The 49,310-nt window shown below is 67.6% G+C and carries 34 protein-coding genes (1 of these 34 cut by a window edge); 20 read left to right on the forward strand and 14 right to left on the reverse strand.

Features of this window, described 5'->3' with window-relative positions; genetic code table 11:
* The 4 genes in view from G5C50_RS19055 to kdpF are tightly spaced (at most 60 nt apart) and all read right to left on the reverse strand, a layout consistent with a single transcriptional unit that may run on beyond the window.
* Positions 1-580: the 5' portion of a potassium-transporting ATPase subunit C gene (locus tag G5C50_RS19055; RefSeq protein ID WP_165071883.1), read on the reverse strand. Its footprint begins 482 nt before the window's first position; only the first 580 of its 1,062 coding nucleotides appear in the window; its start codon is at positions 578-580; its stop codon lies off the left edge, out of view.
* A gap of 52 nt (positions 581-632) precedes the next feature.
* On the reverse strand, positions 633-2,825 hold the full coding sequence (gene kdpB / locus G5C50_RS19060) for a potassium-transporting ATPase subunit KdpB (protein WP_165071885.1): 2,193 nt from the start codon (positions 2,823-2,825) through the stop codon (positions 633-635).
* Positions 2,826-2,885: 60 nt separating this feature from the next.
* Positions 2,886-4,715, reverse strand: a complete 1,830-nt coding sequence (gene kdpA, locus G5C50_RS19065) for a potassium-transporting ATPase subunit KdpA (protein ID WP_165071886.1) — start codon at positions 4,713-4,715, stop codon at positions 2,886-2,888.
* 56 nt (positions 4,716-4,771) lie between these two features.
* Entirely contained in the window at positions 4,772-4,852 is an 81-nt protein-coding gene (gene kdpF / locus G5C50_RS33285; RefSeq protein WP_165071953.1) for a K(+)-transporting ATPase subunit F, read from the reverse strand.
* A 331-nt stretch (positions 4,853-5,183) separates the two neighbouring features.
* Here kdpF and G5C50_RS19075 point away from each other — a divergent pair, with 331 nt between their 5' ends.
* From G5C50_RS19075 to G5C50_RS19095, 5 genes are read left to right on the forward strand one after another with little or no spacing between them, the layout of a single operon-like run.
* A complete protein-coding gene (locus G5C50_RS19075) occupies positions 5,184-6,491 on the forward strand; it encodes a sigma-54-dependent transcriptional regulator (RefSeq protein WP_165071888.1) in 1,308 nt (435 codons plus the stop codon).
* Between the two features lie 17 nt (positions 6,492-6,508).
* Positions 6,509-8,368, forward strand: coding sequence for a HAMP domain-containing sensor histidine kinase (locus G5C50_RS19080; protein WP_165071889.1), 1,860 nt, complete (start codon positions 6,509-6,511; stop codon positions 8,366-8,368).
* Positions 8,365-9,501, forward strand: a complete 1,137-nt coding sequence (locus G5C50_RS19085) for a universal stress protein (protein WP_165071891.1) — start codon at positions 8,365-8,367, stop codon at positions 9,499-9,501. Before G5C50_RS19080 ends, G5C50_RS19085 begins: the two co-directional genes overlap by 4 nt.
* A gap of 33 nt (positions 9,502-9,534) precedes the next feature.
* Positions 9,535-10,344, forward strand: coding sequence for an SDR family NAD(P)-dependent oxidoreductase (locus G5C50_RS19090; RefSeq protein ID WP_165071892.1), 810 nt, complete (start codon positions 9,535-9,537; stop codon positions 10,342-10,344).
* Between the two features lie 36 nt (positions 10,345-10,380).
* Entirely contained in the window at positions 10,381-10,815 is a 435-nt protein-coding gene (locus G5C50_RS19095) for a hypothetical protein (protein ID WP_165071894.1), read from the forward strand.
* Here G5C50_RS19095 and G5C50_RS19100 read toward each other — a convergent pair.
* Positions 10,768-22,305: a DUF1583 domain-containing protein gene (locus G5C50_RS19100; protein WP_165071895.1), complete on the reverse strand. Its 11,538-nt coding sequence runs from the start codon at positions 22,303-22,305 to the stop codon at positions 10,768-10,770. The two genes, G5C50_RS19095 and G5C50_RS19100, sit on opposite strands and share 48 nt — an antisense overlap.
* A 212-nt stretch (positions 22,306-22,517) precedes the next feature.
* On the opposite strand from G5C50_RS19100, the gene G5C50_RS19105 reads away from it, so the two are divergent.
* The 5 genes from G5C50_RS19105 (at position 22,518) to G5C50_RS19125 (ending at position 30,553) form a co-directional block, all read left to right on the forward strand.
* Complete coding sequence (locus G5C50_RS19105) at positions 22,518-23,528, forward strand: AAA family ATPase (RefSeq protein ID WP_165071897.1); 1,011 nt, start codon at positions 22,518-22,520, stop codon at positions 23,526-23,528.
* Between the two features lie 48 nt (positions 23,529-23,576).
* Complete coding sequence (locus tag G5C50_RS19110) at positions 23,577-24,482, forward strand: DUF58 domain-containing protein (RefSeq protein ID WP_165071899.1); 906 nt, start codon at positions 23,577-23,579, stop codon at positions 24,480-24,482.
* A complete protein-coding gene (locus G5C50_RS19115) occupies positions 24,479-26,377 on the forward strand; it encodes a vWA domain-containing protein (RefSeq protein WP_165071901.1) in 1,899 nt (632 codons plus the stop codon). The genes G5C50_RS19110 and G5C50_RS19115 overlap by 4 nt, the downstream gene beginning before the upstream one ends.
* The gene (locus G5C50_RS19120) at positions 26,377-28,989 is read left to right on the forward strand and encodes a VWA domain-containing protein (protein ID WP_165071902.1); all 2,613 of its coding nucleotides are present in this window, start codon (positions 26,377-26,379) and stop codon (positions 28,987-28,989) included. Before G5C50_RS19115 ends, G5C50_RS19120 begins: the two co-directional genes overlap by 1 nt.
* A gap of 73 nt (positions 28,990-29,062) precedes the next feature.
* Positions 29,063-30,553, forward strand: a complete 1,491-nt coding sequence (locus tag G5C50_RS19125; RefSeq protein WP_165071904.1) for a hypothetical protein — start codon at positions 29,063-29,065, stop codon at positions 30,551-30,553.
* A gap of 31 nt (positions 30,554-30,584) precedes the next feature.
* Here G5C50_RS19125 and G5C50_RS19130 read toward each other — a convergent pair whose 3' ends face one another.
* The 4 genes from G5C50_RS19130 to G5C50_RS19145 form a co-directional block, all read right to left on the reverse strand.
* Positions 30,585-31,973: a leucine-rich repeat domain-containing protein gene (locus tag G5C50_RS19130; RefSeq protein WP_165071906.1), complete on the reverse strand. Its 1,389-nt coding sequence runs from the start codon at positions 31,971-31,973 to the stop codon at positions 30,585-30,587.
* Between the two features lie 495 nt (positions 31,974-32,468).
* The gene (locus G5C50_RS19135; protein ID WP_165071908.1) at positions 32,469-33,986 is read right to left on the reverse strand and encodes a sodium:solute symporter family transporter; all 1,518 of its coding nucleotides are present in this window, start codon (positions 33,984-33,986) and stop codon (positions 32,469-32,471) included.
* Between the two features lie 72 nt (positions 33,987-34,058).
* A complete protein-coding gene (locus G5C50_RS19140; RefSeq protein ID WP_165071910.1) occupies positions 34,059-35,426 on the reverse strand; it encodes a sialidase family protein in 1,368 nt (455 codons plus the stop codon).
* Positions 35,427-35,448: 22 nt separating this feature from the next.
* Positions 35,449-36,099 (reverse strand): GntR family transcriptional regulator, encoded by a 651-nt coding sequence (locus tag G5C50_RS19145; protein ID WP_165071912.1) that lies wholly within the window; start codon positions 36,097-36,099, stop codon positions 35,449-35,451.
* Between the two features lie 240 nt (positions 36,100-36,339).
* Between G5C50_RS19145 and G5C50_RS19150 the strand changes: the two genes are divergently transcribed.
* The 10 genes from G5C50_RS19150 to G5C50_RS19195 all read left to right on the forward strand — a co-directional run bounded on the left by G5C50_RS19150 (position 36,340) and on the right by G5C50_RS19195 (position 46,182).
* Positions 36,340-37,167 carry an HpcH/HpaI aldolase family protein gene (locus G5C50_RS19150; protein ID WP_165071914.1) on the forward strand — a complete coding sequence of 276 codons (828 nt, stop codon included), beginning with the start codon at positions 36,340-36,342 and terminating at the stop codon, positions 37,165-37,167.
* A gap of 1 nt (position 37,168) precedes the next feature.
* Positions 37,169-38,185 carry a Gfo/Idh/MocA family protein gene (locus G5C50_RS19155; RefSeq protein WP_165071915.1) on the forward strand — a complete coding sequence of 339 codons (1,017 nt, stop codon included), beginning with the start codon at positions 37,169-37,171 and terminating at the stop codon, positions 38,183-38,185.
* Positions 38,182-38,982 (forward strand): SDR family oxidoreductase, encoded by an 801-nt coding sequence (locus G5C50_RS19160; protein ID WP_165071917.1) that lies wholly within the window; start codon positions 38,182-38,184, stop codon positions 38,980-38,982. Before G5C50_RS19155 ends, G5C50_RS19160 begins: the two co-directional genes overlap by 4 nt.
* On the forward strand, positions 38,976-40,088 hold the full coding sequence (locus tag G5C50_RS19165; RefSeq protein ID WP_165071918.1) for an alanine racemase: 1,113 nt from the start codon (positions 38,976-38,978) through the stop codon (positions 40,086-40,088). The genes G5C50_RS19160 and G5C50_RS19165 overlap by 7 nt, the downstream gene beginning before the upstream one ends.
* Positions 40,085-41,002, forward strand: coding sequence for a dihydrodipicolinate synthase family protein (locus G5C50_RS19170; protein WP_165071920.1), 918 nt, complete (start codon positions 40,085-40,087; stop codon positions 41,000-41,002). Before G5C50_RS19165 ends, G5C50_RS19170 begins: the two co-directional genes overlap by 4 nt.
* Entirely contained in the window at positions 40,999-41,850 is an 852-nt protein-coding gene (locus G5C50_RS19175; protein ID WP_165071922.1) for an amidohydrolase family protein, read from the forward strand. Before G5C50_RS19170 ends, G5C50_RS19175 begins: the two co-directional genes overlap by 4 nt.
* A gap of 17 nt (positions 41,851-41,867) precedes the next feature.
* Entirely contained in the window at positions 41,868-42,812 is a 945-nt protein-coding gene (locus G5C50_RS19180; RefSeq protein WP_165071924.1) for a 3-hydroxyacyl-CoA dehydrogenase family protein, read from the forward strand.
* 26 nt (positions 42,813-42,838) lie between these two features.
* Entirely contained in the window at positions 42,839-43,303 is a 465-nt protein-coding gene (locus G5C50_RS19185; protein ID WP_165071926.1) for a RidA family protein, read from the forward strand.
* Positions 43,304-43,337: 34 nt separating this feature from the next.
* A complete protein-coding gene (locus tag G5C50_RS19190; protein WP_165071927.1) occupies positions 43,338-44,501 on the forward strand; it encodes a zinc-dependent alcohol dehydrogenase family protein in 1,164 nt (387 codons plus the stop codon).
* A gap of 472 nt (positions 44,502-44,973) precedes the next feature.
* Positions 44,974-46,182, forward strand: coding sequence for a tyrosine-type recombinase/integrase (locus G5C50_RS19195; protein WP_165071929.1), 1,209 nt, complete (start codon positions 44,974-44,976; stop codon positions 46,180-46,182).
* Here G5C50_RS19195 and G5C50_RS19200 read toward each other — a convergent pair.
* From G5C50_RS19200 to G5C50_RS19220, 5 genes are all read right to left on the reverse strand, one after another.
* The gene (locus G5C50_RS19200) at positions 46,154-46,459 is read right to left on the reverse strand and encodes a MerR family transcriptional regulator (RefSeq protein WP_240907238.1); all 306 of its coding nucleotides are present in this window, start codon (positions 46,457-46,459) and stop codon (positions 46,154-46,156) included. The genes G5C50_RS19195 and G5C50_RS19200 overlap by 29 nt on opposite strands.
* 101 nt (positions 46,460-46,560) lie before the next feature.
* Complete coding sequence (locus G5C50_RS19205) at positions 46,561-46,905, reverse strand: helix-turn-helix domain-containing protein (protein ID WP_165071931.1); 345 nt, start codon at positions 46,903-46,905, stop codon at positions 46,561-46,563.
* 267 nt (positions 46,906-47,172) lie between these two features.
* Positions 47,173-47,706: an NUMOD4 motif-containing HNH endonuclease gene (locus G5C50_RS19210; protein ID WP_206107767.1), complete on the reverse strand. Its 534-nt coding sequence runs from the start codon at positions 47,704-47,706 to the stop codon at positions 47,173-47,175.
* Between the two features lie 66 nt (positions 47,707-47,772).
* Complete coding sequence (locus tag G5C50_RS19215; RefSeq protein WP_165071933.1) at positions 47,773-48,087, reverse strand: hypothetical protein; 315 nt, start codon at positions 48,085-48,087, stop codon at positions 47,773-47,775.
* A gap of 58 nt (positions 48,088-48,145) precedes the next feature.
* Positions 48,146-49,310 (reverse strand): DUF3987 domain-containing protein (locus G5C50_RS19220; RefSeq protein WP_165071934.1); only part of this gene is annotated, 1,165 nt, incomplete at its 5' end.

Genomic DNA, 49,310 nt, shown 5'->3' on the forward strand with positions numbered 1-49,310 from the left:
GAGCGTCCGCGTTGGGGTTCGATTTTTTCCAGGCTTCGAGCACCTCGGGGTGTTCATTCGCCCATTGGCGGATGTACTCGCCCTGGAGGCCGTAGGCCTCGCCGGAGAGGTCGGTTCGAGCCCAGTTCACCGGGCCGGTCGACGAAGCCGAGGCCCAGGCCGCTGCGCGATCGGGGACGGCGGCGAACCAGGCGTCGATGTCTTGCTGAGGCGTTCGCGGCTTCGGGCCGGCGCCGGCCGATCGTGAGCCTTGCTTGTAGACGAGGATCGGGCCGATTTGCTGGCAGACGCGATCGCGGAGCTTAGGGTTGTTCGCACCCCAGTTGCTCCCTCCGGACGCCGTCGCATTGTATGAGGCCGCCGACGGCCGGGGCCAGAAATACTCGGGCGCGGTGAAGGGCTGCGCGATCAGCCGGGAGCCCTGTGATCCTGCTCCGCCCTTCCCCTCGATCAGACTCCCCGCGGCGGCGCTCGGGAAGAGCAGGCGTCCCACGCCGAATAACGCCAGCGGGTACAGTCCGCAACATAGAACGACCGTGGCCAGCAGCAAAATCAAACTTGCGCGGATATTGTTCTTCACGACGAACTCCGATGCATTGAACGTGGACGGATACGACCGCTTGGCGCTCTCTTCAAACGACTCCGGGGAGCAGCGACAGAACGACGTCGATCAGCTTGATTCCGATGAAAGGAAGGACCACGCCCCCCAGCCCCCAGACGAGCAGGTTGCGCCGGAGCAGGGCGTCGGCGCCGACAGGGCGGTACCTCACTCCCTTCAGGGCGATCGGGATGAGGCAGGGGATGATGATCGCGTTGAAGATCACCGCCGAGAGGATGGCCGACGTCGGCGACGACAGGCCCATGAAGTCGAGCGCCTTCAACCAGGGGAGTGTCCCGGCGAACAGGGCGGGGACGATGGCGAAGTACTTCGCCAGGTCGTTGGCGATCGAGAACGTCGTCAGGGCTCCGCGAGTCATCAGCAGTTGCTTGCCGATCTCCACGACCTCGATGAGCTTGGTCGGGTCGCTGTCGAGGTCGACCATGTTGCCGGCCTCCTTGGCGGCCTGGGTGCCGCTGTTCATGGCGACCCCCAGGTCGGCCTGCGCCAGGGCGGGGGCGTCGTTGGTGCCGTCTCCCATCATGGCGACGAGCCGGCCGTCGGCCTGTTCCTTGCGGATGTAGGCGAGCTTCGCCTCGGGGGTGGCCTCGGCGATGTAGTCGTCGACGCCCGCCTGCCTGGCGATGCTGCCGGCGGTGAGCGGGTTGTCGCCCGTGACCATGACAGTCCGGATGCCCATCTTGCGGAGCCGTTCGAACCGCTCGCGGATGCCCGGCTTGAGGATGTCCTCCAGGACCACGACGCCGACGATCCGGTTCCCCTCGGCGATCAGGAGCGGAGTCGCCCCCTGGGCGGCGTGAACGTCCACCTGCTCCTTCAACCGCGCCGGAGGCGTGCCGTTGGCGGCCAGGACATACCGGAGCACCGCGTCGGAAGCGCCTTTGCGGATCCTCCGCCCGTCCGGCAGGTCGACGCCGCTCATCCGGGTCTGGGCGGTGAACGGGACGAAGACCGCGCCGGACGGGGGAGCGGCCGCCGATGCGTTGCCTCCGGGCGTGTGGCGATACAGTTCAACGATGCTCTTGCCCTCAGGCGTCTCGTCGGCGGCGCTCGCCAAGGCGGCCAACGCGCCGACCTCCGTCGCGGCCAGGTCGTCCAGTGGCAGGAACTTCGTGGCCTTGCGGTTGCCGATCGTGATGGTCCCCGTCTTGTCCAGCAGCAGCGTGTCGACGTCGCCGGCCACCTCGACGGCCTTGCCGCTCTTGGCGATCAGGTTCGCCCGAAGGGCTCGATCCATTCCCGCGATGCCGATCGCTGCCAGCAGTGCGCCGATGGTCGTCGGGATCAGGCAGACGAGCAGAGCGACCAGGGTCGGCACGTCGCTCCCCAGGCTTTTCAGGCCCGTTGCGCCCAGGTATTCGCCCATGTACGCCTCGGCGTTGGCGGCCATCGGCCAGAGGGCCGCCACGACGATCAGGAAGATCAGCGTGAACGCGGAGAGAACCAGCGATAGCGCGATCTCGTTGGGCGTCCGCTGCCGTGAAGCCCCTTCCACCAGGGCGATCATTCGGTCGAGGAACGACTTCCCGGCCGTCGCCGTCACGCGGACGATGATGCGGTCGGAGAGCACTCGCGTCCCGCCGGTCACGCCGCTGCGGTCGCCTCCCGCTTCGCGAACGACCGGGGCGGACTCGCCGGTGATCGCCGACTCGTCGACGCTGGCCACGCCGGCGACGATCTCGCCGTCTCCGGGGATCGTCTGACCGGCTTCGACGGCGACCAGGTCGCCCTCTTTCAGGTCTGTCGAGGAGACCTCATCGAACTCCGACTCGGGCGCGATGAGCATTGCCGCCGGGTTGAGCCCCCTGGCGGTGAGGCGGAACGCCGGCGTCGAGCGGCGGGTCTTTCGCAGCGAATCCGCCTGGGCCTTGCCGCGGGCCTCGGCGAGAGCCTCGGCGAAGTTGGCGAACAGCACCGTCAACAGCAGCCAGACGTCCAGCGCGAGCAGGTAGCCGAACGTGGCGAGCGTCGAAGCTGGATCGATCAGCTTGTAAACGGTGTAGACGATCGAGAGGGCGGTCCCGACCTCGACCGTGAACATGACCGGGTTCTTCCACATCCGGTCCGGCCGGAGCATGACGACGGCCTGCCAGAGGGCCGCCTTGAGCAGGTCGGGGGCGAACAGGCCCTGGCGACGGCTCAGACGTCGGGCCGTCTTCAACTCGTCGGCCGGTGCTTTCGGGGCCTGGGGGAGCAAAGCAGTCATTGTTTCGTCTCAATCCGAATGGGTTCCAGACGCAGGGAATTCACGTCGTCCTGGTTCGGGTCAACGACCGAAGGGGATCGGCCCCAGGTGGTCGGCGATCGGGCCGAGCGCCAGGGCGGGGAGGAAGAGCAGGGCGCCGAGGAGCAAGACCGTCCCCAGCAGGACGAATCCAAAGGTCGGCGTATCGGTTCGCATGGTCCCCGTCGTGAACGGCGTCCGCCGCTTCCGGGCCAGGCTCGCCGCCAGAGCAAGAGGGGCGATGATCGGGACGAATCGCGAGACCAGCATCACCATGCCCGTCGAGAGGTCCCAGGCTGCGGCATGCGTCGCCGGCGTCGAGAGGTTCCTGGACGCGTCGTTGAAGCCGAACGTGTCCGCAAGTCCCTCGAAACCCGATCCGTTGTTGGCGCTCGCCGAACTGAACTCGTAGAGGATTTCGCTGAATCCGTGGGCGCCGGGGTTGTTCGTCGCCTCTCGACCCCAGCTCATCGCGGCGAAGAGGCCGGTGGGCCCCAGGACCATGATCGGGTGGACGAGCAGCGCCAGCATGGCCAGCTTCATTTCCCGGGCCTCAATCTTCTTTCCCAGGTATTCGGGAGTTCGACCGACCATCAGGCCCGCCAGGAAGACGCCGATGATGAGGTAGACGAGCATGTTCACCAGACCGACTCCCTTGCCACCGAACACGCAGTTCAACTGCATGCCGATCAGGGGGCCGATGCCCGCCAGGGGATTGAGCGAGTCGTGCATGCAATTCACGGCGCCGCAGGAGATCGCCGTGGTGAGGGCGGCGAATGTAGGACCCGCGGAGGGGCCGAACCGCAACTCCTTTCCCTCGGTGTTCCCCAGCCCTTTGGAGTCGATGGGGAGCTTCCCCAGGGCGGGGATGGTTTTTTCAGGGGCCCCCCCGGCGACGATCGTCCGGTCGGCCTGGGACTCGAACGCAGGGTTCGGGACGAAGGAGTCCTGATAAACCGTCCAGCCGATCATGGCCGAGAGCAACGTAAGCATTACCGCGTAGATCACGGCTGACTGTCGCGGTTGCTTGAGCATCACGCCGAACATCACCACGAGCGCGAACGGGAAGATGAGCAGGCCTACGCATTCCAGGACGTTGGTCCAGGCGTTCGGATTCTCGTAAGGGTGAGCCGAGTTCGCTCCGAAGAACCCACCGCCGTTGGTGCCGAGCTGCTTGATCGGTTCGATCGCCGCCACCGGGCCGCGGGCGATCACCTGGGGTTTCGGCGTCCCATTCGTTCCAACCCCCATGACGCCGGCCTGCACGGTCTGGATCTCAGCCGAGGGTTCCAGCGTCATCGGCGTCCCGGCCGCCATGAGCGCCACGCCCATCACGAGCGACGCCGGGACGAAGACGTAGGCGGTCAGGCGCCACATGTCGACGTAGAAGTTCCCCATGTGCGAATCGCCGCGGAGCCCCCGGACGACCGCCGTCAGGGCGCAGAATCCCACGCCCGCCGCGACGAACATGTTCGCCACGATGAAGACCAACTGCGTGAAGTACGACAGGTGCTGCTCGCCCGAGTAGTGTTGCAGGTTCGTGTTCGTCAGAAATGACGCCGCGGTGTTGAAGATCGTCGTCGGCGAAAGCATCCCCTTGCCGTCCGGGAAGACGGAGTCGGTCTGGTTCAGCGGCGCCGCCGGCTGGGCGGCCAACACCAGATAACCGAAGACGAATATTACGGCGTTGAACAGGATCAGCCCGGCCGCGTACTGTTTCCAGGACTGCGGCCCAGTGTCGAGGCGACGTTCGATCCAGGCGAACGGGCCGGCGGGAAGCCGATCGCCGTCCATAATCCTGGCTAACAGCCGCCCCACCGGGACGGAGAGCAGGACCGTAAGGCCGACGATCGAGACAGGCAGAAGCCACATGGGAAATCGCTCGTTTCCAGGGTCGTTGAAGGTCGGATCATCAGGGCGTCCGACGGTCAGAAGTTCTCCGGCCGCAGCAGGGCGGCCAGCAGGTAGGCGAAGAGGAAGGCGGCGACGAGCACGGTCAACCAGATCACGGGGGCTCTCCTTTAAACGTGGTCGCAGGCGTTGATGAACAGGCCCATCAGGGCCATGATCGCGACTCCCAGCAGGAGCGTCGCGGGAATCCAGACGGTCAGGTCCACGGAAGTCTCCTCCCTTTTGAGTTTGGTCCGCGTCGTGCGTACTATCGCAAGGAGGGCGCCGAATCCGGAGCCTGGCGCAACTCACGGCCTCGCCTGCGGATCGGCGAAACGACCCGACGCGGCTCTCTGGCTGAAGTCGTGCAGGACGCCGCAAGCCGTCGTGCGTTTTGCACGATGCAAGCAGCAGGTTTCAGGCGTTTGAAGGGGAGACTGGATCCAAGACATGAATATCCTGGTCATCGACGATGAGACCATTCTCCGGCGTACGATCCGAACGGTGCTGGAGAGCCAGGGGCACGCGGTTGAAGAGGCGGCGACTGGCGCCCAGGCCGTGGACCGTGCGCGAGCCGCTCGGCCCGATCTGGCGCTGCTCGACCTGAGGCTCGGCCGCGAGTCAGGGCTGGACGTTCTGGTCGATCTCGAACGCGCCGCGCCGGGGCTGGCGGTGGTGGTCATCACGGCCTATGCGAGCATCGATACGGCCGTTGAGGCGATGCGCCGCGGCGCCGTCGACTATCTCCCCAAACCGTTCACGCCTCGGGAACTCGCCGATCTCATCGCCCGCTGGGCCGTCCCGCGGGCTTCCGTCGCCCAGACGGCTGAGGCCGTGCTGTCGAGTGAATCTCCCGCGATGCAGCGCGTTCTGGAGACGGCGTTCGCCGTGGCCCCGAGCGACGCTTCCATCCTGCTCCGCGGCGAGAGCGGCACCGGCAAGGGCGTCCTCGCCCGCGCAGTGCATGCGAGGAGTCGTCGCTCGGCCGCACCGTTCGTCACCGTCCATTGTCCTAGCCTCTCGGCCGAGCTGCTGGAGAGCGATCTCTTCGGCCACACCCGGGGCTCATTCACCGGGGCCGTCCGCGACACCGTGGGCAAGGTCGCCGCGGCGGCGGGGGGGACGCTCTTTCTGGACGAGGTCGGCGACCTGCCGCTCCCCCTCCAGCCCAAGCTGCTGCGGCTGGTCCAGGACCGCACCTACGAACGCATCGGCGAGGCGACCTCGCGGACGGCCGACGTTCGAATCATCGCCGCCACCAACCGCGACCTTGAAGCCGAAACCGCCGCCGGACGGTTCCGCGAGGATTTGCTCTATCGCCTGAACGTGATCGAGCTGATCCTGCCCCCGTTGCGGGACCGTCGAGCCGATATCCCGGTTCTGGCCGACCATCTCCTCGCCCAGTTCGCAGGGCGCTTGCAGCGTCCGGTGACGGGATTCACACCCGCCGCACGCGAGGCGATTGCTCGGCATCGATGGCCGGGGAACGTCCGCGAGCTGCAGAACGCGATCGAACGCGGAGTCCTTCTCTGCCGTGGAAACGAGATCGACGTGAGCGATCTGCCTGCCGCGTTGGCGTCGCCCTTGTCGACGCCCGCTCCGCGCGTCGCGGTCGGCGAGGAGATTCCGATCGACGCACTGGAGATCGAGCACATACGCCGCGTGCTGGCGTCCAGCCCGACCCTGGATGACGCGGCTCGCACGCTTGGGATCGATCCCAGCACGCTCTACCGCAAGCGCAAGAAATACGGGCTTTGAGCCTTGGAGTCGCCGCGATGTCGCTGAAGTATCGGCTCTGGCTTTCCTTCGCCCCGCTGCTCTTCCTGTTGGCCCTGCTGGGAACGGGGGCCGTCTATTCTCTGGGGGTCGTGGGAAACCGAATCGACGAAATCCTGCGCGCGAACTACAAGAGCGTGGAGGCGATGCACGGGTTGAACGAGGCCCTCGAACGAATTCACGCCGCCTTCCCCGAGGCGATGGAAGGAATCCCCGGCGCGAGGGGTCGGTACGAGGCTGCGTGGACCTCGTTCTTGAAGGAGTACGATCTGGAGAAGAACAACGTCACCGAGGCGGGAGAAGCCGAGCTGGTTGCTCGGCTGGGCGAGGCGACCGAGCGATATCATCGTCTGGGAGACGAGTTCCTCGCTTCGCCCGCCGGGTTCGACCGGAAGGCCGCCTTCTACGGCGTTGAAGGTCGCACAGGGCCGATTCAGCAGGCGTTCGAAGAGGTCAAGAAGCAGGCGGACGGGATTCGCCGACTGAACCAGGAGAGCATGGAACTGGCCAGCGAGAAGGCCCGGCAGACGGCGGCCGGCGCTCGCCGATGGGCCGGCGCCGGCCTGATCGTCGCGCTTGTCGCGACGGGGATGCTCGCCTGGCGGACGACCCGAACCATCCTGCGTCCGATCGAGGATCTGACGCGTTCCGCCCAGGCCGTCGGCGACGGCCGTTTCGATCAACTCGTCACGGCCGACACTCAGGACGAGGTCGGCGAACTGGTGGCCTCCTTCAATCGCATGACGTCCCAGTTGCGCGACTTCCGCCAATCGCAGGCCACGCGGCTGCAGCGAGCCCAGCAGGCCAGCCAGTCGGCCATCGACGCCTTCCCCGACCCGATCCTCATGATTGAGCCCGGCGGTCGGGTCGACATGGCCAACCCGGCCGCTCGCCAGTTGCTCGGCGTCACTCCCGGCGGTCAGGCCGACCCTCCCTGGCAGCCTCCCGAGAGTCTCCGTGAACCCCTCGCCGACGCGCTTCGCGATCGCGTCCCTTTCTTCTCGCGATCGTTCGATCAAGCTTTGACGTATCGATCGGAGGGAGGAGACAGGGTCTACATTCCGCAGGTCCTGCCGGTTCGCGATCCTCACGGCGGGACCCTCGGCGCGGCCGTCGTGTTCAACGACGTGACCCAGTTTCGGCTTCTCGACGAGTTCAAGAGCGACCTGGTCGCGACCGCCAGCCACGAGTTGAAGACTCCGTTGGCCGGCCTTCAACTGGCCGTCCATCTGTTGCTGGAGGAGGCGGTCGGGCCGATCACCGAGAAGCAAACCGAGCTGCTCATCGACGCCCGCGACAATACGGAGCGACTGCTCAAGATCGTCGAGCACATGCTCTCCCTCGCCCGCCTGGAGAATCGCCGCGAGCCTTTGGCCGTGCGTCCCGAGGACCCCGTCGGCTTGCTCCGGGCGGCCGTTGAACGGGTCCAGCCGAGGGTCGACGGGATGAAGGTGAGCATCGACGTCGGCTCCGCGCCGCTGCCGCCGGTGGCCGCCGATCCCCAGCGCCTGGGACAGGCGCTCGACAACCTGCTGGTCAACGCGGCGAATTACACGGATCTCGGAGGCCGGATCACGCTGTCCGCCCGTTCGGTCGACGACGATCGGGTGGAATTGGCCGTACAGGACACGGGAGTCGGGATCCCACCGGAGTACGTCCCCCACGTGTTCGACAAGTTCTTTCGCATCCCCGATCAGTCGCGATCGCAGGGAACAGGACTGGGCCTGGCGATCGTCAAGGAGATCGTGACCGCCCACGGCGGCGAGGTCGAGTGTGAGAGCGAGCTCGGCCGGGGCTCCACGTTTCGCATCACTCTGCCCGTTTGGAAGCCAGCCGGCGCACTGGAGGCCGCGTTATGAGCGAGATCGACGAGGCCGTCGGTCGTCCCGAGCAGTTTCTGGCGATGATCCGCCGCCAACAGCGCGGGCGGTTGAAGGTGTATCTGGGCTTCGCGCCGGGAGTCGGCAAGACGTATGGGATGCTCCAGGAGGCCCACCGCCTCAAAGCCCAGGGGGTCGACGTCGTCGTCGGCGTGGTCGAGACCCACGGTCGGGCCGAGACCGCGGCCTTGCTCGACGGGTTGGAATTGGTCCCTCGCCGTAAGATCAGCTATCGGGGCATTACCCTCGAAGAGATGGACGTCGACGCGGTTCTGGCTCGGAAGCCGACCGTCGTCCTGGTCGACGAACTCGCCCACACCAACGCCCCGGGAGGCAAGCACGCCAAGCGTTATGAGGACGTCGACGATTTGCTCCGCGCCGGCGTCAACGTCCTGAGCACATTGAACGTCCAGCATCTGGAGAGTCTCTACGACGTCGTCGAGCGGTTCACGGGGACGCGCCAGAAGGAACGAGTTCCCGACTCCGTGCTTCAGCAGGCCGACCAGGTGGTCAACGTCGACCTTTCGGCCGAGGATCTCCAGGAGCGGCTTCGCGTCGGCAAGGTCTATCCAGCGGACCGGGCCGCTCGGGCGCTCGAGGGGTATTTCACAGGCGAGAACCTGGAGCAACTCCGCGAGCTGGCCCTGGAGCATCTAGCCCATATCCTCGACCGTCGCCGTCAGGAGCGGCAGGTGGGTAATTCGGAGCCGAGTGGGTCGGAACGGGTGATGGTTTGCGTCAGCTCCCGGAGCCCGAACGCCTCGCGACTTCTCCGCGCCGGCGCCCGGCTGGCGGATCGTTTGGGGGCTCCGTGGTACGCGGTCTACGTCCAGACGCCCGGCGAGCAGACGGAGAAGATCGACGCGGCCACCCAGCGAAGCGTGGCCGATACACTCAACCAGGCCCGGTTGGCGAACGGCGTCCCCATGCAGTTCCGAGGTAAGGACGTGGCCACGGCCGTCGCGGGTTTCGTCCGCGAGTACGGGATCACCCACGTGGTTGTCGGCCGCAGCCAGCAGCCCTGGTGGAAGACCTGGTTCCGAACCTCCCTCCTCGATCGGATCGTTCGCTCTGTCCCCGAGGCGACCGTCGTGGTGGTCGGGGAGACCTGACGCAGAGGCTTGAGAGCCGAGGAGGCACTCGCCATGGATCTGAATCTGAGAGGTCGAGTCGCGGTAGTCACAGGCGGAGCGAGCGGGATCGGGCGGGCTGTGGCGAGGGCCTTCGCCGCCGAAGGGGCCCACGTGGCGCTCTGGGACCTGAACGACGAGGTCGGCGTCGAATCGAACAGGCTCGGCGCGGAGTTCTCGGCGCCCGTCATGGGAGTTCCCGTCGACGTAGCCGACGAGGCGGCCGTCGACCTCGCCCTGGCGCGGACGGTCGCCGAACTGGGCCCGATCGACCATCTCGTCCACGCCGCGGCGATCGGTTCCGGCAAGTTCGGCTTCCCGTTCACCAACCTTCGCCCGTCCGACTGGGCTCGCGTGCTGAACGTCAACGTGATCGGCATGGCGAACGTCGCCCACGCCCTCGCGCCCGTGATGATCGAGCGCAAGTCAGGCACGATGGTTTTCGTCGCCTCCGTCGCCGGTCAGATCGGCTCGCAGACCGATCCTCCCTACAGCGCGTCCAAGGCGGCCAACATCAACTTCGCCCAGTGTCTGGCGAAGGATCTGGCCTCGCACGGCGTCCGCGTCAACACGGTCTGTCCCGGGATGGTGCAGACCCCGTTGAACCGCTCGGTCTGGCAGGCCTGGCATGACCAGGCCTCCCCGGCCGACCGCCTCTCCTACGACGAATGGTCGGACCGGAAGATCCGCGCAGTCGTGCCGCTCGGCCGCTGGCAAACCGCCGAGGCTGTGGCCGACATGATCGTCTTCCTATCCTCGGATCGAACCGCGCACGTCACCGGCCAGACGATCAACGTCGACGGCGGTTTCGTCATGCACTGGTAGGCCCGAGGCCCAAACGAAGCAACCTCGGACGATGGGATGGTCGTCGAGTTGACCCGGAGGCTCGACGACGCTCTGCGCGCCGGTAATCGACGCGCGCTCCAGAGGTCCGACGCGCTGGGCGCGGCCGCCACCCAGATCGGCCCCGGTGCCCGGGCGGCGGCTGTGGCCCTGCACAGCCAGATGGGCCTGTTGCACGGGAAGGTCACGCCGGTCTCCCGACTCCTCCTCGGCATCGCTCCGACCCGCGGGGCCAGCGCCCAGATCAGCCTGCGGGCCGCGACGCGCCTGGTGCCGAACTACCAACTGATACTCGGCGGGGTGCGTGGCTCCGAGCAGCTCGCGGCGGACGAGGAGGGATGGCGGATCGGAGAGCGCCCCGCCTGGCTCCACGCGTTCGAATTGCGCAGAACGAGGCTGCGGAACTCACGGCTTGGAAGTCGCCGCGCGCCCTCCGATGAGCGGGTCGGGTAGCTGACGCGGCCAGCGCCCGGTATACGAGACGTTCCGTACGCGGGCCTCGCTCTCGTCGGCGAAGTGGAAGAAGCCGAAGGTCCTGCGGTTCGCCGGCTCGATCGCGCGGGAGTAGACCTCGGTTCCGTTCAGGCGGAGGGTCGCCCGATCGCCGGCGATTTCCAGGACGACGCTGTTCCACTGCTTTTCCTTGAGCGGCAGAGACGCCGGGCCCCGGCGGTTCTCGGTCTCGACGGCCGTATTGCCGGGCTCGAGGCCGGTGCGGTCGTACGCGGCGTCGGTCATCCAGTGGACCTTGACGCCGTCGGGATCCAGGAGGAACGCCAGCCGATCGAGGGCCGGCGAGGCCGTCGCCCGGCCGGGGTCGTAGAAGAACTCGTAGGAGATCTCGCCGTCCTCCAGCATCGGCCGATGGTAAGCGAGGAGGCTCTCCTGCTTCGAACCTGGGAACTCGGTGCGGACCCGGCCGACGATCTCGTCGCCTCGCTTCTCCCAATCGGCCGTCGCGCCGGCGGGTTCGTCGTCGTAATAGTCGGCTCGCCAGCCCGTCAGGTCGGGGAGGGCCGAAAGTTTGAGGCGTTCGGGGACGTCCGGTGAACCCGTGATCCTGAGCTTCCTGACGCCGGCCGTGGAGCCCGCACTGGCGTGGACGGCCAGCCAGGGATCGCGTTCGGCGGGGAGGTTGGCCTCGTAGACCTGGCGGTCGTTGATGAAGATCGTCATGCGATTACCCTTCACGACCAGGCGGTAGGCGAACCAGTCGCCGATCCCGGCCAGCGGCGGCTTGACGTCGATCGTCTCGGTGCGCCGGCCTACCAGAAGTCGATACAGGTGGTTCAGGTCGTATTTCGGCGCGATGGCCACCCCGGCGTAAGAGATGCGGGCCTCGCGCCAGCCGAACGAGGTCAACTCGCAGTCGAGCTGGAAGTCGCCGCGCAGCGGGGTCGCCAGGTAGAGGTAGTCGTTGAAGTGCCCGGGCAAATGGGCGAGCTCGGCGTCACGACGGAGCCAGTGGCTCGACGGCGAGCCATTGCCACGCGTCTCGGCCGTGGCGAGGTCGACGGAAGCCCAGGACGAACCTTCGCCCGTCGCGGGCGGGACCCCGGCGTCAAGCGAGGCCAGCAGGGCCAGCGACCGGGTCCCCTTGACGAGGGTTTCCCACCGCGAGGCGCCGGCCTTCTTCTGGGCCCAATCGGCCGCGACGTCCAGCAAGGCCAGGACCGCGGGCGTCGCCTTCTTTCGCTCGGTCGCGAAGGCGGCGGCGGTCAACTCCGGCCAGCGGAGCCATTCGTCGAGATTGGAGGCGTCTCGGAGGGATTCGAGAAGCGGCTTCAACGCCGTCAGGGCGGCCTCGGCCGCCGCGTCGTCGTCGCGAGCGGTCGCGATCATCGCCTGCAAGGCGAGCTTTCCTCGCCGCGCCGCGTCGTCGCCGGCCGGAGCGGCTTCGACCCGATCGGCCAGTTCCGCGAGCTTTCCCGCCTGAGCCGCGGCCTCCACCATCGCCATCGCCGGGGCTCTCAGCTTTCCACCCGCCTCCGCTGGGGACGCTGCGGTCGGGGGGGGATTCGCGGGGGTGGAGTAACCCTGCAGCCGAAAGACCGGGTGGTCGGGCGAGGGGAGAACCCAACCCGCAAGGGCTTGATAGCGAGCCTCGGCGTCGGCCGGCGCGGACGCCAGCACGTCCTCGGCCCCGAGGCTGAAGAGACGCTCGCCGATCACCGCGTGACGGGCGCGGCGTTCAGCTTCGGAGCCGACCTGCGCCGGGCTCCGCAGGGCGAGCGCGTTGCGGTCGGCGTCCGAGAGCGACTCGGGCCATCGGCCCTTGAGGACCACGTCGCGAACCTGCACCGCCGTCCTGTCCTTGTCATGGAAGAGGCCGAACCGACGCCCGGCCGTTGGCTCCAACGGATGCTCGTAGATCGTCCGCCCGTTCAACTCCAGGACGGCGGACGTCTCCTTGATCGTGAGCGTCAGCGCGTTCCAGTCGTTCGGCTTGAGGGGAAGCTCGCCGTCTCCCTGCCGATTCTCCGGCACGTCGACGGCGTTGGCGGCCGACACGCCCGACAGGTCGTTCGGGCCGCTCGTCAGCCAGTGCAGGCGCACGCCCTTCGGCTCCAAGAGGAAGGCGATGCGGCCCAGCGCGGGATGCACCATGACCTGATCGGGCTCGTAATAGAAGGCGTAGCTCAGGACGTCCCCGTCGCGGAGGGGCCGTTCGTAGAACAGGAGGCTCTGGACGGCGTCCTGGGGGAGCGCCGCCGCTCGACCGCTCTCGTCGTAGTATTCAGGGTTTTGAGTGGAGAGTCCCGAGGGGGGAAGCCGCCGGCCGCGAATGACGCCGCCTTCGGCCGACCAGTCGAAGTCGTCGGGATTGGTGGAGGGCCTGGTCCGCCGGATGGAGGCTGTCGCCGCGTCCTCGGCGGCTGCGGGTGTGGGCGTCCGACGGGGCATCCGCGACTCGTTGAAGAAGCGGCTCGACCATCCTTCCAGGCGGTCCTCGGAGGTCAGCTTCACCTCGCGGGGGATCGTCGGATTCCCCGTGAGGACGACGTTGCGCCAGGCGGTGCGCTGGCCGGCGCCCGAGCCCAGGACCAGCCAGGGATTGGTCGGGGTGGGCGGCTTGTCCTCACGCATCAGGTGTCCGTTGACGTAGAGGCGCGTGGACTCCGGAGAGACCTTGTACATCACGCGGTTGAAGTCCTCGGTTCGCACGAACTTCCAGGGACGCCGAGGGTTCTCGGGATCGAGGTTCGGGGATTCGATCGCCGCGTTGGGGTCGGACGTGAGGGCGCCGTAGAGGACCCCGCCGCTGGCCCAGTCTCCTCGGAAGACGTCCATCGACAGTTCGAATTCGCCCGTGAGCGGGTAGTCGAACGCCAGCCGCTCGCCGAGCGCGCTGGCGACCAGGGCCGTGAGATCCTGATGACGAACCCATAAGGCCCGGAAGGAGGCGTTGTTGGTGCTGAAGGCGCTCCAGCCGGGGAGATCCACGACCGTGGAAGCCGTCAAACCCCGAGAGCCCGTCTCCTCGGCGCGGGCCGAGGCCAGCTCGCGCCGGACGATCGAGACGGCCGAGGAATCGGAGTAACGCCGCGCCTGCCCTTCAAGCGCCTCCATCAGCTCAAGGCCGAGGGCCCGCAGCTCGGGTTTGTCGCTCGACCGGGCGGCCCTCATCACTGGGTAGTCGTTCCAGGGGAACGTCCGCCGTTGCTGAAGGCGCATGCGGACGTTAAGGGTTTCGAGCGGCGAGGCGTTTTCGCGAGCGAGTTCGTCGATGCGGGACTTGACGCGACCGGAGACTTCCTCAACCCGCCCGGCCGTGAGGCCGATGAGTCTGTCGAGCGTCTCAGCGTTTTCGACCTTCTGCTCGACGGCGGCGTGCGTCTCTTTGGCCAACTCGTCGAGCTTGCCAGCCTCGGCGGCCGACTCGACCAGCAGGCTCGCCGTGCTCCAGACGTCGTCGCTCGGCGAGGCATGGGGGGCCGGGTTCGCGCGGTTCGTGAAGCGAGCCGGGGGGTGATCGTCTGGGCCAGCGGTCGTCAGGAACCGGACGGACTTCCGCGATTCATTGGGGAGCGTCCAGGCCTTGAGAGCGGCGTATCGGTCGGTGACGGGAAGGCTCGCCATCCCCTGGAGGGTGAGGCGGAGGGCTTCGCCCAGGGGCGGGTCGCCGCCGGAGTAGCTCGGAGAGTCGAAGAACCGGCCGAACTGCTCCAGGGCTCCCGTCCAGTCCCCGGCGCGGGCGGATTCTCCGGCGATGGTCAGCAAGTGCTGCTTGCGCAGGTAGAGGAGGTAGTCGCCGCCGTAGTTGACGCCTCCGGTTCGTTCGACGACGTCGAAGTACGAGAGCAGCAGCTTGCGGCCCGCCTCGACGTCGCCCGCGGCGAACGACTGGCGGGCGAGGGCGAGCATCAGAGGGCCGGCCGGTCCACCAGGCCCCGAGCCTTCATAGGCCTTCAAGCCGGCCTCCACGACCTGACTCGCGGGCTTGCGAGCCGCCGGCCGGTCGAGTGCGGGCAGAGCCGCCAGCACGGCCAGCTCGGCGGTCGTGCGAAGGGGATCGCTCTTCACGCGATCGAGCAGGGCGGCGAGGGCCGTATTCAGGTCGTCGTCGCGGCCGGAGGCGAGCGCGAGTTGCGTCTTCAGTACGAGCGCCGGCGCGGAGGCAAGGGGCTGACGCCCACGAGCCTCGACAACGCGGACGAGGGCGTCGGAACGGCCGGCCCGGACGGCCCAGTCGGCCAGCATTGCGCCGACGCTTCGCGCCCGGAGCGTCCCGCCGGAGCCGAGCGGCTGAGCATAGAGGAACAGGTCGGCCGGCCTCGCCTCCGGGGCGACCGCGCCCAGGAGCGTCTCATAGACCAGTTCGGGCGGGGCCTGGCGTCGCTTCCAGATCGGATCCAGCTCCATCATCCGGGTGACGACCCGACCCGGAACCGGATCCGTGGGCTCCACGGCCGCGCCGTTGCGAACGACGACGCGCTGCCGGCGGGCGTTCGGCGAAGCCTCGACGACCACGGGAGGCCCCCCCTTGAGCGACTCGCGGACGGCCCGGGCGCTCAGCTCGAAGAAGCCCTGGTCTGCGGCGAGCTTCGCCACCTGCATGGCCTGCTCGAAGCGATCCAGGGGAAGGAGCGGCGTCCCGGCAGCCGGCGTGCGAACCGCCGGAGCGCCCGGCGCGCGAGCCCCCGGGGCGGCCGGGACGGGAGGACGCGGGATCGGCAACGAAGCGTCCTGGGCCTGGAAAGACGTGCGGCGAACCGGAACGGCCGCGGGCGCGGGCGCCGCGGCGGGGGGCTGGTTCGGCTGGGGGCCAGCGGGCTTCTTCTTCACATCGCCGATCAGGATCGAGTCGAGCATTCGGCCCAGGGCGGCCTCCGCCGTCGCGCGGTCGCCCCGCCGGAGCGCTTGCTCGCCCTGCTCGCGGAGCATCGCCAGATTCCACGACGGGTCCGCCTGGCGTCGCGCGGCTTCCAGCGCGACCGTGGCGAGCGAGTCCCCGCGCGATCGCCATTCGTCGGACTTCCGACAGGCCCGCGCAACGAGCCAGACGGGGATGAGGCTCATGGCCTCCGCCCGCTGGCGGGCGTTGGCCCGACCGCCGGGCGGGAGCGGCTCCAGGGGCTTCTTCGCCAGAACCTCGTCCAGATGGTCGAGCGCCGTGCGAACGGCCTGGGAGTCGCCGCCGGCCAGGGCGGTCAGCGCGGCGGTCGCGGCGGTCGCGACGTCGTCGGGGGTGGATTTGCGGATCTCCTCCAGCCTCGTGCTCACCTGGCCCAGACGCTTCGGATCGCCGGCCGCCGCCTGGAGCGACTCGTCGAGGAGGCTCCGGATCGCGGCCTTGTCCAGTTCGCGGGGGTAGACCATCACGCCCATCTGGACCCCCGACGTGGACTTGCCGTCGCCCGAGCCCAGGAAGCGTGACACGGCCTGGGCCAGATCCTCGCCCTTCATGCCCGTCAGGGCTTCATCAAGGCTGGTGCGGACGGTCCGAATCAACTCCGACCGCTCCATGTAGTAGTTGGGGGCGTCCGGCGGGATCGCCTCGGCGCCGGCCTGGGCCTCGTTGAGCATCGGGGCCGCGTCGACGGCGAAGCCCAGACGCAGCAACTCCCGACCGATCGCCATCTGGCTGCCGACCCGCATCTGCTGGGCGTAGTCGTCGCCGTAGTTCGACAGGTCCTGCGGCTTCGCCAGCTCGAGCAGGGCCCGCCTTGCGTCGTCCTTGCGGCCGTCCTTCACGTACAGAGCCACCAGCCGTCTGATGGGACTATACTCATATTCGTTCATGATGCTGGAATTGGACGAACGGTCGGTCAGGGCCGACTCGTAAAAGCGGACTGCCAGATCGCGGGTCGGCCCGTACTTCTCAAGCTCGCAGCCGAGAACCTGAGGCGCGTAGCCCGTCGGCGGGGCGTCCTTCGTCTTGTCGAGCACCTCGTTCACAAGGCGCACCGCGTCGTCGAACCGGCCCGCGCGGCAGTCGACCAGGGCCTGGAGGGCCTTTCCGGCCGTCCAGTCGGGATACTTCGCGCGGGCCGCCTCGATCTTGCGGGACAGCTCGTCGAGCCGGTTCTGGGCCGCGGCGAGGTCCAGCAGCCGCGAGACGAGGCTCGTGATCTGGCCCCCGGAACTGAACGAGAGACCCGTCTGAAAGGCCTGCCACTCGCCGTTGTTCGAGCTGACCGTCTGGTCGGGGACGGCGATCTCGCAGGCGTAGTCGTAGATCTCCGGGAGCTTCCAGATCTCCTCGTCGTAGACGTAGTCCATGATGTTCGCGCGATCGGCCGGGAAGGCGGCCCAGGCCTTGCGGAACAGGGGGACGACCCGAGATTTCTGGGCCGGATCGTACGACATGTTCTGGATCATGTTCATAACGGAGCCGTAATTGCCGAAGGAGCGCATGTCGGCCTCCTCCAGCATCTTCGACAGCTCCTCGGACTTGCCCGCGGTCTGGAAGGCGTTCATCACCTGATAATAATTGCGGCCGAAAAGGGCTGGGTCCTTCTGGAACGCGGCCTTGTACTGTTCGACGGCCGCGGCGGCCTGGCCTTCCTGGTAGAGCTGGGTCGCGGTCTGGTAGCGGAGCGAGGCGTCGTCGGGACGCAGCTCGATCACCTTCATCAGCTCGGCGCGGGCGTCGTCGCGCCGATTCGCCGCCTTGTAATAGTCGGCCAGAGTCTGGTGGAGCTGGACCGAGTTGGGGGTCGTCTTGAGTTGGTCCTTGACCCTGCCGATCAACTCGTCGAGCCGACCTGAGCGGGCGAGCACCTGCACGGCCGCGGCGCGGGCCTGTTCAGGGCTCGCCGTGGTCGAGGAAACCGAGTAGCCGTAGGGGTTGGAGCGGGTGGGGAGCGTGCTCCGGAGGATCTGCTGGGCCACCTGGACGGCGGCTTCGTTGTTGCGGTCCTTCTGGTGCTGGAGCATCAGGCCGACGAGCGACGAGGCCTTGTTGCCGGCTCGTCGACGAGCCCGGTTCAGCACCGCCTCGCTCAACTCGCCGAGCCCGAGCTGGCCCATCTGGCCGGCCAGGCGGACTTGCGTGTCGGTGTCGAGCCGGAGGCCGAAGAGGCGCTCGGCGGCGTGGCGGGCGCGTTCCAGGTCGCCCGTCAGGATGGCCAGCCGGAGCGCCTGCTCTTCTTTACGCTGGGTCGTGGCGTTGTCCAGCGGCTTGACGGCGTCGACCACTGTGAGCGCCTCGGCAGGGTCGCCGCGCTGTTCCAGCAGGTCGGCGAGAACGAGCCGCATGTCGGAGTCGGTCTTGGTGTGCTCGACGGCCTTCGAGAATTCGGTGATCGCGGCGTCCTTATCGTCGTCCCACCAGTGAACGTAGCTGAGCGCTAGCCGCGGCAGGACGGCGTCGCCGTCGGATTGGGCCTCGTCGGCGAGTTTGCGGAGATGAGCGGCCAGGTCGCTGGACAGGTCCTGGCGCTTGAACTCGTCGTAGGCCGTTCGGACCACGCCGATCGCCCCCTCGTCGAAATACTCGTTGGCGGTAGGGAAGGAGAACCGCGACGAGGTCTGCGTATTGCCGTTCCAGACCATGACGTAGGAGAGAGAGTTGGCGGTCGAGCGGGGCCGGCCGGGGCGCCGTTGCTGGGCGGCCCGGCGCATTGCCGCGAACTGGTCGTCGAGCAGCCTGAAGGCGTCGGCGGAGTTCTTCTCGCGGAGCCGTAGGGATACGGCGCGGGCCCGGGCCGACGCCGGCGGGGCCATATAGGCGGGCTGTTGGGTCTTGGGCCCGAGGCGCTCGTACTTGTCGGAGAGGGCGCGGATCGTCTCGACGTCGGCTCGCTGACCGGCGAGCGCCAGCGCCATCGACAACTGCTCGGCGTTCTCGGCCGAGGCGACCGTCTCCCGGAAGATGCGATCGCCGTCGGCCTCGCGTTTGGCCCGCTTCAGCTCGGTGGTCACGGCGCCGAGAACGACCGAGTCGACCAGCTCGGGACGCCGGCGGCGGAGGTTCTCGTAGCAAGCGAGGAGGTGTTCCAGCTCGGCCGGGGGGAGGGGCGGCGTGCGGTCGACGTTGTCCTGGCCGACCCTGGAGTAGACCCGCTGGCCGGCCGCCGAGCGCCGATTCGTGACGCCGTACAGGACCGCCCAGAGGGCCGAGGGATCCGTGGGGGTCGCCTTGCTCAGATCAACGGCCGTCTTGTAGGCCTCCGGGTAGTCGAAGCGGATCTGACTGAGCCAGTACCAGTCCCAGAGCGCCGTCGGATCGGCGGGGGTCGCCTCCCTGGCCTTGCGGAAAGCGGCGAGAGTCTCCTCCTCCTTGTGGGTTTTCATGGCCGTGGAGAGGGTCCAGGCCAGGGCGGCCAGACGCGCCTGGCCGAAGTCCTGCGGCGTCCAGGCGTACGACTGCGAGCGCAGGTAGGCGTCGCGGGACTCGACGCTGGTCACGATGCGGATCTGGTAGATCGCGTTGATCCGCTCCTGAAGCGGCGGGACGGTGATGCGTTGGAGCGCCGAGGGCCGGGCGGCCGAGGAGGCTGTCTTGGGATCTCGGCTGCGGGCCTTGGCCACGGCGCCCTTTTCGTCGTCGGCCACGGCGCCCCGGAGATCCATCAGCGTTCGGAAACGGGCGACGGCGTCCTCGGGCCGCTTGAGCGCGACGAGCGCGACGCCCTCTCGGTAAAGCGCCTCCCAGTCTCGCGGATCCTTGCGGAGGAGGCCCTCGACGACCTCCAAGGCGGCCTTGGGCTTGTCGTTGGCGAGGAGGCTGTCGATCGCCGGGAAGACCTTGTCGGGCTGGCTCTTGCCGGCCGCCAGTTTGGACCAGACGGCCTGCGCCTCTTCCATCTCGTTGAGGCGAACGTAGAGTTGGGCCAGCTTGTTCGAGGCGTCGTCGGCGGGGGCCAACTCGACGAGTTGCTTCTGATACTTCGCCGCGCTCTCGAAGTCGCCCTCTTCCTCAGAGAGCTTGACCAACTGCTGGAGCAATCGCGGGTCGCGGGCGTCGGCGGCGAGGAGCCGCTCCAGCTCGGAGCGCGCCTGGCCGAGGTCGCCCGAAGAGGCGTACGCCTGCGCCAGGCACACGGCCAACTCGCGCTGCTGGTCCTGGCGGCGGTTCTCCTGAACGTCGCCTTGAAGCCGGGCGAGCAGGCGGTCGAACTGGTTTCGCTGAAGGTAAAGGTCCGTCAGACGCGGGACGATCCCGAGCTTGGCGTCGAGATCCTCGGCCCGCTCGAAGGCCTTCCAGTAGACCTCGACGGCCTCCTCCGTGCGGAATTGCCCGGCGAGCGTCTCGGCCAGGGCCAGGGTGATCTTCGAATCGTTGGGGTCGATCCGCACGGCGCGGCGGAGGGCGTCAAGCCCCTCGTCGTTGCGCCCGAGCTGGAAGCACAATTCCGAGAGGAATTGATAGTGCTCCGGGTTGCCCGGCGCGGCGGCGATCAGGTCGTGGGCCGCCTTCAGCGCCGCGTCGGCCCGGCCCAGGCGGGCCTCCAGCTTGGCGACGCCCGTCAGGTATTCGGCCCGGTTGCGACGGTCGACGTCGGCCAGCCGGCGATAGGCCTCGGCTGCTCCGCCCAGGTCGCCCGACGATTCGCGCAGGCGGGCGGCGAGCGTCCAGGCCGGGATCGACTTCGGATCGACCTCGACGGCCTTCTCCACGGCCTGGACGGCCTCGGCGGTCTTCGACTCGGCGTCGAGATAACGAGCCAGCCGAGCCCAGAGAGCCGAGACGGCCGCGGGAGCGGCGCCCGCTGCGGCCTTCGCGTCCAGGTCCTTGCGAATCTCCGCCGAGCGATCCGCCAGACGTCCGGCGCCGGCGTCGTTCTTCACCTGGGCTTCGACGGCCGCGACCTTCTCCTCGTCCTTCTCGGCGAAGCGCTCGGCGGCGTCGAGTTGGGCCTTCGCCTCGTCGTAGCGCGACGATTTGTGGAGCAGGTCGGCGAACTTCATCCGCAGGCCGTAGTCGTCGGCGTCCAGGGCCACCGCCTCAGTGAGCGGGGCGACGGCCTCAGACAGATAGCCGAAGCCCGAGAGGACTTCGCCCAGGCGGGTCAGCCCCTTGGAGTTGTGGTTGGGCCCCTCCGCGATCTTCGCCCAGGCGGCCTTGGCCTCGTCCGGCCGCTTCAACGAGTGGAGATATTCGCCCAGGTACTCGTGGTACTGGACGTCGCTCGGGGCCAGTTCGATCGCCTTGCGGTAGAGCGCCAGCGCCTCGTCCACGACGCCGGCCTGCCGGAAGAGGTCGGCGACCTGCGCGGTGACGACGGGGTCCTTGGGACGCGCGGCCAGCATCCGCCGCCAGACCTCTCCCGCGTCCGCCTTACGCTGGGCTTCCGGCTTGGTGGTGTCGTGCAGGAGCAGGGCGCCCCACTCGCGAAGGACGTCGGGATCGTCGGGCTGGGCCTCGTCCATCGCCTTGTACTGCGCGGCGGCCTCGGCGATTTTCTGATCCTGGACGAGTTGGCCGATCAGCGCGAGTCGCAGATCCTTCCGTGAGGGGGCGAGCTTCACGGCCTTCTCGAACCAGATCTGCGAGGCCGACGCCCTCCCCTGCGCGGCCAGCGAACGGCCCAGGCGAACCAGAGCGTCGACGTCTTCGGGGTGCTTCTCGATCCACTTCTCGTAATACGTCGCCAACCCCGCGCGGTCGTCGCCGCGGAGGAAGACTTCCTCGATCTTCTGGCGGGATTCGCGGTAGAGCCAGCTATCGGGGCGAAGCTGCCCGAGGAGCTTCTCGAAGTCGCGGAGAGCCTCGTCGGAACGGCCGAGGCGCACCTTCAAGTCGGCGGCCTGCATGCCGAGCTGGACGCGCCGGAACGGGTCGGTGGTCTTGGCGGCGAGGGCCTCGTATCGCGCCAGGGCCGGGGCGTTCTGGCCCTCCTCGGCCAGGGCCGAGGCGATCTGCTCCTGGACTCGTTGATCGTTGGGGAAGCTCTCTTCGAGCCGCTTCCAGACCTTAAGGGCGTCCTCGGTCTTCTGGGTCCGCTGATAGACGCGGCCGAGGGCCTGGAAGACCTCCAGTAAGTCGTTGCGCGTCGGCTTGCGCGCGATGGCCTGTTCAAAGGCCGCGGCGGCGGCCTCCGGCTGGCCGACCATCAGCAGGGCCTGGCCAAGATAGTACGAGGGGAGCGGGTCGTCGGGGCGCATGGCCTCGGCCTTGCGCAGGGCCTCGACGGACGCCGCGTCGCGGCCGCGCTGGCCTTCGACGAGGCCCAGGATCATCCAGGCGACGCCGTCGTCCGGCTTCGCCGCGACGCGATCGGCGTAGGTCTTGACGAAAGAGTCGAGCGTCCCGCGCTCGACGTGATAGCCGTAGACGCGGTCGAGCGCCGTCCCCTTGCGCGGGGCCTTCTCCAGCAGGGAGAGGAACCGCCGTTGCGTCTCCTCCTGACGTTTCTCCTCGGCGTCCGCCGGGTCGTCGGTCTTCGCGGCGTTGGACCGCGCCGCTTGCTGGGCGAGGGCCTGCGGCGCGAACATCGCCGCGGCGATCATGGGCGGGAGGAGTAGGCGAAGCCGAAGGATGCGGCTCGTCGACATGGTGCGGCCCTCTCCAGGGTGACGGACGACGGGATCGACCCCGCCCGGCGCAGGATAACGGTGTCCTAGAAGACTCGTCAACCAGTTCCGGACATTTGTAAAAAACCTCAAGCGATTCGGATTCTGGTTGAGGAACCCGTTCCCGGCCGCTACGATTTCCGACGTCTGTCCGAAATACGGCCCCGATCCATCGCCTCGAGGAACCGAGCGGCATGACGAGCGATCCCGAAGCCATCAAGGAACAGCTCGACCGTTTCCGCGCCGACTTCGACGCCCTCCGGGCCGAGATCGGCAAGGTAATCGTCGGCAACCGCGAGATCGTCGACGGCGTGCTGCTGGCCCTGATCGCCGGCGGGCACGTCCTGCTCGAAGGCGTGCCGGGGCTGGGCAAGACGCTGCTGGTCCGCACGCTGTCGGACGCCCTCCACCTGAAGTTCCAGCGCATCCAGTTCACGCCCGACCTCATGCCGGCCGACCTGATCGGTACGAATGTGGTCCTGGAAAATCCCGAGGGAGGCCGCCGGTTCGAGTTCCAGCCGGGGCCGGTCTTCTCGAACCTCGTCCTCGCCGACGAGATCAACCGGGCGACGCCCAAGACCCAGTCCGCCCTGCTGGAAGCCATGCAGGAGCGGTCGGTGACGATCGGCGGCAAGACGCACGACCTCGGCCGGCCGTTCTTCGTCCTGGCGACGCAGAACCCGCTGGAGATGGAAGGGACGTACCCGCTCCCAGAGGCCCAGCTCGACCGCTTCTTCTTCAAGCTTCTGGTGAAGTTCCCCTCGGCCGACGAATTGGAATCCATCATCGACCGGACCACCGAGGCCGCCGAGCCCCGCGCACAGCCGATCTTCGACGGCCATCGCATCGGCGAGCTGTCCAAACTGGCCCGCCAGATCCCCATCGCCGACGAGTTGAAGAAGCACGCCGTCTCGATCATCCTGGCGACCCACCCCGAAGACGAGCGCGCGACCGACATGGTCCGCCGTTACGTCCGCTACGGCTCCAGCCCGCGCGGGGCCCAGTCCGTCATCCTCGCCGCCAAGATCCGCGCGATCCTCGACCACCGCTACCACGTCGCTCGCGAGGACCTGCACGAAGTGGTCCGCCCCGCGCTGCGACACCGCCTGATCCTGAACTTCGAGGGCCAGGCTGAGAACGTCCAGCCCGACGAGGTGCTCGCCGACGTGCTGGAGAAGCTGGAGGCGCCCGCGCTGGTCGGCTGACGACGCCGGACGGATTGGAACGGGATTCCTCGCGGAGACGAGTCCGACATGCCCCCGACGACCGCCGGCTCGCGAACGCCCCTGTTCGACGCCGACTTCATCCAGAAGCTGGAGTATCTCTCGCTCGTTTCGCGACGGGTGTTCCGCGGGCGTTTGCTCGCCCAACGGCGGACGACCCAGCTCGGCGGCGGCGTCGAGTTCGCCGACCACCGCGAGTACGCGCCGGGGGACGACTTCCGGCACCTCGACTGGAACCTATTCGCCCGTCACGACGAGCTGCTTTTGAAGCGGTTCCAGGAGGAGGAAGACCTCCACGTCTACATCCTGCTGGACTGTTCGCGGAGCATGGCGTTCGGCGACCCCTCGAAGTTCGACTACGCCCGACGCGTGGCCGCGGCGCTGGCGTACATCGCCCTAGCCGAGTTGGACCGCGCGGCGGTCTCAGCCTTCGCCGGCGGGATCTTCAACGACTTCCCGCTGACGCGCGGCAAGGCGCGGATTCTGTCGCTGCTCCAGTTCCTCGAACGCCTCCCCGTCCAGGACGGTCCGACCGACCTGGCCCGCGCCGCCCGCGACTTTACCATTCGCACCCAGCGCCGAGGGCTGGTCATCGTCGTCAGCGATCTGTTCGACCCCGCCGGCTTCGAGCGCGGTTTGGACGTCCTCCGCCACAGTCGGTATGAGCCCCACGTCGTCCAGATCTACGACCGTCGCGAGGCCGACCCCGACCTCAAGGGGGACCTGGAACTCTTCGACGTCGAGACGCAGACCGTCGAGAAGGTCACCGTCACCGAGCGCAACCTGAAGCAATACCGCGCGATCTTCGCCGAGTTCCTGGAATCGGTCCAGCGCTACTGCAAGACCTACGGGATCGGCGGGACCTGCACGCCGACCCAGGTCCCGTTCGACGACCTGATCCTGAAGATGATGCGGCAGACGGGGGCCGTCGTATGAACCTCGTCAACCCGACGGGACTCTGGCTGGCGGCGTTGGCGGCCCCCATCATCGGCCTGTACATCCTCAAGATCCGCCTGCGGCGCGCGCCGGTTTCGACCATCCAGTTCTGGCGGCGGATCTACGAGGAGAAGAAGCCCCGGTCCATCTGGCAGCGGCTGCGGCACTGGATCTCATTGGCGCTCCAGCTCGCGTTCCTGGCCCTTCTGACCGTGGCTCTCGCCGACCCGATCTTCCGCTGGCAGCAAGGGCAGGGGAGGCGTCGCGTGCTGGTCCTCGACGACTCCGCCAGCATGAACGCGGCCGACGTCGCGCCCAGCCGGTTCGAGGCGGCACGGGCCGAGTGCCGCCGGATCGTCGACGGCATGCGACTGGGCGACGAGACGGCGGTCATCGCCGTCGGGACGCCCCCGCGTGTGCTCTGCGGGATGACCGACCACCAGCGAACCCTCCGCGACGCCATCGATGCCGCGACTCCCACCGACGGCCCGACCCGGGTCTCCGACGCCGTCGCCCTGGCGCGACGGCTCCTGGCCGACGGCCCCGCCGCCGGCCGCGGGGTGGTCGTCGTCAGCGACGGCGGGTTCGACGGGGCCGCGGAGCTGTCGAAGTCGAACGACGTCGAGATGATCGCCGTGGGCGGCAAGGCGTCGAACATCGGGATCACCCGGCTCCAGGCGCGCAGGAGCCTGCTCGATCCCATCGGCTACGAGATCCTCGTCGAGGTCCTCAACGCCTCCGACGATCCGGCCGAATGCCGGTTGGAGCTGGACCTGGACGACCAGCCGGTCGACGTGGTCCCCCTCAAGCTCAAGCCGGGCGAGCGCGTGACGCAGATCTTCGAGAAGGCCTCGGCCGACGGCGGCCTGCTTCGGGCGAAGGTCGACCACGGCGGCGCTCTGGCGGCCGACGACTCCGCCGTCGCCCTCTTGCCCAAACGCAGCCGGCGCAAGGTGCGGTTGGAGACGGCCGGCGACCTCTTCCTTGAGAAGGTCTTCGAGGCCATGCCCCTGGTCGACTTGGAGGTCGTCAAGGACCCCGCCGCGAAGCCCTCGCCGGGCGCCCCGCCGGCGCTCACCGTCTTCGACGGCCGCACGCCTGAAGTCCTGCCTCCCGGTCCGATCCTCGTCATCTCGCCCGAGTCGTCCAGCGCCCTCTGGAAGGTTGCGGACAAGATCCAGGATCCGGTGGTCGCCAAGCAGGACGGCGACTCCCCCTTGATGACCCACATTCGCCTCGACCGCATCCTGATGCCCGAGGCGCGCAAGCTCGTCCTGGAAGCGTCCGCTAAACCGAAGGTCCTCGCCGAGACGGCCACCGGCGACCCGCTGTACGCCGTGCTCGACCGCCCCGAAGGGAAGGTGGTCGTCCTGACCGTCGACCTCGACAAGAGCGACCTGCCGCTGCAGACCGCGTTCCCGATCATGACCACGAACCTGCTGAGCTGGCTCTCGGGCTCGCAGGGCGAGCTTCGCGAGGCCATCGCGACCGGAGCGACGACCGAGACGCCCCTCCCCGCCGAGGCCGATCCTCGCGCGAACCGCGTCCTCAGGCCGCCGACGGGCCCCGACCGCCCGCTGCCGACGGCCGCCGCCTCGATCGGCCTGGGTCCGCTCGATCGCGCCGGGATCTGGAAAGTGGTCCGAATCACCCCGCCGCCGGAATCGAAGGGCGACGCCAAGGCCGCCCCGACCGAACAGACACTCCTGGAGATCGCCTGCAACGTGGGCGACCGGCGCGAGACCGACCTCCGCCCGCCCGAAGGTTTGGAGGCCCGCCCCGAGCCAGCCCTCGCCGGCCTCTTCAGCCGACCGCTGTGGTTCTACCTCGTGGCCTGCGCCTGGGGTTTGACCTCCTGGGAATGGTTCCTCCATCAACGAAGGTGGATCGACTGATGAACTGGCCGTCGATCCAATTCGAGCTGACGCGGCCGTGGTGGCTCCTGGGCCTGCTGGCGTTGCCGGCGATCGCCTGGTACTACCATCGGAGTCTGGTCGACCTGGCCCGATGGCAACGACAGATCTCGCTCGGCGTGCGGGCCGTCGTGGTCGGGCTGCTGGTGCTGGCGATGGCCGGCCTGACGCTCCTTCGACCCACGCGCGAGCAATTCGTCGTCTTCGCCGTGGACCAGAGCATGAGCCTGGGGGACGACGCGCGCAAGGCGGCCGACGACTACGTCGCCAGGGCGGTCGCCGCCGCCGGAACCAACCGATGCGCCGTGCTTCCGTTCGCCGCCGTTCCGGGGAGGCTTCGCACGGGAGAGGACGCGAAGCGGCCCGCGTCGTCGCCCGAGGCGGCCCCCGCCGCCGCGATCGACCGCATGGGCACCGACCTGGCCGCTGCGCTGGAAGTCGCATCCGCCGCCGCGCCCCCGTTCTACGTCCCCAGAATCGTCCTGATTTCCGACGGCAACGCGACCTCCGGCGACGCCCTCCGCGCCGCAGCCGGGCTGCGAGGGTCGGTGGAGGTCTCAACCGTCCCGCTTCCCGTCCGCGACGACCCCGAGGTCCAGGTTTCCTCCGTCAACGTCCCGGCGCAGGTGCAGCAGGGCGAGGGCTTTCGGATCGAGCTGGTCATCGACAGCAACCACGACGACGACCAGGGCCGCGTCGAGGTCTACCGAGGCGACGTCAAGGCGGCCGACCAGCCGGTGAAGCTCAAGAAGGGCGAGAACCGCCTGTCGCTCTCGCAGACGATCGAGCAGGGGGGGATGACGCCGATCACCGCCCGGATCGTCGGCGCTCGCGACACCCTGCTCGACAACAACAGCGACTTCGGCCTGGTCTTCACCTCCGGCAAGCCGCGCATCCTGCTGGCGGAGAGCGACCCCGACCAGGCCAAACAACTCGCCTGGGCTCTTGAGGAGCAAGACCTCCAGGTCGACGTCCGGCCCGCCCGAGGCGTCCCCGAGACGCTGGCCGAGTTGCAGAACTACGACCTCGTGATCCTCTCGAACGTCCCAGCCACGGCGTTGACGGCCAAACAGATGCAGGCGACGCGGTCGTACGTTCAGGACCTCGGCGGCGGGCTCATCATGCTAGGCGGCGATCAATCGTTCGGCCTGGGCGGCTACTACAAGACGACCCTCGAGGAAATACTCCCGGTCCGCAGCGACTTCGAGAAGGAGAAGGAAAAGCCCAGCCTGGCGATGATGCTGGTCATCGACAAATCGGGCTCGATGGGGGGCGAGAAGATCGAGATGGCCAAGGAGGCCGCGCGAGCCGCCGTGGAATTGCTCGGCCCCAGCGACCAGATCGGCGTCCTCGCCTTCGAGGGGGACAACTTCTGGGTTTCCGAACTGCACCCGTGCAGCGACAAGGGCTACGTCCTGGACCGGATCGCGGCGCTGGAGGCCGGGGGCGGCACGAACATGGCCCCGGCCATGGAGGAATCCTTCGAGACGCTCCGCGGCGCGGTGGCGAAGCTCAAGCACGTCATCATCCTGACCGACGGCGTCTCCTCGCCGGGCGACTTCCGGGGGATCGCTGAGGCCATGTCCGCGGAGCGGATCACGGTTTCCACCGTCGCGATGGGGGCCGACGCCGATCAGGCGCTTCTTGAGGAGATCGCCCAGGTAGGCTCCGGCCGCTACTACGTCGCCGACGACCCGGGTCAGGTCCCCCAGATCTTCGCCAAGGAGACCGTCACCGCCAGCAAGTCGGCGATCAACGAGCAGCCCTTCACCCCCACCGTCGTCCGGCCGTCGCAGGTGCTGGCGGACGTCGGCCTGGATTCGGCGCCGTTCCTTCTCGGATATGTCATCACCCGGCCCAAGCCAACCTCCGAGGTGATCCTGGCGACCGAGAACGGCGACCCGCTCCTCTCGTGGTGGCGCTACGGCCTGGGGATGAGCGTGGCGTTCACGTCCGACGCCAAGTCGCGATGGGGGGCCGAGTGGCTCTCGTGGCCGCAGTTCGGCCAGTTCTGGGCCCAGATCGCCCGCCACGCCCTGCGCAAGGCGGAGGCTAAGGGGACCGTCGTCCAGGTCGAACGCAGGGGAAAGAAGACGCTCGTCTCGCTGGACGCGATCGAGCCGTCAAGCAAGTTTCTCAACCGGGCCGAGACCGAACTGACCCTGATCGACCCGTCCCTGGGGACGAAGGCGATCGAGATGGCCCAGACCGCTCCCGGCCGTTACCAGGCGGAGTTCGACGCCGCCCGCGCCGGGGCCTATCAATTGCAGTTCAGCCAGTCGAAGGAGGGCCAGGCGATCGGCCGCCAGTCGCGCGGGCTGGCCGTCGGCTATCCCGATGAGCTTCGCCTCCGGCCGGCGAACTCCGAACTGCTGCGGACGATCGCCGAGACGACCTCGGGCCGGCACGACCTGAAGGCCGAGCACGTCTTCGACCCATCGCCGCGCACGGTCCCGCGGACCACTCCCCTCTGGCCGTACCTCGTCGGCCTTGCGGGCCTGCTCTTCGTGCTGGACGTCGCGCTGCGGCGGATCGACCTCTCGCTGCTTCCCATCCTCCGACGGCGTTTTCCGCTGTCGACGGAACCGGTTTGATTCGATAATAATCTCGTGATGGAACCGCCGCGGCGACGCGGAGCTCGGGGCTTCTCTTCTGGAGGCGATGACGATGTCGGAGCCGATCTACGGGATGCTAGAGCCCGTCCGTCGCAGGCAACGGGCGGCCTCGGTGTTGCGGTGGTCCGTCTACGGCCTGCTGGCCGGAGCGGTCGCGAGCCTGGCGGCCGCGGGCTGGACGTGGCGCGCCACGGACGAACCCTCGCGGCCCACGTCGCTCTTGCTCCTGTTCGCCGGGCCGATCGTGGGGGCCCTGTTCGGAGCCTTGCGACGGCGGAGCTGGTCCGAGGCCGCCGCGGCCGTCGACGGCAGCTACGACCTCAAGGACCGCGCCCTGACGGCGATCGACTTCGCCCATCGGGCCGGTGAATCGCCGTTGCACGCCCTTCAGGTGACCGACGCGGAAGAGCACGTCCGCGACGTCGACCCTCGCCGCGCCGCGCCCATTCACCTTCCCCGCCTGTTCCCCTGGGCCGTCGCCGCCGCCGCGCTGGCGGTCGCACTGGCGGCCTGGCCGAGAGCCTCGCACGTCCAGGCTGGCCCCGCCGCTCCCGACGAGACGATCCTGGTCGTCGCCGACGAGGCTGCCGCAGATCTCGAAGACCTGGAGGAGATCACCAAGCAGGAGGGCGACGAGAAGCTCCGCGACCTCGTCCAGAAGCTGAATGAGAAGATCGAGGAGATGAAGCAGCCGGGCGTCGACGTGAAGGAGGCGCTGGCGAAGCTCTCGGAGATGCAATCGGCCGTGACGGCCCAGCAGGCCCTGTACAACGTGGGAGTTGTCGACGCCCAGATGAACTCGCTGGGCGAGGCGCTCGCCTCCGCCCAGGCCACCGAATCGGCCGGCAAGGCCCTCCAGCAACAGAAGTACGAGAAGGCGGCCGAGGCACTCGAGCAGGCTGACCCGCAGTTCGAGCGCAAGGAAGCCAAAGCGCTCAAGGAGGAGTTGAAAAAGGCCTCCACCGCCCAGGGCGAAGCCGGGCTCGGCGAGCTGAGCGAAACCACCAAGGAAATGGCTGACTCGCTCGACGACGGCCAGGCGTTCGCCAACTCGGCCCGCAAGCTCGGCAAATTGGCCCGCGCCCAGGGCCGCCGCAAGTCGATCACCGACCTTCTGTCGCTGCTCAACAACAACCTGTCCGAGTGCAAGGGCAACTGCCAGAAGAGCGGCGGCCCTAAGATCGTGATGAAGAAGAAATCCGACAAGCCTTCCAGCAACTGGGGCCGGGCGGTCAGCGGCAACGTCGACGGCGAGCGCACCAAACTCGACGCCAACCACAACCGCGACCAGGTGAAAGGGCAGGCCGGCGAAGGCCCGTCCGAGACCGAGACGACCCATTCCCCTGAAGGGCGACAACTCGCCTCCCGCAGCTACCGCGAGAACTACGCCAAAGCTCGCAAGCGGACCGAAGCCGCGCTCAACAACGAGCCGATCCCCCTCGGCCATCGTCAGACGATCCGTCGCTACTTCGAGCTGATCCGTCCGGACGGCGACGAGGCCGAGCAGGTGGCCCCGACCTCGAAGCCCGACGCTTCAAATTGATCGCCGACCCTCAACGCGCCGGGCCGGCCGCCTACTTCGGGGTGGCGGCCCTGCGCGGGGCCCGATAGGGGACGACGATCTCCGTCGCGGGGAGCGCCTGCTGGAGCGCCTTCGCTCCTTCGTCCCCCACCTTCGTCCCCGACAGGTTCAGCCATCGCAGCACGGTCAGGGCCGCCAGGTTGACGAGGCCCGGGTCGCCGATCTGCGTCCCTCCCAGGTCCAGTTCTCCGAGGGCCGTCGCCTTGCCGAGGTGGACGAGCCCTGCGTCGGCGACCTTTGTCCGCCTCAATTCCAAACGGGTCAGCGAAGTGAGTTTCGCCAGTGCGGAGAGCCCCGCATCTCCGACGCGGGTTCCGTTGAGCGTCAGAGTCGTCAACGGCAGGGGCGCGGTTCCCGAGACCAGGTTCGCCATCCCCTCGTCGCCGATATCGTCGCCGTCGAGGACCAACTCTTTCAAAGAGCTCAGGTCCTTGAGCGCAGCCAGGCCTCGGTCCCCGATCTTCGTGGAGTTCAGGCTCAAGGTCGTGAGCCCGCGCATTCCCGCAAGGGGCTCCATCCCACGGTCGTCGAGCGCAGTTCGAGACAGGTCGAGTTCGGCGAGCCCACTGAGGGGAGCGAGGCTTTTCGCCCCCGCGCCGGTGATCTTCGTCCGCGAGAGGTTCAGCATGGTCAACTTCGTGAGGCCCTGCAAGTGGGGGAGTCCTGCGTCGCCGACGTCCGTCGCCTCCAGGTCGAGCGTCGTCAAGTTCCGCAAGGAGGCCAGGCCGGCCATCCCCGCGTCGTTCGCCGCCGAGCCCGAGAGGTCGACCGATATCAGGTTTTCAAACGCCCCGAGCCCCTTACCGGTCGCCTTCGTTCCTGAGAGGTCGAGCGATTGAAGGCTGGTCGCCAGGCCGTCGGCCAATTCCCGCAGCGACGCGTCCTCGGCCTCGGTATTGGCGAGGCTGAGTTCCTGGAGTTCGGTCAGCGCGCCCAGCGCTCCGAGCCCCGACGGATCGAAGTCGCAATCCGAGAGGTCGAGTCGTTGAAGGCCCGTCGCGCCGCCAATCGCCGCGAGAGCCTCCGCTGAGAGCTGACAGCCTCGGAGGTCGAGCTGGCGAAGGCCCCGCAGGGCGGCCAGGGATCTCAGGGAATCGGCGTCGACTTTCGCATCTCTCGCGAAGGAGATCTGTTGAATCTCTTCGAACCAATCGAGGCCGACCCAGCGCTGGAGCGTTTCCGGAGTCCACTCGCTCCACCAGACCGGTGCGACGACGACGTCGCCGCCTTGTTGCTTGATCGACTGGCGGACCCGTCGTTTTCCGGAGTTCCGCGCGGCCGCCAATCCCAGGAGGAGGCCGATTGCGGCGATGCCGACCAACGCCCATCGGAGGCTCAGCGCGGGGCGTTTCCTGAACCTCCTGAGGACAGTCCAATGCATCGGACTCGTCTCCTGATCCCTTTTCGTTCCCTGGAACGCATCGTTCCAGGGATCGCTCGAGACGTCAAGGCGCGGCCTTGGGAGGTCGCCGCGGATCGGTGGAGAGGCGAGCGGGCGATGCGGAGCCGGGCCGTCTGAAAGGAGTTCCCGGGGCGGTGGGGGACGGCGTGTCCGGACCACATGGGCTCGCCGCCGCCAGGCTCACGCGAGCCGCCGTCGAGCGAGGGGCGGGCCCCGGACGGCCGAGGCCCGGTTCCCGCGAGCAATCGGGCCGATGGTGCCCAGCGGCGGGAGCTGCCCGTAGATCGTCTTGAGAACCCCACGGGCCCTTCCGCCGAACGCCGGAGCGAACCGAGGGCGGTTGAGGTCGAAACGGGCTGGATTGAGCGCGCGGCGGGCGGCGAGTTTGGGCGGTTGTTCGCCAGTTCGACGCTCTCAGGCCGCTCCGCCGGCAGGTCAGCCGCACTGATGACCCCGTGCGAAACAAACGACCCTCTAGCTTGCGGGGCCCAGTGGATCAGTCGCGACGGATTCATTGGGTGGGACGCAGGCTTCGAATCGTGAGGATCGAGTTGCGCGGGGGGCCAAGTGCGTGAAGATGAGGGCCGAAGCGAGCGTTGCCAGCGAGGACGATGGTGCGGCCCAGGAGGGGGCTGCGCCCGACAGGCTCACCGCGACGCCCGTCGCCCAACCCGTCAGCATGCCGGCGATCATGGCCGGCCCGGTGCAACGCCAACCGGCGACAGCCACGGCGACGCACGTCAGCAACGGGCCTGCGAACACGCCCAGGATCACCTGCGACATCTCGAAGATCGTGCCGAGCTTCGAGAGGAAGCCGGCCGTCACGGTGGCGAGCGCGCCTAGGAGCAGAGAATAGACTCGCCCCCACCAGAGCGCCTGGGTCGGGGTCGTGCTGGGAAGGAACCGCGTGTGGAAGTCGATGGTCAGGACGGACGCGAGCGCGTTGATGCCGCTGGGGATGCCCGTCGCGGCCAGCAAGGCCGCGAGCAGCAGGCCAGCGACTCCCGGGGGGAGTCGAGTCGCCACGAAGTGCGGGAACACCTGGTCGGGCTTGCTCGGCAGCGTCGGGTCGGCTGTGTGCGAGTAGAAGGCGAACATCGAGAGGCCTACGGTCGACAGCAGCGACACCACGATCACGACCCCGATGATGTTCACCGCGAACGACCGGGCGGCGACTCGAGCGTCGCCGATCATGAGGTAACGCTGGAGCGACATCGGGTCGCCGATGTAGTTGGCCAGGTTCCCGAGGCTGACCCCCAGCAGCACGGTCCAGACGGTGAGAGGGCTCGTGGGGTCAATCGAGAAATTGAGGACGTCGAACCGCCCCTGCCGGGCGACGTCGGCCAGGGCCTCTCCCACCGGGACCGGCATCTGCCACCACGCCGAGATGATCGTCGCCGCCACGCCGAAGGCGATCACGGGGATGTGCAGGGCTTCCGTGACGATCACCCCGCGCACGCCGGAGACCACGGTGTAGAGCGTGTTGCTCAACCCCGTGATCAGGACGATGGGCCAGAACCAGCGCTGGTCCAGGCGGCCCATCGTGATGATCGCCAGGGTTGGGGCGTAGATCATCGCGGCCATCCAGCCGATCCGCATCAGGACGTAAAGCCCCGCGGCGAAGGTCCTCGCGGCGGGCCCGAACCGGGACTCGATCACCTGATAGGGAAAGGCCCAGCCGCCGGCGAGGTAGCGAGGCAGGAACCAGTATCGCAGGATCGTGTACTGGATCGGCAGGCAGACAAGCACGCCCCAGACCGGCAACAGCACGCCGTTGGAATAGACGACGCTGGGGTAGGCGATGAAGCTGATCCCTGAGAAAAACGTGGCCGCGATGCTCAACCCGACCAGGACCGACTCGAACCAGGAATGCTGCGAGCCGCCGGCGACGAAGTAATCCTCCGCGTCCTCCCCCTTGCCCCGCGACAGGACGCCGATGATCGTAATCCCGATCATATAAGCCGCCATGATGGAGACGTCGATCCAGTGCATGCCGATCTCTCGCGAGGTGAAGGGGGCTCGGGCGTGACGAATGGGTCCGTCGGATGCCGGGGGCGAGATCGATCAGGGGCGGCTCCCGTCGCGGCGCTCCAGCTTGACCGTCCGCCCGACGACGTCTCGGCGCATGCCCTTCGACCAGCCGCCCAGGTCATAGGCCAGGTAGATCACGTCGTCGGTCGGCGTCTCCTCGATGGCCGTGTAATGAGTCGTCAGGACCCCGGACGTGATCCGGGAAACGGCGCTCCAGGTCTGACCGTGGTCGCGGCTGACGGCCAGATAGTTCCCGTTCCAGGGATGGTCCGGCCGTCGCCAGCAGGCCTTCTGCGGGATGCGAACGCCGAACGTGGCGACGAGGAGCCCGCTGCGCAGCTCGATCAGGTCCGGGTCGACGGCCGCCCCTCGAAGCTCGTCCAGATTGTTCTCGTCGATCGGCTTGCCGCGGGCGTCCTTCAGATTCCGGTAGTGGTCGGCCCAGAGCTCGACGCGATTGACGTCGAGCCCCGCGACGATCCACTCGCGCGGGGGGCTCCAAGTCGCACCGAGGTCTTCCGAGGTCGCTGCATACAGATTGCGGCCGGTGCGCATCAGGCAGATGAGCCGATCTGGGTTCGGCCCCTTGCTCGTGCGGCAGAGCACCGGCTCGCCGAAACCCTCGGTGCCGACGCTGGGATCGACGGCGATCGTCGAGACGAGCTTCCAACTGCGTCCCTTGTCGGACGAACGGACGAGCAGGGCCCGCGACTTCATCATCGTCGGGGCGTACGTCGCGGGCGTCGCGTCCCCTTCGAGCCATCCGTAGAGCGTCGTGAGGAGGTCGCCGTTGGGCAGTTCCAGGATGCGCCGATGGGCTCGCATGGCGGCGTGCGGACGGCCGCCGTCGTCGCTGGAGCCGTCGAACTTCGCGCGAGGAATGTCGAACAAGGCGTCGCGGGGACCGTCGACCGTCTTCCAGTCGTCCGTCGAGACGTAGATCTGTCCGATCCCCTCGCCGGGCTTTGCGCCGGGAGGGACATAAGTATCCAGGGCGAGGATCGACCCATCGCGCGTCTGAATCGCCCCGCCTTCCATGTTGAGGCCGTTCTCGCCGGGGGTGAGGGGGAGGATGGTCCAGGTCGCGCCGCCGTCGCGCGAGATTTGCGTGCACATCGCGGAGAAGTAAGCGATCCGCTTCGATGGGAACGGCTTCTCGGGGACCTGGGCCTGCAAGAGCAGAGCGCCCGAGCGCATGCACAGGAGCGAAGGTTGGAGGCCGCGAGGCAAGACCACGAGAGGTTCGCCGAACGTCAGCCGGATCGAGCCGTCGTCGAGGATCATCTCGGGAGGTTGCGCGCCTGCCTCGGGGGCTGCGACCCGGGGGGCGTCCTGAGCCGGCGAGCGGCCGGCGATCAGGAGAAGGGCCGAGAGCATCGCGGCGATGGGCTTCGTTCTCATCTCGTGGTCGCTCCTGACGACTTCAGGGACAGATAGGGAGGATCAGCAGGTGGGAGAGATGTTCCCGGAGCGTGTGCTTGGCCCGCTCCGCGTCGCGGGCCCTGAGCGCCTCGAGAATCCTCCGGTGCTCTTCCAGGGTGCGTGCGCAGGCCCGGCGCCATTGCTCCGGCTCCTCGACGTCGCCGTGGATCAGGGGGAGAGGGGCGCGTTGGTAGAGGTCGGACAGGCGCCTCATCCGCGCGGCGTCGATCAGGGCCTCGTGGAATCGACGATCGGCCTCGATCGCCCCGAGGGAGTATTCACCCTCCAGGAAGCGGGCGAATTCCTCGCTGGCCTGATTCATCGGAGCCAGGTCGGGCGATTCGGCCGTGCAGACCTCGTCGATCGCGAGGCACTCCAGGGCGAGGCGCAGCTTGGTGATCTCGGCCAGGTCCGCGGGGGTCATGGCGGGCACGAAGTAGCCGGTACGTTCGCCGCGGTCGATCAAACCTTCGGCCGCGAGCCGGGCGAAGGCTTCCCGCAAGGCCGTGCGATGGACGCCGAGCCGCTGGGACCAGTGCGGCTCGCGCAGCCGACCGCCGGGCTCGATCTGCTGAAGGATCAACAACCGCCGCAACGACCGGTAAGCGCGGTCGCGCTGAGAGGCCAGGTTGTCGGACGACAGTTTCGGCATGGGTGAGCCTTCGCTCTGTTCGTGGAGGAATAATGTCGACGATTATTGCGGATCTATGTCGTCCAAAAAACAGAAATCCGGGGTGAAAGTCTGAGCTTCTTGGTCGTTGAAATCTGTGGGAGGCCGACGTATTCTGGGCTCGCGAGAGCATTGTGGCGTCAAGGTCGCGGTATCTATGTCAGCGCAAAGGGCTCTCTCGCGCTCGCGGGGGCGTCCCGAAATCCGGTCGGGAGAGACACGATGAAACCCAGTCGCGTGCTGAGCAAGCTCCGTGCGGGGCAGACGTCGTTAGGCGTCACCTTGCACCTGACGGATCCCTCGGTCTTCGAGTTGGCCGGCCTGATGGGGTTTGACGCCATCTGGATGGACATGGAGCACCACGGATACAGCCTGGAGACGGCGGCCAACCTGATCCGGGGGGCTCGCGTCGGCGGCACCGACGTCATCACGCGACCGGGCAAGGGGGAGTTCATGCGGATGTCCCGCATGCTCGAATTCGGCGCCAAGGGGATCATGTACCCTCGTTGCGACTCCGCCGCGGAGGCCCGCGAGGTCGTCCGCTGGGCGAAGTTCGCCCCGCTCGGTCAGCGCGGGTTCGACGGGGCCGGGGCCGACGCCCCCTTCTTGCTGACCCCCATGGCCCGCTACATTCGCGAGGCGAACGAGCAGACCTTCATCATCATCCAGATCGAGGACCAGTCGGCGCTGGACCAGGCCGAGGAGATCGCCGCCGTCCCAGGCGTCGACATGCTGATGCTCGGCCCCGCGGATTTCTCGATCCTCTCCGGCATCCCGGGCGAATTCACCCACCCGAAGATCCTGGCCGCCTATGAGAAGGTCGCCCAGGCCGCGAAGAAGTCCGGCAAATCCTGGGCGGCGATCGCGGGCACGGTCGAGATCGCTCGGAAGATGATCGAGATGGGCGCCGGGCTCCTGTTCCATTCCGCCGACATCATCCTCATCAAGAGCGGCTTCGAACGCATCCAGGCCGAGTTCGGCCCCAAGGTGGGCCTGACCTTCAATCGGGCGCCCGAACTGGAAGGGGCCAGCTACCTGGGGGGCGACTGATTTGGACGGGCGTCGCGTCCTCATCATCGGCGCGGGATCGATCGGCGAACGCCATCTGCGGTGCTTCCTCGCCACGGGGAGGTGCCGCGCGGCCTTCGTCGAGACCAACCCGAGACGCCGCGCGGAGGTGGCCGATCGCTATCCGCAGGCCGTCGCCCACGAGACGCTTGAACACGCGCTGGAGCAACGGCCTGGGGCCGCCGTCATCGCGACGCCGGCCCCGTCGCACATCCCACTGGCGACTCGCCTGGTGGAACTCGGAATCCCGGTGCTCGTCGAGAAGCCCCTCAGCGTCAGCCTCGACGGCGTCGAAGCGCTCGCGGTTCTGACCGCTGAACAGAGGGCCTCGGTCGCCGTGGCCTACGTCATGCGCGCCCGTCCGCCGCTTGCCGAAATGCGACGGGCTTTGGCCTCGGGGCGGTTCGGACGGCCGCTTCAACTCGTCGCGACGGCCGGGCAGGATTTCGCCCACTACCGGCCCGCGTATCGCGAGACCTACTATGCAGACCGCTCCTCGGGGGGTGGCGCAGTTCAGGACGCCCTCACGCATCTTATCAACGCCGGCGAATGGCTTGTCGGCGGAGTCGACCGGGTCGTCGCCGACGCGGCCCGATTGAGGATCGAAGGGGTGGATGTGGAAGACACAGTGCACGTCCTCGCCCGCCAGGGCGACGTCATGGCCGACTACGCCCTCAACCAGCACCAGGCCCCCAACGAGACGACGATCACCGTCGCCTGCGAGCGGGGGACCGTTCGATTCGAACTCCACGCCGGGCGTTGGCTGTCCTGCGAGCGAGCAGGGGCCGCATGGCTCGACCACGGTCCCGGCGGCCCCCTCGACCCGGACGCCCCGTTCATGCGACAGGCCGAAGCCTTTCTCGATGCCTGTGAAGGGACGGCGCCTCCACTTTGCACGCTCGAGGAGGGAACCCGAACGCTTCGCGCCAACCTGGCGATCCTGGAGAGCGTCGAGACGGGGCGTTGGGTCGAGACGGCGAGCGTCGGAGCCCGGTCATGAGCGGGCCCCAAGATCGCGATGTCATGGACCTTTTCAGCCTGCGGGGCAAGGCGGTTCTGGTCACCGGCGCAACCGGCCGCCTGGGCTCGGCGATGGCCTCGGCGTTGGCGGAGGCCGGGGCGAGCGTCGTCGTCAGCAGCCGCGATGAGAAGGCCGCCCGGCAGGCAATGGAGCGGCTGCCGCGCGTCGGAGGGGCGGAGCATCAAGCCGTTGCGATCGACCACATTGACGAGGCGTCGATCGAGTCCGGTTTCGAGGCCGCCGAGCGCCTCACCGGCGGAATCGACGTGCTCGTGAACAACGGCCACGAGCCGACGCCCATGGACTGGCGATCCATCACAGGCGACCAGTTCAACCGACAACTCGCCAACGCCACCGGCTACTTTCTTCTTGCGCGTCGGCTGAGAGAGCACGTGGTCGGCCGCGGCACCGGCGGCGTCGTGGTGATGCTCGGCTCGATGTACGGCCTCGTCGGCTCCTACCCGGACGTCTATGAAGACGGGGCTGCGAATCCGGCCGCTTATCAGGCTTTGAAGGGCGGGGTGATCCAGTTGACGCGTCATCTGGCGGTCTACTGGGCGCGGGACGGCGTGCGGGTGAACTGCCTGAGCCCCGGTCCGTTTCCCGGCGAGGCCGCACCGCCGAAGCTTGTGGGACGCCTGGAAGGCAAGTCGCCCATGGCGCGCATGGGTCGGCCCGAGGAATTGAAGGGGGCGATCGTTTTCCTGGCCTCGGACGCGTCGAGTTACATGTCGGGCCACAACCTGGTCGTCGACGGAGGATGGACGGCATGGTGAGCCCGGACGAGACGATGCGGCAAGTGGAAGCGACGCCGGCGCTGGTGATCGATGAACCGACGGTCGCGCGCAACGTGGAGCGGCTCGCGAATTACGCGGCCTCCCATCGCCTTGACGTGCGTCCCCACACGAAGACCCACAAGTCGCTCCGAATGGCCGAACGCCAGGTGCACGCCGGCGCGACGGGCCTGACGACGGCGAAGGCGGGCGAGGCCGAGGTCATGACGGCGGCCTCGCGAGACCTCCTGGTCGCCTACCCCGTCGTGGACGAATACCGCTGCCGACGTCTGGCGGCGATGGCGCGCGAAGGCGTCCTGATCCGCACGACGGCCGACTCGCTCGAAGGCGTCGAGAGGCTCGCCGCCGCGGCTCAGGCCGCCGGGACGACGATCGGCGTGCTTGTCGACCTCGACGTCGGCTTCCATCGCACGGGCGTCTCGTCTCCCGCGGCCGCCCTTGAACTGGCGCAGGGGATCGACGCCGAGCGGTCGCTGCGGCTTGATGGGATTTTCTTCTACCCCGGCCACGTCTGGGAGCCCGTCGATTGCCAGGGGGCGGAACTGTCGCGGATCGACGGCCTGATCGCTGAGTGCGTCGATCTGTGGGGACGCTCTGGGCTTAACGTGCACATCATCTCCGGCGGTTCCACGCCGACGGCCTACCAGTCGCACCTGGTCGCTCGGCAGACGGAGATCCGGCCGGGGACTTACATCTATAATGACATGAACACTGTGCGGGCCGGTTTCTGCTCCCTGGAGGACTGTGCGGCGACGGTCGTCTGCACCGTCGTCAGCACGGCCGTCGCGGGCAAGGCCGTCATCGACGCCGGAACCAAGACGCTGACGAGCGATCGCAACGTCAAGTTCCCGGATTCCGGACACGGCCACGTCGTCGAGTATCCCGATGCGGTCGTCGTCCGGCTCAGCGAGGAACACGGCGAACTCGACGTGAGCCGCTGCGAACGGAAGCCCCGGATCGGAGAACGCGTGTCGGTGATCCCGAACCACGTCTGCCCGTGCGTCAACCTCCAGGACGCCTTTTGGATGCGTCGCGGCGACGGTACGCTCGAACGGGTGGCGGTCGACTCGCGCGGGAGGCTCTCATGAACGATCGCAAACCCCTCGCCGGCGTCCTGCCGGTGTTCCAGACGCCCTTTCTCGACGATGAGTCGATCGACGAGGCAACGCTCGAAGCCGAGATCGAGTGGCTTTACGACGCCGGGGCCGACGGCGTCGTGATGGCGATGGTGTCCGAGGTGTTGCGTCTGGATCTCGACGAACGGCGGCGGCTGGCCGAACTGGCCTGTCGAATCGGGGGGCGTCGCGGCGCGGTGGTCGTCAGCGTCGGCGCCGAGAGCGCCGTCGTCGCCGAGCGCCTGGCCCGTCACGCCGAGGATGTCGGCGCGACCGCGACCATGGCCATTCCCCCGGTCTCGGTCGGCGTCGAGGAGGGGGAACTTCTCTGCTACTACGAGCGGATCGTTCGCGCCACGACGATCCCCCTGGTGGTCCAGGACGCCAGCGGCTACGTCGGCCGTCCGATGTCGATCGCCATGCAGGCCCGGCTCCTGGACGAGTTCGGCGCCGACCGCGTCTACTTCAAGCCCGAGGCGACGCCGATCGGCCCCAGGCTCAGCGCGCTGCGGGACGCGACCGGCGGCCGGGCGCGGATCTTCGAGGGGACCGGCGGCATCGCCCTGCTCGATAGCTATCGTCGCGGGGTCGTCGGCACGATGCCCGGCGCTGATCTCATCAAGGGGATCGTCGCCCTTTGGCGGGCGTTGGAGGCAGGGGACGAGCCCAGGGCCTATCGAATCTCGCTGCCGGTCTCCTCGCTGATCGCCGTGCAGCAGAGCCTCGACGCCTTCCTGGCCGTCGAGAAACACCTGCTGATGCGTCAGGGGGTTTTCCGGAACGCGATCGTCCGAGGACCCGTCGGCTACAAGCTGGACGAGGAGACGCGCCTCGAGGTCGACCGGCTCTTCGACCTGGTGACGGCCGCCGTGGAGGAAACGCCATGATCATCGACGTTCACAGCCACGTCTGGGAATATCCCCGCCACTTCGGCGACGACTTCCGCTGCCAGGCGATTCGCGCCCGCGCGGGCGTCGAGGTCGACCTGACTGTCCGCTACGAGGACTACCGCGCCACCTGCCCCGCGGACACCAGGACCATCGTCTTCGGCGGGAAGGCGAAGCTCAGCGACCAGTGGGTCGACGATCGGTACGTCGCCGAATACGTCGCGGCGCACCCGGACACCCTGATCGGGTTCCTCTCCCTCGACCCGACACAGGAGGGCTGGGAGCGCGAGATGCGCGAGGGCCGCGAGGAGTTGGGCCTCCGGGGCATCAAGCTCCTGCCGATGTACGCCGGCTTCTGCCCCGACGACGAGCGACTCGACCCCCTCTGGCGTTACGCGACTCAGCATCTGCTGCCGGTCCTCCTGCACACCGGGACGACCTTCATGGCCCAGGCGCCCCTGGAATACACGCTGCCCAGGCACATCGACACGGTCGCCCGCCGGTTCCCCGACGTAAAGATCATCATGGCCCACCTCGGCCATCCCTACGAAGGCGAATGCGTCGTGACGTTCCGCAAGCACCCGAACGTCTACGCCGACGTCTCCGCCCTGCACTACCGGCCGTTCCAGCTCTACCACTCGCTGATGCTGGTGCAGGAGTACGGCGTCTGGGGGAAGGTCCTCTTCGGTACCGACTACCCGTTCACCACGGTGAACGAGTCGATCGCCGGCATCCGCAAACTTAACGACATGCTCGAAGGGACGAAGCTGCCGCGGCTCAACGTCGAGGAGATCGAGGCGATGATCCATCGCGACTCCCTCGCCATCCTCGGACTCGACGGGCACTGAAGCAGGAGCGAACGACTGTGAGCGTTCAGACCATCGGAATCGTCGGGCTCGGAATGCTCGGCCGGGGCATCGCGACCTGCCTCCTTTCGCACGGCTTCCGCGTGATCGCCTATACGCTCGAACCGGCGACCCGCGCCGACGCGCGGGCGCACATCGCCTCGGCGATCGAGGATCTGGTCCGGCGCGGCGGGTTTCCCGAGAGCCTCATCTCCGAGTGGAAAGACCGCTACGTCGAGGCTGCCGGCCTCGCCGAGATGGCACCGTGCGACTTCGTGATTGAGAGCATCTTCGAGGATCTCGACGCGAAGCAGAGGCTGTTCGACGACGTCGAGGAAATCGTCGGGCCGAATGTTCCGATCGCCAGCAACACATCCGCTCTACCGATCTCCCTGCTCCAGGCTGGTCGCAAACGCCCCGAACGGTTCGTCGGCGTGCACTGGGCCGAGCCTTGCCATCTGACGAACTTCCTCGAAGTCGTCCGCGGCGAACAGACCGACGATGCGACGACCGAGGCTGCGATGGACCTGGGACGGCGCGCGGGCAAGGACCCGGCGCTGGTGCGCAAGGACGTGGAGGGGTTTATCGTCAACCGGATCGGCTATGCGATGTATCGCGAGGCGTTCTGGCTGTTGGAGAACGGCGTCGCGGACGTCGAGACGATCGACCGGTCATTCCGCAACGCGTTCTCCGTCTGGGCGAACGTTGCCGGCCCGTTCCGCTGGATGGATCTCACCGGCCTGCCGGCGTATCTCGCCGTGATGAAACGCCTCTGGCCTCAATTGAGCCAGGCGACCGAGCCGCCCACATTGATGAAGGAACTGGTCGAGAGCGGCGCGAAGGGCGTCAGCAACGGCCGGGGTTTTTTCGACTACACCCCCGAAGAAGCCGCGCACTGGGAACGGAAGCTGATCGAGAACGTCTGGGCGTCGCGCGAGGCGGCTCGGAAAGCTGAGCCCTCGTAAGGCCGATCATTCTGGGGAGATGTGACGTGAGCGAGCGAGAAGAGAAGCTGATCGCGCTGGGCTATCCCATCGAGAAGACGACGCCTGAAGGCGATCTCGTCGACGCCGTGGCGATCACGGGAAGCATCGTCTATGCCTCGGGTCAGGTTCCTTTCGACGGCTCCGAACTCGTCGGCAAGGGGAAGGTCCCCAGCGAGGTCGGCGTCGACGAGGCGACGCGCGCCGCGGCTCTGTGTGCGGCCAACGTGCTCCGGGCGGTCCGCAAACGCCTTGGTTCGCTCGACGCGGTCGCCCGAGTGGTTCGGATCACCGGCTACGTCAACTCGGATCCCGATTTCACCGATCACCATCTGGTGATCAACGGCGCCTCGCGGTTGGTGCGTGACGTCTTCGGCGAGGACGGCCGGCACGCACGGACTGCGCTGGGGATGGCCCAACTCCCCCTTGGTTCCTGCGTCGAGGTGGAGATGATCCTGGAGCTTCGAAACTAGCTCCGCCGCTCGCTGCACTGATGGAGAGGACGCCATGAAAACCCAGGCCGCTGTCCTGTACGAGAGCGGGAAGCCGAGGCCCTATGCGGTCACGACGCCCCTCGTCGTCGAAGACCTGGAGTTGGAGGCCCCCGGGACGGGCGAGGTCCTCGTCGAACTCGCCGGCGCGGGGCTATGCCACTCCGACCTCTCGACGATCGACGGCTCTCGACCTCGGCCTCTGCCGATGGTCCTGGGGCATGAGGCCAGCGGCGTCGTGCGCGAGACGGGGCCGGGGGTGGTCGGCTTGAAAGCCGATGACCACGTCGTCTTTTCGTTCGTGCCGACCTGCGGCCGGTGCCGACCCTGCGTGGACGGCCGCCCCGCCTTGTGCGAGCCCGGCGCCGCCGCGAACCTCGCCGGGACCTTGCTCGGCGGCGGCGTGCGCTTCCGCAAGGGGGGGACGCGGGTCCTGCACCACCTCGGCGTTTCCGCGTTCTCCCGATACACGGTCGCGGCCCAGGAGTCGCTCATCAAGATCGACCCGACCTTCCCGCTTCCGACCGCCGCCCTCTTCGGATGCGCGATCCTGACGGGCGTGGGCGCGGTCGTGAATACCGCGCGGGTCGCGCCCGGTCGGGCCGTCGCCGTCTTCGGGATGGGAGGCGTCGGCCTCAGCGCGGTGATGGGGGCGAAGCTCGTCGGAGCCTCGCCGATCATCGCGGTCGACGTCCTCCCCGACAAGCTCGACATGGCGTTGAAGCTCGGGGCGCATCACGTATTCAGTCCAACGGCCGGCGATCCCGCCGCCGCCATCACCGATCTGACTGACGGAGGGGTCGATTTCGCTTTCGAGGCGGTCGGATCTGCGTCCGTCCTGGCGACGGCCTACGCCTCGCTTCGTCGTGGGGGTACCGTCGTCAGCATCGGCCTGCCGCATCCTGAGCAGAAGTTCTCGATCTCGGCGGTCACGTTGGTCGCCCAGGAGAAGGCCGTCGTCGGTTCGTACATGGGCTCGTCGGTCCCCCGTCGCGACGTACCCCGGATGATGTCGCTGGCCGTCGGCGGCCTCTTGCCGGCCACGTCGCTCCTAAGCCCGCCGGTGCGACTCGAGGAAATCAACGTCGGCTTCGACCTTCTCGCCGAAGGCCGGGCGATACGGCAATTGGTGTTGTTCGATGAGAGCCCTCACCTTCCGGAATCCTGTGTATCCCGGTGAGGTTCTGACGGCGACCCCATCGACGCCCAATCTCAATGCGCCGCGGCCCGGCATTGACCCCGCGTGAAGAATGGCTTCGGTCCGCGACACCTCCAAGGGAGGACACCAGGGGAGCCTGCCAACATCCTCTGGGCAGGCCCATGGCGCAAGGGCCGATTCGTTGCCAAGCGACCGCTGGGCGCATGAAGAAGGGGTCATGTCTCTCGACATAACCCCTTGCTGCGTCAGTGCCGGAGACAGGACTTGAACCTGCACGGGCATGGTTAGCCCACTAGCCCCTCAAGGTACTTTTTGCACGCATGGGTTGCCATGGAGTTGCGATGGAAATACGAGGCGCAACCCTTGGATAACATGGGGTTACGGTAAAACCACGGGGGGATTGACGGGGGATTGCCGAAGGGTTGAAATGGCCATCGTCGGTGTAAGTCCGGTGTAAGTCGCACCTGGTTACACCCGAACGAGGGGCCGCCCCATGAAGTGCTTCGTCCGCGTCGTGAACGGCAACTACCACGTCGGTTTCGAGTATGCCGGGAAGCAATACACCCACTCCCTCAGGACGAAGTCGAAGAAGGAAGCCGACGTCCGGGTCGGGGTGATTCGGGACACGCTGTACCGACTCGAGTCGGGAACCTTGGAGATCCCACCAGGGGCCGACGTGAAGTCCTTCGTGGTGGCCGGCGGCAAGATCGTGGAAGCCCCGAAGCCCATCGAGTCGATCACCCTGGAACGGCTGCGGGACGAGTATTCCGACGCCCGGATTGGGGTCGAGTCGAATACCCGGAAGACGATCAGGATCCACCTGAACCACGTCGCAAAGATCCTGGGCGCGTCGACTTCCTTGCGGACCCTCGGTCTCGTCGACGTCGAGCGGTATGCGAAACTCCGGTTGCGCAAGAAACGCAACGGGAAGCCGACCAGCGGCTACACCACGAAGAAGGAATTGCGGACCCTCAAGCTGGCCTGGTCCTGGGCGGCCGAGAGGGGGCTGGCGCAGCCTCCCGACTGGGAGGTGGGGTCGATTTCGCTGCCGAAGGATCGTGGGCGAGAGCCGTTCCGGACGTTCGATCAGATCGCCAAGATCCTGTCCCGTGGGGGCGTCTCACCTGAGGAAGAGGACCGCCTCTGGGAGACGCTGTACTGCGACTCGCGGCAAGTTGGCGAGCTACTCGACTACGTAGAGGCGACCGCGCCGTCCCCCTGGATCGTCGCCATGGTCGCTTTCGTCGCGCTCACGGGTTGCCGACGATCGGAGATGTGCCGGTCGCGACTGGAAGACTGGGACCTGGAGGCCGGGACGGTTCGGATTCGAGAAAAGAAGAGGGACACCAGCCGAGACGTGACCTTCCGGGAGATTGACGTCCACCCGAGATTGAAGCAGATCGTGGCGACTTGGTTCGCAGCCCACCCTGGGGGCCCCTGGGCGATCTCCCAAGACGGGACGGAACTCAACGTCGACCAGGCCACGGACCATCTGGCCCGGCTCCTCCGAGACGACCCCCGTTGGTCGAAGATCCGAGGGTTTCACACGCTTCGCCACAGCGTCGCATCGATCCTGGCGTCGAAGGGCGTCGACCAGCGCTACATCGACCGCGTCCTCGGCCACCAGACCGAGGCGATGAGGCGCAGGTATCAGCACCTAATGCCGCGCGGAGTCAAGGCTGCGATCGACGAACTTCTGTAGATTTGGAATGGCAGGGGAGCAAGCCGTGGGAGCGGTACCGGTCGAGTTCCTCCCGTGCGATCTTCCAGCCGCGGGAACGCCCGTGCCCGCTCTCCATCTTCTCGGCCGAGACCCTCCCAGTGAGGCACCACTCGCGAACCTGAAATTCGCTCCGGCCGACGATCGCGGCGACCTCCCGCGGACTGTAGAAGTCCTTGATGGTCCGCTCCGAGACGAGCCGCTCGAGCAGGCCTTCGATCCGATCCAGGCGAGTCTCGATCATTTCCAGCCGGTCCATTGCTCCTCCTGCGGTCGAATCCCTATCGGCCCTGAGCCTCCACCCACAGAGTATCCGCCTCCGGTCCGATTGCGCGCTTCAGGCACCCACGGAACTCGAATTCACTTCGAGGAAGGACGCAGGCCGTGCGCCCTATACCGGACCACCTCTTCGTGTGGGATTTCCCACTGTTTCGAGGTCCCGCAGCCGGCGGCCCGCTTGATGCCCCGGAGCCGGCCCTCGCGACACCAAATCCTAATCACGTTCTCCGTCTTCCCGCAGATCTCGGCCATCTCGGAAATCGAATAGGCCTCCTTGATTTCCCGCTGGGAAACGAACTGCTGGAGCAGGGCCTCGATTAGCAGCAGTCGATCCTCGATCTCGGCCAGCCGGCTCTCGATCGCGGCCAGTCGGCCCTCGGCCTGCCTCGCGACCTCCTCTAACTGCGGCAGTTGAATCTCGATCACTGTCGTGCTCCCAAGTTGCTGCCGTTCACCCCACCCAATTCTCACGTCCCCGTCACTGCCTCTGCCAGAGCCGTTTCAACCGACGAGACGAGCGCTCTGGGTTCGAGGTGGGCGGCTGTTCGGACGACGCAGAGGACTCGGCGGCTCGAAGAGTAGGCGGACAGGGAGAGAGTCTTGGGTGGCATGCGCAGGCACCTCTAAAATCTGTTAGTTTGGTTATCGTTAATCACCCCCGGCCCGATTGCCGGGGGGAAAATGACAGCTGGATCAACCCACCCAGGCCCAGGACTTTCCATTCCTGACCTGCCGGATCGCCGGGACCGAAACGCCGAACCTCTCGGCGAACCTGGTGAGGTCGCCATGGCGGATCTCGGCGGCCTTGATTTCCAGGGCGGCGGCCGCGGTCAACTTGGCCAGCTTGTGTTCCCCGCCACGGATCCGGCGGCCCTTCCGGCAATTCGCCGCATGCGTCAGGTATTGCAAGTTGGAGGCTCGATTGTCCGAGCGCACTCCGTTTTTGTGGTCGACCTCCAACCCCTCTGGGCACTCGCCCAAAAACGCCTCGGCGACCAGGCGGTGCACAAGGCAACTGGGGCTTACCCCGGGGGACTTAGGACCCACCTGGAGATAGCCGTAGGGCGTCTTCGTCGGCCGCAGAATCCGGCCGCTCTTGTCATTGCGGATTTGGCCCTCGCTGCTGGCGCTGTAGCCGGGGGCCGATGGGATCGGCTTCCAGGTCTCGACGTTGGCGGGCTTGGGGAAGGTGAACGTCGTGGGCAGGAGTCGAGTCGGGGAAATCACTGGTGTAGCCTCCGTGCTGTTGGTGGCCGCCCCGTCCTGGGGCGGCCGTGGAACGAGTTGGGGGGATCAGAAGGGTTGCTTGCGAATCGCCTTGGTCGCGGGTTTGGCCGGCTGAATCTCGATCGGCTGTCGCCGGAGATCTTCGACGGCCCCCCGAAGGATCCGGCTCATCCAGGCCTCGGTGCAGCCGCAACCCACTTCGACCTCGGATCGAGTCGGCTTCGGCCCGGAACGGCAGATGATGCGGGCGCAACCCTTCACGCCCTGGTTGTCGTCGACCCAGGCGTAAATGTCGCAGTCCGGGTACAGGCGCGAGACCTCGGCGGCGACGCGATACCAACCCTTGGCGGCTTCGGCTTCGTAGGCTTCAGACGGACTCATGTTCGGTTCCTTCCTGGAGATGGGCCGCCCGAAGGCGGCCCTGGGAACGTGAGGAGGTTCAGGCGACGGGAACGTGGGCGGGAACGGGAGCCGGAGGGGGCGGCGGCGGAGGAGGCGGGCAGACGACGACGGCCGCCGCCTTCAGGGCGTCCATTCGGGCCTCGGATTCCACGCAGGCGGCGGCGAAAGTAGCGTCCCGCAACCGTTGTACCTCGGCCAGTTCGGCCTGTACGTCCCGCGGGCCGAACCGCAGGGAATCGACCGCCAGGTCCTCGAGCAACGCCAGCAGATCCTCCTCCGGGGCACCGATCGGGAAGGGCCGTTGGGCTTTGCGGCACTTAGCGGATGAGACCTGCAGCTGGCAGAGGCCGGCGGCCTCCGGCGTGACCTGGGCCCACCGGTCGTCGGAGGCTGCAGCCCACTCGGCCACGACCCCGACCAAGTCGGAGGCGGCCAGGAAGGGGCCCGCCGATGCCGCGGAGACCGGGTCGACCGGGTTCTTCCAATATCGGACAGTCGGTCGTCCCCCCTCCGTGCCCGACTCGGCCTGATGGGCGAGGATCCAACGCCGTTCACAGGCGGCCTGGATCGCCCGGTCAAGCTCTTCGGGCGACTTGAGACCGGACCACCCCTTCCGTTGCAGGTCCCGGCGCGTGAAGCCGTCGGGAAGATCCGACAGGCGACGAGCCAGCCTGGCTCCTGGAAGAACCGCCGCGCCGCCGGAGCAGCCATAGACGCGACGAGCATGGGCCTCGAGATAGACCGCCCAGCCGATCGCAGATTCAACGGCGGCGACGTCGACGGGCGGGATCTTGTCGGAGTCGACGTGCGCGACAAGGTGGTAGACCAGGGCCAGCGACGGGACCAGGCTGCGGTACTTGCTGAGGGCCGATTTCAGCGCCGGATCTTCGATCTCGCCGGAGCGCAGGCGGACCTCCAGGGCTTCGAACCAGACGTCGAAGATCGCCTGGGCTTCGGCGTCGAACCTGAAGGCGGGGGGGCCGCCGAACTGGTCGACGTGCCCGCCTCGAGAAGAGTAGTCGGCCTCGGCGATCTGCCTGAAGATCCTTCGGACCTCTTGCTTGGCCTCGTGGTCGGGCCAGCGCTCGCAAGGCTTGTACGGCACGGCGTCGGGCCAGACGAGCAGTTGGACCCGAGCCAGGAGGCCGTCCGCTCCGACGCCGTTCCGGGCTTCGGCGACCAATGCGGCCAACGGGCCCGGC

The organism is Paludisphaera rhizosphaerae (assembly GCF_011065895.1).
In the GTDB taxonomy this organism is placed as follows: Bacteria; Planctomycetota; Planctomycetia; order Isosphaerales; family Isosphaeraceae; genus Paludisphaera; species Paludisphaera rhizosphaerae.

Bases quoted from the DNA above. Each gene is read 5' to 3' on its own strand.
- G5C50_RS19175 (WP_165071922.1), top strand. From the start codon at position 40,999: ATGATCATCGACGTTCACAGCCACGTCTGGGAATATCCCCGCCACTTC.
- G5C50_RS19145 (WP_165071912.1), bottom strand. From the start codon at position 36,099: ATGCCGAAACTGTCGTCCGACAACCTGGCCTCTCAGCGCGACCGCGCT.
- G5C50_RS19200 (WP_240907238.1), bottom strand. From the start codon at position 46,459: ATGGACCGGCTGGAAATGATCGAGACTCGCCTGGATCGGATCGAAGGC.
- G5C50_RS19130 (WP_165071906.1), bottom strand. From the start codon at position 31,973: ATGCATTGGACTGTCCTCAGGAGGTTCAGGAAACGCCCCGCGCTGAGC.
- G5C50_RS19100 (WP_165071895.1), bottom strand. From the start codon at position 22,305: ATGTCGACGAGCCGCATCCTTCGGCTTCGCCTACTCCTCCCGCCCATG.
- G5C50_RS19085 (WP_165071891.1), top strand. From the start codon at position 8,365: ATGAGCGAGATCGACGAGGCCGTCGGTCGTCCCGAGCAGTTTCTGGCG.
- G5C50_RS19195 (WP_165071929.1), top strand. From the start codon at position 44,974: ATGAAGTGCTTCGTCCGCGTCGTGAACGGCAACTACCACGTCGGTTTC.
- G5C50_RS19110 (WP_165071899.1), top strand. From the start codon at position 23,577: ATGCCCCCGACGACCGCCGGCTCGCGAACGCCCCTGTTCGACGCCGAC.
- G5C50_RS19135 (WP_165071908.1), bottom strand. From the start codon at position 33,986: ATGCACTGGATCGACGTCTCCATCATGGCGGCTTATATGATCGGGATT.
- G5C50_RS19120 (WP_165071902.1), top strand. From the start codon at position 26,377: ATGAACTGGCCGTCGATCCAATTCGAGCTGACGCGGCCGTGGTGGCTC.
- G5C50_RS19165 (WP_165071918.1), top strand. From the start codon at position 38,976: ATGGTGAGCCCGGACGAGACGATGCGGCAAGTGGAAGCGACGCCGGCG.
- G5C50_RS19160 (WP_165071917.1), top strand. From the start codon at position 38,182: ATGAGCGGGCCCCAAGATCGCGATGTCATGGACCTTTTCAGCCTGCGG.
- G5C50_RS19140 (WP_165071910.1), bottom strand. From the start codon at position 35,426: ATGAGAACGAAGCCCATCGCCGCGATGCTCTCGGCCCTTCTCCTGATC.
- G5C50_RS19090 (WP_165071892.1), top strand. From the start codon at position 9,535: ATGGATCTGAATCTGAGAGGTCGAGTCGCGGTAGTCACAGGCGGAGCG.
- G5C50_RS19215 (WP_165071933.1), bottom strand. From the start codon at position 48,087: ATGAGTCCGTCTGAAGCCTACGAAGCCGAAGCCGCCAAGGGTTGGTAT.
- G5C50_RS19190 (WP_165071927.1), top strand. From the start codon at position 43,338: ATGAAAACCCAGGCCGCTGTCCTGTACGAGAGCGGGAAGCCGAGGCCC.
- kdpB (WP_165071885.1), bottom strand. From the start codon at position 2,825: ATGACTGCTTTGCTCCCCCAGGCCCCGAAAGCACCGGCCGACGAGTTG.
- G5C50_RS19075 (WP_165071888.1), top strand. From the start codon at position 5,184: ATGAATATCCTGGTCATCGACGATGAGACCATTCTCCGGCGTACGATC.
- G5C50_RS19080 (WP_165071889.1), top strand. From the start codon at position 6,509: ATGTCGCTGAAGTATCGGCTCTGGCTTTCCTTCGCCCCGCTGCTCTTC.
- kdpA (WP_165071886.1), bottom strand. From the start codon at position 4,715: ATGTGGCTTCTGCCTGTCTCGATCGTCGGCCTTACGGTCCTGCTCTCC.
- G5C50_RS19125 (WP_165071904.1), top strand. From the start codon at position 29,063: ATGTCGGAGCCGATCTACGGGATGCTAGAGCCCGTCCGTCGCAGGCAA.
- G5C50_RS19115 (WP_165071901.1), top strand. From the start codon at position 24,479: ATGAACCTCGTCAACCCGACGGGACTCTGGCTGGCGGCGTTGGCGGCC.
- G5C50_RS19105 (WP_165071897.1), top strand. From the start codon at position 22,518: ATGACGAGCGATCCCGAAGCCATCAAGGAACAGCTCGACCGTTTCCGC.
- G5C50_RS19095 (WP_165071894.1), top strand. From the start codon at position 10,381: ATGGTCGTCGAGTTGACCCGGAGGCTCGACGACGCTCTGCGCGCCGGT.
- G5C50_RS19170 (WP_165071920.1), top strand. From the start codon at position 40,085: ATGAACGATCGCAAACCCCTCGCCGGCGTCCTGCCGGTGTTCCAGACG.
- G5C50_RS19150 (WP_165071914.1), top strand. From the start codon at position 36,340: ATGAAACCCAGTCGCGTGCTGAGCAAGCTCCGTGCGGGGCAGACGTCG.